We start from the raw sequence: 57,047 nt of genomic DNA on the forward strand, positions 1-57,047 counted from the left end.
TTTTAGGGTTAACCCCGATATTTTTTGACCGATCGATGCAGCCACTGGCACATCTTCTTCACCAACCTTGCCGACTGCGTCGTGCAGTTCAGTGATCAGCGAAGCCTTGCAGTATACGACAGTTTTTCAGACGTTGTCAAAAGCCGCGAAAAATTCTTGCAGATGAGGTTGGCCAGCAACTTGAGCCAAGGCCTGTCCTGGGCACTCAGGCAGCCCGGCCTATAGGCGCTGACGATAATCCCCTGCCCAGCCCCCACTGCCCCCACTGCCCCCTCTATCCCCCACTGCCCCCCTCTATTTATATGGTGCTCATTACTCTGCAGGATGCCCAACTGGCCTACGGCCATGTGGCCCTGCTCGATCACACCGACTTTGCACTGGAGAGCCAGGAGCGGGTCGGACTCATCGGCCGCAACGGCACAGGCAAGTCGTCCCTCTTGAAGATACTGGGGGGACTGGAGAGGCCCGACGACGGCACTCTGCAGGTGCAAACGGGGCTGCGAGTCGCCTATGTCCCGCAAGAGCCGGATCTGGACCCGTCGGCGTCAGTGTTCGAGGCGGCCAGCCTGGGTCTGGCTGAAGCCCGCCAAGCCAGGGACCTCTACCTCAGCGGCGCGGAAGGACTGGACCTGGACTTGCTCCAGGGCAGGATTGAAGCGCTTGACGCATGGAACTGGGAACAGCGGGTTGAGGAGACGTTGCAAAGGCTCCATCTTGATGGCAACCACACGGTGGGTCAGCTCTCTGGAGGCAACCGCAAGCGGGTGGCACTGGCTCAGGCCCTGGTGAGCCGCCCCGATGTGCTGCTGCTGGACGAACCGACCAACCACCTGGACATGGACAGCATCACCTGGCTGGAGGACCTGTTGCTGGAGTACCGCGGCAGCGTGGTCACCATCAGCCACGACCGCGCCTTTCTCGACCGGGTGGTCACCCGCATGGTCGAGCTGGACCGGGGGCGGCTGCTGAGCTACCCGGGCAACTTCGCCCAGTACCAGGCGCTCAAGGAAGAGCAGCTAGCCCAGGAGGCCGTCATCAACGCACGGGCCGACAAGCTGCTGGCCCAGGAGGAGGTGTGGATCCGAAAGGGCGTGGAAGCCCGCCGCACCCGTGCACAGGGACGCATCACGCGGCTGGAACGCCTGCGCGAGCAGCGCGCCCAGCGGCGCGACGCCGTGGGTCGGGTGCGGCTGGAGGTGGCCAGCGGGGGTGCCAGCGGCAAGATCGTCGCGGAACTGGACCGGGTGTCCAAGTCCTTCCCTTCCGCCGATGGAGGCATCCGCACCGTGGTGCGCGACTTCAGCGCCACCATCCTGCGCGGAGACAAGGTTGGCCTGATCGGCCCCAACGGCGCCGGCAAGACCACGCTGCTCAAGCTGATCCTGGGCGAACTCTCACCCGACAGCGGCACCGTGCGGCAGGGCAGCCAGATCAGCGTGGCCTATTTCGACCAGTTGCGCGACCAGGTGAACCTGGACGCCACGCTGGAGGACTTCATCAGCCCGGGCAGCGAGTGGATCGAGATCGGCAATCGCCGCACCCACGTCAAGAGCTACCTGAACGACTTTCTGTTCTCGCCCGCCCGGGCCAACGCACCGGTGCGCACGCTCTCTGGAGGAGAGCGCAACCGCCTGCTGCTGGCGCGCCTGTTCGCCCGGCCGGCCAACGTGCTGGTGCTGGACGAGCCGACCAACGACCTAGACATCGACACCCTGGAACTGCTGGAAGACCTGCTGCAGCAGTACGAAGGCACGGTGTTCCTGGTCAGCCACGACCGGCGGTTTCTGGACAACGTGGTCACCAGCACCATCGTCAGCGAAGGCGATGGGGTCTGGCGCGAGTATGTCGGCGACGTGGAGGACTGGCTGACCCAGTCGGCGCGTGCGCAGGAGCTGCAGCGCCAGCGCGCACCGGAACCGGCCAAGCCACTGGAGGCAGCCGCACCGGCGCCAGCACCGGCCAGCCCCCCTGCCGCGGGCAAACGCAAGCTCAGCTACAAGGAGCAACGCGAGTTCGATGAGCTGCCCGCGAAGATCAAGGCGCTGGAGGACGAGCAGGCTGCGATCGACAGTGCCCTGGCCGGCGGCCAGCTGTTTGCCACCGATGCCTCCCGGGCGACTCAACTCAGCGCCCGCCATGCGGAAATAGAAGAGGAATGGATGCAGGCCCTGGAGCGCTGGCAGGCGCTGGGCGGCACGTGAGCCCCAAGCGACCGGCCGCTGCCCCTGACCACGCCCGCCGAACCGCACGGGTGGCGCAGGCGGATGGCAGCCCCCAGGCCCTCGCGGCGCTGCTCAGCTCGCCAGCAGGCGCCTGAACACCTTCCAGAACGCCGCGTCCTGGGTGGTCGCGAAGTTGATGCGCATCAGCGTGCTGGGCGCGCGCGCCGCATGGAACAGCGCCCCGGGCGCGATCAGGTAGTCCTCGTCCAGCATGCGCTGGGCCAGCGCCTCGGTGTCCACGCCCGTGTCGACCCAGCCGAACAGGCCCGAAGGCTCGGCCACGAAGCGACAGCCCGCCGCCTGTGCCAGCTTCACGCTGCGACTGCGCGCGGCGTCCAGCCGGGTGCGGATGCGCTCGGCGTGGCGGCGCAGCTGACCGCTCTCGATGCAGTGCGCCAGCGCGCGCTCCAGCAGGCTGGGCGTGGTCAGCGTCGCCAGCAGCTTGGTGTCCAGCAGTCGCTCGGTCAGCTCCGGCGGCGCCACCAGGTAACCCACGCGCCAGTTGGGCGCCAGGATCTTGGCAAAGCCGCTGACGTAGATGGTGTGCCGCAGACCGTCGAGCACGCTCATGCGGGTGGCGTGTTCGGGCGCAATGTGGCTGTAGGTGTCGTCCTCGACGATGTGGAAGTCGTGCTGCTGCGCCAGCTGCAGCACGCGGTGCGCGCTGGCGGGCGAGAGGCAGTAGCCCGTGGGGTTGTGCAGCACGCTGACGCTCACGAACAGCTTGGGTGCGTGTGCCTCGCAGTAGCGCGCCATCACCGCCAGGTCGGGGCCGGCGGGTCCGCGCGGCACCGGCAGGATGCGCATGCCCAGGGCGTCCAGGCGCGCGAACTCCACCGCCCAGCCGGGCTCCTCCACCATCACCGCGTCGCCCGGCTTGAGCAGGGTGCGGCTGACGATGTCCAGCGCGTGCGTGGCCCCCACGGTGGTGATGATCTGCGTCGGGTCGGCCGGCAGGCCCAAGCCCTGCAGCCGCGCCGCCAGCACGCGGCGCAGATGGCCGTCGCCCATGGGCTCGCCGTAGCGCAGCGAGCTCTCGGCCAGGGCCTTCTGGCCGCTGACCTTGCGCACCGCGGCGGGCATGAAGCTCGATTCGAGCCACTCGGGCGGCAGCACCCCCATGCCGGGCTGGGGCAGGCTGCCGCTGGGGTGGAACATGCCGCGGATCAGCGTGGCGGCCGACAGCGGCGCGGCCCTGCGCAGTGCGGCGGGCGCTGCGGCCGGCGCCGCCGCATCGGCGTCGCGCAGCGGCGCCCGCTCGCGCACGAAGAAGCCCCGGTGGAGCCGCGCCTCCACCAGGCCCTGGGCCAGCAGCAGGTCGTACGCCGCCACCACGGTGGACGGGTTCAGGCCGTGCTGGGCCGCGCACTGGCGCACGCTGGGCAGGCGCGCGCCCGGGGCCAGCAGGCGGTCGCGGATGCGGGCGGCAAAACGTTCGGCCAGCTGTTCGGTGAGCGTCTGGGCAGCGGTCCGGGTCAGCGCCGCAACCGCCGTGGCGTCCGGCGCGGTGTCTCTGGAATCCTTGCTATGGAACATGCGGTGTATGGCCCTCATGAACCACACAGATTCATTCCGTGACCCGGCCATCTGTATGGTTTGTGTATGGCCCACAAGGATAAAGTGCATTGCATGTCCCCACAAGTCCTCTCGGTGCAGCCATGACCGCCAGCGAGTTCAGCGCCCTGCTGGTGCTGGCCACGGCCACCAGCTTCACGCCCGGCCCCAACACCACGCTGTCCACGGCGCTGGCAGCCAACGGCGGCCTGCCGCGCGCGCTGCGCTTCATCGCCGCGGTGCCGGTGGGCTGGGGCCTGCTGTTCACTTTGTGCGCGGCCGGCGTCGGCTCGCTCGTGGTGGCGGTGCCGGCGCTGCGCTGGGCCATCCTGGTGGGTGGCACGGTTTACCTGCTGTGGCTGGCGCGGCGGCTGTGGGGCAGCCGCTCGCTGAGCACGGTGGACAGCTCGCGGCTGAACGTGGGCTTCTGGCAGGGCGTGGGCCTGCAGTTCCTCAACATCAAGGCCTGGATGCTGGCACTGTCCATCGTCGCGGGCTGGATCGCCGGCCAGGCCGACGCCCCCCAGCGCTTCGTCTCGGTGCTGCCGGTGCTGCTGGCCTTCGCCTTCGTCAGCAACCTCAGCTACGCGCTCGTCGGCTCGCTGCTGCGGCACTGGCTGGCCGGGCCGGTGGTGAACGGCCAGCCCAGCGGCGCGCGCCTGCTGGTGTTCAACCGGCTGATGGCGCTGGCGCTGGTGCTCACCGCCGCCTGGATGCTGCTGGGTGGCGCGGGACTTCAAGGCAACGCAATATGAACCACAGCACGGCACTGCCTTCTGCCCGCATGAGCGACGCCACCCTCGGCCTCTGGCTGGGCCTGGTCGGCGTGGTGGTGTTCGCGCTCACCCTGCCGATGACGCGCCTGGCCACCGGCACCGCCGACGCGCCTCAGCTCTCGCCCTGGTTCGTGACCTGGGCACGTGCCGCGCTGGCGGGCGGCCTGTCGGCCGTCTACCTGCTGGCCACGCGTTCGCGCCTGCCGACGGCGGCCGAACGCGGGCCGCTGCTGCTCTCGCTGGCGGGCAACGCCATCGGCTACCCGCTGCTGCTGGGCTGGGCGCTGCGCCACGTGACGGCCAGCCACGCCGCCGTCATCACCGCCCTGCTGCCGCTGGCCACCGCCGCGGTGGCGGCCTGGCTGATGCACCAACGCGCGCGGCTGGGTTTCTGGCTGTTTGCGGTGCTGGGCAGCGCGCTGGTGGCGGCCTACAGCCTGATCCGCGCCGCGCAGGCCGGTCACGGCTTCGGACTCACCTGGGCCGATGCGCTGCTGGTCGGCGCGGTGGCGGCCGCGGCACTGGGCTATGTGGGCGGCGCCAAGGTGACGCCCACGCTGGGCGCCGAGCGCGTGATCAGCTGGGTCTGCGTGATGGCCCTGCCGCTGACGGTGCCGGGCGCGCTGCTGACCTGGCCCGAACAGCCGATCGCCCTGTCGGCCTGGCTGGCGCTGGGTTATGTGGGCGTGTTTTCCATGTGGGCCGGCTTCTTCGCCTGGTTCCGCGGCCTGGCCCTGGGCGGCGCGCTGCGCGTGAGCCAGACCCAGCTGCTGCAACCCTTCGTCAGCATCCTGGCGGCCGTGCCACTGCTGGGAGAATCGCTGGACGCCATCACGCTGGGCTTTGCCCTGGCCGTGGTCGCCACCGTCTTCATGGGCCGGCGCATGGCCGCCCCCATACCCCGACAACCACCATCCCACCCGGAGAACCGCCCATGAGCGCCCACTGGACCCTCGCAAAACGCGCCCACAAGATGAACCCCTCGGTGATCCGCGAAATCCTCAAGGTCACCGAGAAGCCCGGCATCATCAGCTTTGCCGGCGGCCTGCCCTCGCCCAGGACCTTCCCGGTCCAGGCCTTCGCCTCCGCCTGCGACGCCGTGCTGAAAACCGACGGCGCCGCCGCGCTGCAGTACGCCGCCAGCGAGGGCCTGCCGGCTCTGCGCGAGTGGATCGCCGGCCAGCTGCCCTGGGACGTGAGCCCGGACCAGGTGCTCATCACCACCGGCAGCCAGCAGGGCCTGGACCTGGTGGCCAAGGTGCTGATCGACGAGGGCAGCACGGTGCTGGTCGAGACGCCCACCTACCTGGGCGCGCTGCAGGCCTTCACGCCGATGGAGCCCAAGATCGTCAGTGTGGACAGCGACGACGAGGGCATTGATGTGGCCGACCTGGCGAAGAAGGCGCCGGGCGCGCGCTTCCTCTACGTGCTGCCCAACTTCCAGAACCCCACCGGCCGCACCATGAGCGAGGCGCGCCGCCAGGCCCTGGTGGACGCCGCACAGGCCGCAGGCCTGCCGGTCATCGAAGACAACCCCTACGGCGACCTGTGGTTCGACCAGCCGCCGCCCAAGCCACTGACCGCGCGCAACCCCGAAGGCTGCATCTACCTGGGCTCGTTCTCCAAGGTGCTGGCCCCCGGCCTGCGCCTGGGCTACGTGGTGGCGCCCAAGGCCATCATGCCCAAGCTGCTGCAGGCCAAGCAGGCGGCCGACCTGCACAGCCCCACCTTCAACCAGCGCATGGTGGCCGAAGTGCTCAAGGACGGCTTCATCGACCGCCACGTGCCCACCATCCGCGCGCTCTACAAGCACCAGTGCGAGGTGATGCTGGACGCCCTGAAGAAGGACATGGCCGGGCTGGACGTGCAGTGGAACTCGCCCGTGGGCGGCATGTTCCTCTGGGCGCGGCTGCCCGAAGGTGTGGACGCGGTGGACCTGCTGCCCAAGGCCGTGGACAAGGGCGTGGCCTTCGTGCCCGGCGCCGCGTTCTACGCCGACCAGGGCGACCCGCGCACCATGCGCCTGTCCTTCGTGACGGCGAGCGAGGAGCAGATCCGCATCGGCATCCAGGCGCTGGCCGACGCCATCCGCGAAGCCGTCAAGGGCTGAAATGACCCCCACGCTCGCCACTTCGTGTGCTTCGCTGCCCCCCGAGGGGGCGTCAGTCGCCTTGGGGCGGCCCGGCGGAGACTGAGACATGCTGCGCATCTGGGGCCGGCTGAGTTCGATCAATGTGCGCAAGGTGGTGCTGTGCGCCCAGGTACTGGGCGTGCCATTCGAGCGCATCGATGCGGGGCTGAGCTACGGCGTGGTGAACACGCCGGACTACCGCGCCAAGAACCCCAACGGCCTGGTGCCGCTGCTGGAAGATGGTGACTTCACGCTCTGGGAATCGAACGCCATCGTGCGCTACCTGTGCGCCCGTGAGGCTTCGCCGCTCTACCCTCAGGACCTGCAGCGCCGCGCCGACGCCGAGCGCTGGATGGACTGGCAGCAGACCACGCTCAACCCGGCCGGCAGCCCCGGCTTCAAGCAGCTGATCCGCACGCCCGAGGCGCAGCGCGACCCGGCCGTGGTCGCCGCTTCGGTGGCGGCCACCGAACCGCTGTTCGCGCAACTCGACGAGCACCTGGCGCGCCAGCCCTTCATGGCCGGCGACGCGCTGACCATGGCCGACATCCCCATCGCCTGCGAGGTGCACCGCTGGTGGGGCCTGCCGCTGCCGCGCCCGGCCTGGCCGCACCTGGAGCGCTGGTACGCGCAGTGGCTGGCGCTGCCCGCCAGCCGCGGCGTGCTCGACCTGCCCCTGTCCTGATCCCGGAGAGCCTTCATGCAGCAACGCCCGTTCAAACAAGTCGACGTCTTCACCACCACGCCCTACCGCGGCAACCCGCTGGCCGTGGTGCTGGACGGCAGCGGCCTGTCGACCGAGCAGATGCAGCACTTCACGAACTGGACCAACCTGTCGGAGTGCACCTTCCTGCTGCCGCCCACGCCCGAAGGGGCCGCCGCCGGCGCCGACTACCGCGTGCGCATCTTCTGTCCGGGCCGTGAACTGCCGTTTGCCGGCCACCCCACGCTGGGCAGCTGCCACGCCTGGCTGGAAGCGGGCGGTGTGCCGCGCGGCGAGCACGTGGTGCAGGAATGTGGGGTGGGGCTGGTGAAGCTGCGCCGCGACGGAAACCGTCTGGCGTTTGCCGCACCGCCGCTGATCAAGAGCGGCCCGCTGGACGAGGCCGACGTGACGCTCATCGCCCGCGGCCTGGGCGTGGCGCGCGAGGACATCACCGCGCACGCCTGGTGTGACAACGGCCCCAACTGGCGCGGCGTGATGCTGCGCAGCGCCGAGCAGGTCCTGGCGCTCAAACCCGACACCACCGTGCTGGCCGGGCTGGACATCGGCGTCGTAGGCCCGCGCGGCAAGGTCGGCGTGGTCGGCCCGCAGGACGCGGGTGACACGCAGTTCGAGGTGCGCGCCTTCTTCCCGGGCAACAACGGCCTGGCCGAAGACCCGGTGACCGGCAGCCTGAACGCGGCCCTGGCGCAGTGGCTGATCGGCGCCGGCCTGGCGCCGGATCGCTACGTGGCGGCCCAGGGCACGGCGCTGGCGCGCGAAGGCCGCGTGCACATCGAACGCGCCGCGGACGGCACGGTCTGGGTCGGCGGCGCCAGCGTCACCTGCATCGCCGGCACGGTGCAGCTGTGAACCAGGCCAGCAGGGCCGGCATCGACCACCTGGTGGTGGCCGCGCCGTCGCTGGCCGAGGGCGTGGCCTGGTGCGAAGCGACGCTGGGCTTGACGCCCGGACCCGGCGGCGCCCACGCGCTGTTCGGCACGCACAACCGGCTGCTGCGCCTGCACAGCACGGTGCACCCCAAGGCCTATCTCGAAATCATCGCCATCGATCCGGCGGCCACACCCACCCGGCCGCCCCCGCTGCGGCGCTGGTTCGACCTCGACGACCCGGCCCTGCGCGAGCGCCTGCGGCGCGAGGGGCCGCAGCTGATCCACTGGGTGGCCAGCGTGCCCGACATCGATGCCGCCTGTGCGCGGCTGCGCGCCCTGGGCATCGAGCGCGGCCCCGTCATCGACGCCTCGCGCCCCACGCCGCAGGGCCTGCTGCGCTGGCGCATCACCGTGCGCGACGACGGCCAGCGCCTGTTCGGCGGTGCGCTGCCCACGCTGATCCAGTGGGGCGACACGCACCCGGCCGACGGCATGACCGGTGCCGACCTGGGGCTGCAGGGTCTGACGCTGCAGCACCCCGACGCCGGGCGCCTGACCGCTGCACTGACTGCCATCGGGCTGGACGGCGTGGCCGTGCACACTGGCCCGGCCGGTCTGCGGGCCGACCTCACCACCGCCGATGGCCAACCCCTGGTCCTGAACCCGAGCACACCCGCATGAACCTGCCCACCCTCACCGACATCGAAGCCGCCGCCCAGGTGGTCTACCGCAGCTTACCGCCCACGCCGCAATACCGCTGGGGCCTGCTGAGCGAACGGCTGGACACCGGCTGCTGGCTCAAGCACGAGAACCACACACCGGTGGGCGCGTTCAAGATCCGGGGCGGACTGACCTACTTCGACCAGCTGCAACAGCGCGGCGAACGGCCGCGCGAAGTGATCAGCGCCACGCGCGGCAACCATGGCCAGAGCATCGGCTGGGCGGCGCGCGAACATGGTGTGGCCTGCACCATCGTCGTGCCGCACGGCAACTCGGTGGAGAAGAACGCGGCCATGCGCGCGCTGGGCGTGCAGCTGGTCGAACACGGCAGCGACTTCCAGGAAAGCCGCGAGCACGCCATGCGGCTGGCGGCCGAGCGCGGCGCGCACATGGTGCCCAGCTTCCACCGCGACCTGCTGCGCGGCGTGAGCACCTACTGGTGGGAATTCTTCAAGGCCGTGCCGCAGCTCGACGTGGTCTATGTGCCCATCGGCCAGGGCTCGGGCGCGTGTTCGGCCATTGCGGCGAAACAGGCGCTGGGCCACCGCGCGCGCATCGTCGGCGTGGTCAGCGCGCACGCCACCACCTACGCCGACTCGATCGCGGCCGGCCGGGTAGTGGAAGCGCCGGTGACGACGCAGCTGGCCGACGGCATGGCCTGCCGCGTGGCCGACGCCGAGGCGCTGGCGATCCTCGCGCCGGCGCTGGACCACATCGTGCAGGTGACGGACGACGAAGTGGCCCAGGCCATGCGCGCGGTCTTCGCCGACACCCACAACGTCGCCGAAGGCGCGGGCGCCGCCGCGCTGGCCGCGGCCCTGCAGGAAAAAGAAACGCTGAGCGGCCTGAACGTCGGCCTCAGCCTCAGCGGCGGCAACGTGGACAGCACCACCTTCGCCAAGGTCCTGTCCGGCGCACGTGCCTGATACCAGGATGCGGTGGAACCGGCTCCGCCGGGCCACTCGCATCGCCCCCTGGAGGGGGTGACGCCGCAGGCGGCGCGGGGGTGGGTCAGTTTTTTGGGGACACGAGCCGTGCCACAACCTCGCAGAAGGCCTCCACCGCGTCGGTCTTGAACACCACCTCGGTCACGCCAGCCGCCGCCGCTTCGGCCTGCAACTCGTCGCTGATGTAGCCCGATGCCACGGCCACCGGCAGTTCCGGATTGATGGCCAGCACCTCGCGCGCCACATCGACGCCCGACATGCCCGGCATGTTGTAGTCCGTCATCAGCAGCTGGAAGCCCTGCGGCTGGGCCCGCACCGCGTCGATCGCCTCCTGCTGGTCGCAGACCGCCGTGACCTTGTAGCCCCGGCGCTCCAGCAGCCGGCGCACCAGGAACACCAAGGTGTCGTCGTCGTCCAGGTAGAGGATGTGTGCAGGTGCGGCGCTGGGGTCGTCGGACATGGCTGGAGGCTCCACTGAAAAGGGTGCGGGCGGAGACGGCTCGCCGCCGGGGATGGGAGCCATTGTGCCGCCATCCGCGAAGACCACTTCCGGTACCGATTCGGGGGCCGGCGGCTTGTCGGCGGTGGCCGGGAAATACAGGGTAAAGGTGGAGCCCTCGCCCGCCCGGCTCTCGACCGTGATCGCACCGCCGTGGGCCTCGACAATGCCCAGCACCATCGGCAGCCCCAGCCCCGTGCCCTGGCCCACGCGCTTGGTGGTGAAGAAGGGCTCGAAGATGCGCGCGCGCGTGGCGTCGTCCATGCCGCAGCCGTTGTCGCTCACGGCGATGCGGACCGCACCCAAGCCGCTGCGCCGGCACGGCTCCAGCAAAGCTGGCGGCAGCGCCGGGTCGTCCGGCCCGACGGTGTCGATGCGGAACCCGATCCGGCCCGGCTGCCCTTGCAGCGCATGCACCGCGTTGGTCCCCAGGTTGAGCAGCACCTGCCCCAGCCGGGTCGCGTCGGCGAGGATGGCCGGGCCATTCGGCGCCACCTCCTTGACCAGCTGGACGTTGGAGCCGATGGCGGTGCGCAGCAGGCTGCAGGTTTCGGTGACGATGGCGTCGGGACAGACCGGTGTGCGCGCCAGCGGCTGCTGGCGGCTGAAAGCCAGGATCTGGCGCACCAGTTCGCGCCCGCGCCGCGCCGCACTGCTGATTTCGTGCAGGCTCTGCCGCGCCGGATGGCCCGTTGGTAGATCCTGGCGTGCCAGGTCGGCGTTGCCCAGGATGGCGGCCAGGATGTTGTTGAAGTCGTGCGCCACGCCACCGGCCAGCGTGCCCAGCGCCTCCATCTTCTGCGACTGCGCCAGCTGCTGCTCCAGGGCCCGCTGCTGCTGCTGCATCTGGCGCAGCGCCGTGATGTCGACGAAGGTGAAGACCACGTGGCGCAGGCCGCCCAGCACGTCGTTCTCCGGGTAGGCGTTGCACAGCGCCCAGCGGATTTCGCCTGCGATGTGGATGCCCACCACCACATCAGACACGGGCTGCCCGGTCGCCAGCACGCGCTCGAACGGCATTTCGTGTCGTGGCAGTCGCTGCCCGTCGGGGCCCAGCAGGGGCCAGACACCGGTCGCAGGCGGTTGCCCGCCCTCCGGCCAGTCCAGGAAGCGACGGGTCGCGGCATTGATCCGGGCCACGGACCGATCAGGTCTCAGCACCAGCACCCCGGCGCCCAGGTTGTCGACCAGCGCACGCGACTCGGCATCCCGTTCGGCTATGGTCTGCCGGGCACTCTGCGCCTCCTGACGCATGCGCAGCGACACCAGCGCGCCGTAGATCATCACGCGCACCAGCTTGGTCATCAGAAACAGCATGAGGAATGTCGGCCCCACCTGGTCGAGCGGACTCAGGTGGGCGGCCATCCACACCAGCATGGACACCAGCACCAGGGCCTCGAAGGCGGAGAGCGCCGTCAGCGCCCGGAACTCCGGTGGCGCCCGCCGCAGCCCCACGCGCACCAGGTCGCGCAGCGACAGCAGGCTCAGCATCAGGCCGGACCCGACGTAGAGCATCTGCAGCAAGGCCGCCGGCTGCGGGCGGAAGGATGCGGCCAGCAGCGCGACCAGCAGCCCCGCGGAAGACACGCCGACGAACTTCAGCGGGAGATCCCAGCGCAGGTAGCTGCGCAGACCGACCCAGGCGAAAGCGTTGGCAACGAACATCAGCAGCCCTGCCATCGCGCCCATCTGGGGCGACATGCCACCGGCGCGCGCCATCAGCGCCAGCGAGCCTGCAATCGACACCACCGAGCCCAGGGACCACCAGCCCGGGCCGCCCATGGCCGGGTAGCGCCGCATGAGCGCCCAGAACGCAAACGCGATCAGCACCTCCAGCAGGAGACGCATCAGCAGCAGGGTTGCGAGATCAGGCGTCATGCGCCGGGTCGGAAACTGGCATCGGCCCATTGGATCACGGCGCCGCACGGCCGGGTCCGGTCAAAACGCACAAAAAAGGCCGCCATTTAAGGGTTGTGCCGACCGGCGTGGCGCCTGCGCGACCCGCAGTCGCTGCGGGGACAAAGTCCGGGAGCGGGCTGCGCCCAGAATCCCGCCCCATGGGAACCCTCTACCTCGTGCGCCACGGCCAGGCCTCCTTCGGAGCCGCCGACTACGACCAGCTCAGCGACCTGGGCCAGCGCCAGAGCGAGCGCCTGGGCCGCTACTGGGCCGAACGCGGGCTGCGCTTCGATGCGGTCATCACCGGCACGCTGCGCCGCCACGCCCAGACCTGGGCCGGCATCGCGCGCGGCGCCGGGCTCGACTTGCCGCCGACCGAATGGCCGGGGCTCAACGAGTACGACAGCGGCGCGGTGATCCGCGCCATCCTGCCGCGCGGACAGGACCAGGCGCTGGGCGACCCGCACAGCCCCGAGGGCTACAAGGCACATTTCCGGCTGCTGCGCGACGGCCTGCGCCAGTGGATGGCCGGCACCATCAGCCCCGAGGGCATGCCCGCCTACACCGATTTCGTGCACGGCGTCACCAGCGCGCTGGAGCATGTGCGCGCGCACCACGCGGGGCAGAACGTGCTGCTGGTCTCCAGCGGCGGACCGATTGCCACGGCGGTGGGCCATGTGCTGGGCCTGAGCCCGGACGCCACCATCGACCTGAACATGCGCATCCGCAACAGCGCGGTGACCGAGTTCCAGTTCAACCCCAAGCGCCACCACCTGCTGACCTACAACACGCTGCCGCACCTGGACAGCCTGGCCTACAAGGACTGGATTTCCTACGCCTGATCAGACGGGCCGGCCGCCGGGCCGCCCCAAGGCCGGCCCAGCCCACTCGGGGGCAGCGACCCGCACAGCGGCGGAGCGTGGGGGCTCAGTTGAACGCGGTCTGCTCGCGCAGGGTGTCGGGCGGCAGCTGGTCGATCTCCGCCAGCGCCTGGGCCAGCGCCCGGCCGGCCGCGTCCAGCAGCGCGCGCCCCTTCTCGGCCGTGGCCGCCGCCGCATTGCCCACGGCGCCCTGCGGGTTGTAGTCCTGCATCATCCAGCCGAGCTTGGCGCTGCGGCCGTTGCCCAGCGTGGCGAACCGCTCGGCCCGGTCCTGGGAGGTTGAACGAAAGTACTCGGCCTTGTCCATGCGCACGCGCTGCGGGTGCAGCGCCAGCATCATCGAGGTCTCGATCTCGCCGGCGTGGATGCCGAAGCGATGTTCGTCGGCGCTGAACAGTGCATTCACGTCGTTCCCGGCCGAGTCGCGCAGCGGCAGGTTGAACCAGCTGATGCTGTAGACCAGCATGCCCAGCCGCGCGCGCAGGTCGCGCGCCACCAGGTCCAGCGCGCCCACCTGGCCACCGTGGCTGTTGAGCAGCACCAACTTCTTCACGCCGCTGGCGGCCACGGCCTCGCCGATCTCGGTCCAGACGCGCACCAGGGTGTCGGCCTTGAGTGTCAGCGTGCCGGCAAAGCGCGTGTGTTCGGGCGAGAAGCCGATGGCCTGGGTCGGCAGGAACAGCGCCGGCAGATCGGCCGGCAGGTGCGGCAGCGCCGCCGCCACCACGCCGTCCACGATGTCCGTGTCCACCGACAGCGGCAGGTGCGGCCCGTGCTGCTCGGTGGCGGCCACCGGCAGCACCGCGATGGCGCGCTCGCGGTTCAGCGCGGCGAAGTCGGCGGTGGACAGGTCGGACCAGTGGCGGATCGGGGCGTTCATGTGCCGGAGTGTAGGCCCGCGGATTTCAGGGGTACATCCAGCGCCGCGACCAGGGCAGGCCCTGCGCCGACTGGCCCGCCGGCCGGCACAGCACCTGGTAGAGCGCCACCTCGTCGTGCTCGAAGGCCCAGGCGCAGCCGGCCAGGTAGATGCGCCAGATGCGCCAGCGCGTCTCGTCCACCAGCGGCCGGACCTGCGCCGCGTGCGCTTCGAAGGCCTCGCTCCACAGCTGCGTGGTGCGCTGGTAGTGGCGGCGCAGGTTCTCCACGTCCAGCGCCTCCAGCCCGCCTTCCTGCAGGGTGCGCAGCACGGTGCCGATGTGCGGCAGCTCGCCGCGCGGGAACACGTAGCGGTGGATGAACTGGCCGCCGCCGTGACGCGTCTCGCCATCGTGCGCGTCGGTGCTGGTGATGCCGTGGTTCATGGCCCAGCCGTCGGGTTTGAGCAGTTCGCGGATGCGGCCGAAGTACGCCGCCAGGTGGTCCAGCCCCACGTGTTCGAACATGCCCACGCTGGTGATGCGGTCGAACGGGCCGTCGGCCACGTCGCGGTAGTCCTGCAGCCGGATCTCGACCCGGTCCTGCAGCCCGGCGGCGCGCACCCGCTCGGTGGCCAGGTCGAACTGGTTCTGCGACAGCGTCACGCCCACACAGCGCGCGCCGAAGCGCTGCGCCGCCCGCAGCACCAGCGCACCCCAGCCGCAGCCGATGTCCAGCAGGCGCTGGCCCGGCTGCAACCGGATCTTGCGCAGGATGTGGTCGATCTTCTTCTCCTGCGCCTGCTCCAGCGTCTCGTCGCCCTGCTCGAAGTAGGCGCACGAATAGACCATGCCCTCGCCCAGCCAGGGGCGGTAGAAGTCGTTGGACACGTCGTAGTGGTACTGGATCGCCTCGCTGTCGCTCTCGCGCGTGTGGCCGAAGCGGCGGCGGATGCGGCCGAGCAGGCCGGTGGTGGGCTGGGCGCTGGCCGCCAGCCCATGGGCCACCTCGACAATGTCTGACAAGCGCCCGTCCACGTCGACCAGGCCTTCGACATAGGCCTGGCCCAGAGTGTCCAGCCCGGGTTCGATCAGCAGCGGCCAGGCCGCCGCCCCGCGCACCCGGACCTCGACCGTCGGCGCCTCGCCCAGCGCGACCGCCGACGCACCGTCCGCCCCCCAGCGCAGGCGCACCGGCACGTTGGCCTCGCGCCGCACCCGCTCGGCCCAGCTCTGCAGTGCCCGCTCCATCATCGAACCCATGGCGCATCTCCCGTGAGAACAACGCCCGGGTTGTAACATTTGCCGGCCGCTGCCGCACCCCTTTGAGGAACTTGGCGCGCCCGGCGCCCTCCTACCTCGGCGCCCTTCCACCCCACTCCCCATGCGTTCACTGCCTGCTGTCCTCGCCCTCCTGCTGCTGCCCCTGGCGGGCTTCGCCCAGAACCTGCTCGGCGGCGACGCCACCGTGGTCAAGACCGACCAGGTGCGCGCCGAGCTGCTGGCCCACGCGCCCGAAGGCGCCGCGCCGGGCGCCAAGGTCTGGGTCGGCCTGCAGCTGACCCACGCGCCCGAGTGGCACACCTACTGGAAGAACTCCGGCGATTCCGGCCTGCCGACCGAGCTGCAGTGGACCCTGCCGCCTGGCGTGACCGCGGGTGAGATTGCCTGGCCGACGCCGCGCAAGTTCCCCATCGGCCCGCTGGCCAACTACGGCTACAACGGCACGGTGCTGCTGCCGGTGCCACTGACCGTCTCGCCCGAATTCCAGGGCCAGCAGCTGGACGTGAAGCTGCAAGCCTCGTGGCTGGTCTGCCGCAAGGAGTGCATCCCCGAAGAAGGCCAGTTCTCGCTGCGCATCCCGGCACAAGGCTCGACCGGGCTGAACGGCGCCGCTTTCGACGCCGCCTTCAACGCCGCGCCCAGAGACCAGGCCGCCGCCACCAGCGCGCTGGCGCCAGAAGCCGGCTTCCTGAACGTCTCGCTCGACACCCTGCCCGCCGCCTGGAAAGGCCAGAAGCTGGAGTTCTACCCAGAGCCCACCGGCCTGATCGACCCCGGTGCGCCCTGGACCCAGGCCTGGGACGGCGCGCGCTGGACCGCGAAGCTGCCGCTCTCGGCCCAGCGCGGCGACAGCCCGTCCGAAGTGGCGCTGGTGGTGGCGCAGGCCGACGCGCCCGGCGAAGGCCCGGGCCTGGCCGGCGTGCGCATGACGGTGCCGGTGCAGGGCGCCTGGCCGCCGGTGGCGGCCCTGCCGGCGGCCGGCGTTTCGCCCGCATTGCAGACCGCGCTGGACGCCAACGCCGCCCGCGCCGCCGCCGCACCGGCGTCCGGCGCCTCCTCGCTGACGCTGGGCGCCGCGCTGCTGGGCGCGCTGATCGGCGGCCTGATCCTCAACCTCATGCCCTGCGTGTTCCCGGTGCTGGCGATCAAGGTGCTGGCGTTCGCGAAACACTCGGACGACCGCGCCGCCCACCGCCGCTCCGGTCTGGCCTACACCGCCGGCGTGGTGGTCTCCTTCCTCGCGCTGGGCGGCCTGCTGCTGGCGCTGCGCGCGGCCGGCGAACAGCTGGGCTGGGGCTTCCAGCTGCAGAGCCCGGCCGTGGTGGCGGGGCTGGCGGTGCTGTTCACGCTGATTGGCCTGAACCTGGCCGGACTGTTTCAGTTCGGCAACGTGCTGCCCTCCGGCCTGGCCAGCCTGCAGGCCAGGAACCCGACCGCCGACGCCTTCCTGACCGGCGTGCTGGCCGTCGCCGTGGCCTCGCCCTGCACCGCGCCGTTCATGGGCGCCTCGCTCGGTCTGGCCGCCACGCTGCCCGCGGCGCAGGCGCTGGCGGTGTTCGGCGTGCTCGGCCTGGGCATGGCCCTGCCCTACCTGGCCGCGAGCTGGTGGCCCGCCATCGCGCGCGCGCTGCCCCGCCCCGGCGCCTGGATGGAGCGTTTCCGCCAGTTCATGGCCTTCCCGATGTTCGCCACCGTGGTCTGGCTGCTCTGGGTGCTGGGCCAGCAGAGCGGCATCGACGGCGCGGCCGCGCTGCTGATGCTGCTGCTGGCGCTCGCGCTGCTGGTCTGGTCGCTCGGACTGTCGGGCAAGGGGCGTGTGGTGCTGGGTGGCCTGTCGGCCGCGGCCCTGGTCTGGCTCGGCGTGGCCGTCGGCCCGAACGTGACCCGGCTGCAGGACAGTGGCCCGGCCACCGTGGCCGAAACCGGCGTGCAGGGCGTGAGCTGGCAGCCCTGGAGCGCCGACAAGGTGACCGCGCTGCAGGCCGAGGGCCGGCCGGTGTTCGTCGACTTCACCGCCGCCTGGTGCGTCACCTGCCAGTTCAACAAGCGCAACGCCCTGGCCGACGAGGGCCTGCTGCAGGACATGGCCGCAAAGAACGTCGCCCTGCTGCGCGCCGACTGGACACGCCGCGACCCGGCCGTGACCGCGGCGCTGGCGCAGCTCGGCCGCAACGGCGTGCCGGTGTATGCGATCTACAAGAACGGCCAGCCACCGGTGGTGCTGACCGAGGTGCTGAGCGTGGGGGAGGTCAAGTCCGTGCTGCAGGGGCTCTGACCCCGCAGCGTCGCCGTTTCAATCACCGACTGGAGATTCACGATGCAACGACGCCCCTTCATCACCAGCCTCGCCGCCCTGGGCTCCACCGCCCTGCTGCCCCGCCTGGCCAGCGCCGCCGCCGTGATCGGCCAGCCGGCGCCGGACTTCCGCCTCACCGACACCACCGGCCAAGTGGTCAGCCTGTCGCAGTTCAAGGGCAAGACGGTGGTGCTCGAATGGAACAACCCGGGCTGCCCCTTCGTGCGCAAGCACTACAACGGCAACATGCAGTCGCTGCAGAAGGACTTCACGCAGAAGGGCGTGGTCTGGCTGGCGGTCAACTCGACCGAAACCCAGAGCGGCGACTACCTCGAACCCGAGCAGCTGGCGCGCTGGATGCGCGACAAGGGCGCCAGCCCCACGGCCACGCTGATGGACGTCGACGGCAAGGCCGGCACCGCCTTCGGCGCCCGCGTCACGCCCCACATGTACATCGTCAATGCGCAGGGCCTGCTGGTCTATGCGGGCGGCATCGACAGCATCCCGTCGGCGCGCGAATCCGACATCCAGAAGGCCACCAACTACGTGCGCCAGGGCCTGACCGAGCTGCTCGCGGGCCAGCCGGTCAGCGTCGCCACCAGCCGGGCCTACGGCTGCAGCATCAAGTACAGAAGCGGCGCGGCCTGAGCCCCGCCCGCGGCGCTCACTTCTTCCCGCGGGCGCCGCGCTCGTACTTGCGCCAGTAGGCGAACTCGTCCTCGTGGACCTCCAGGTCCAGCTCGGACACGCGCTGCTGCAGCCGCTCCTGCACGTCGGCCACGGCCTTGTTGTAGACCACCGGGCCGATCTCTTCGAGGAAGAAGCCCAGCAGGCCGCCCGCGGCGATGTTGCCGATGGGTTCGTCCATGTGTTCGCGGAAATAGCGCTCGATGGACTGGATCGCCTGGGCGCGCTGGTCCTTGGGCAGTTCGATGGGCACGGAGGTCTCCGGGATGGTTATTGCTTGCGCGCCAGATGCCAGGCCACCAGCGCATTGGCGTGGCCATGGCCCATGGCGTGGTCGGCCTTGAGCAGCGCGACCAGCTCCATGTGCTTGCGGTCGCCTGCCCGGGCGAGGATTGTCATCCAGTGATCGATGGGCTGGCCGTACTTCTTCTCGATGGAAGGAAAGTACGAGGCGGGGCCCTTGACGCTTGCTTCGGTGGTCATCGGTTGCTCCTGTGAGTGGTTGCCTGACACGACGAACGGTGCGACCCGTTTTCGACAGCGCGAAGAGACCCCGCTTTTCAACGCCATTTCGCCCTTTTCCACTGTTCGGATGTGCCGAAGATGCCGGTGTGCCTCTTGCAGGGCGACCAAGGGCACAAGGGCCGGATCAGAGAACCCTGATTCAGCGACTCGGCCTTGTCGCCCGGAAGTGGGGTACGTCATGTTGACTCAACTCAACACACCGGCGCATCAGCTGCGGTTTGCCTCGTTGTTCGATCCCGGCCGCGGGATCGCCATCCCGTGCGACGCCAGCGGCGAAGTGCGGATGGACGAACTGTCCGAGCGTTTGCGGAACGCCTACCTCGGCGCACGCGCACTGGTCGGCCGGGAGTATGCGCATCCCGTGGTCGAGACGCGGCACTGAACGGTTCTTCGCCGCCCGCGTGCAAAGAAGGATCAGGCTTCGCTCTCTTTGCGAACTTTTTGACCGGCGAGCGACGCCAGGCGCTGCACCTGCCAAGCGAACTCCGGTTCGAAGGACCCCCGGTCCGTCACGGCACCGTAGCCGCCTTGGCCATAGACCATGGCGTAAGCGGCGTACTCCGCCGCCTGCAGGGCCTTGCCCGCCAGTGCATTGGCAACAGCGTATGTGGCGGATACGGCAGCGTGACCGGCACCGTCGATGGACTTCGACCCGGGGTGTTGATTGGCCAGGTGAAATGCTTGGGTGGCCAACGCTTCCAGGCGGGGCCGATCAATGCTGCCGCTGAGGAATTGCCCCAGACCGAACAGGCAGTCAGCCACGGCCGGCTCTTCGATGAAGTGTTTCACCCGAAGCACGCAGTCGTAGCCAAACTCCAGGCGCAGGCGCTCGTGGTCAGGCTCATTCAGTGCGAGCTGGGTGGCGAGGTGTTCGAGCGCTTGATTCACGGCGGCCCCCACTGGAACGGGTTGCGAGACCTGTCGAATCCATGGCCATCGTATCCGTTGGCCCCGATCTGGCAAAGAACGACGCGGGATAATCGCTGATTCCTCCTGACGCCCGCACCGGACACCCCCATGAGCTTTGCCCCCCTGCAGAACGACACCTTCCTGCGCGCCTGCCTGCGCCAGTCCACCGACCACACCCCGGTGTGGCTGATGCGCCAGGCCGGGCGCTACCTGCCCGAGTACTGCGCCACGCGCGCCAAGGCCGGTTCGTTCATGGGGTTGGCCACCAATGTGGACTACGCCACCGAGGTGACGCTGCAGCCGCTGGAGCGCTATGCGCTGGACGCGGCCATCCTGTTTTCCGACATCCTCACCGTGCCGGACGCGATGGGCCTGGGCCTGTCGTTCGCGCAGGGCGAGGGCCCGAAGTTCGCGCGCAACGTGCGCACGGAAGCCGACGTGGCGACGCTGGCCGTGCCGGACATGGATCAGCTGCGCTATGTGTTCGACGCGGTCACCAGCATCCGCAAGGCGCTGAACGGCCGTGTGCCGCTGATCGGCTTTTCGGGCAGCCCCTGGACGCTGGCCTGTTACATGGTCGAAGGCGGCGGCTCGGACGACTACCGCGCGGTCAAGAGCCTGATGTACAGCCGCCCGGACCTGATGCACCGCATCCTGGCGATCAACGCCGATTCGGTGGCGACCTATCTGAACGCGCAGATCGACGCCGGCGCGCAGGCGGTGATGATCTTTGACAGCTGGGGTGGTGTGCTGGCCGACGGCAAGTTCCAGGACTTTTCGCTCGCCTACACGAAGCGCGTGCTGGCGCAGCTCAAGCGCACCGACGCCGCCGGCACCGTCATTCCGCGCATCGTCTTCACCAAGGGCGGCGGCCTGTGGCTGGACGACATGAAGGGTCTGGACTGCGAGGCGCTGGGCCTGGACTGGACGGTGAACCTGGCCAAGGCGCGCGCCGCGGTGAGCGACAGCAAGGCGCTGCAGGGCAACATAGACCCGAACGTGCTGTTCGCGCCGCCCGAGGCGATCGACCGCGAGGTGGCGGCCGTGCTGGAGAGCTTCGGCACGCCGCACCAGGGTGCCGGCACGGGCCCGACGCACATCTTCAACCTGGGCCACGGCATCAGCCAGTTCACGCCGCCGGAGCATGTGAAGGTGCTGGTGGACGCGGTGCACGCGCATTCGAAGCGCCTGCGCGCGCAGTCTTAAGACTCCATCGGCCCGGAAGCCGCGCCGGGCCTAGCGGAGCGCCGCCGGAACCCCGTGTCAAGCCACCCGGCGCAAATTTTTCTGAAAAACAGCGCTTGACAGGCCTTGGTTATGCACAAATTTTTTGCTGCGGTGCAGAAGGTACATTGCATCACCATTGCCCACTACCCCGGAGGGGTTGGTTTTGCAAGTCATTGATTTCATTGATCTTTGTGGTTTGCCATTTTTACGGGCAGTTTAAGAAAGCCCTTGATTTACAAGGGTTCCCGCGCCTGCAAACACATCTATCAACAAAGTTATCCACAGAAAATCTGGACAGCTGTGGAAGCCTTGACAAATCAATGACTTACCCGGCTTTTCGACAGTTCAACTGAGGAAAAAGCGCCAAATATGCCTACTTGGTCCAGCGTGGTCGTTGCGACCCCCGCCCACAGCGGTCTGGGGCCGGCGCTGAGTTACCGAAGTGAGTTGTCGCTCGCGCCGGGAACGCTGGTGCGTGTGCCGCTGGGCACGCGCGAGGTGCTGGGTGTGGTGTGGAACGGCCCGGACGAACCGCCGCCGGGTCTGGACGAGTCGCAGGCGAAGTCGGTGATCGGGGCGCTGGAGGGACTCCCGCCGCTGAGCGCCACCTGGCAACAACTGGTTACGTTTGCAGCCCGCTACTACCAGCGCAGCCTGGGCGAGGTGGCGCTGGCGGCGCTGCCGCCGCAGCTGCGCGAGCTGGACGCGGTGCAGCTGGCGCGGCGGCTCAAGCGCCGGGCCAACACCGCGGCCCCGGCCGACCGGGTCGGTGGCGCCGCGACGGTGGCGCCGCCGTCCAGCGATGAACAGGCGGCGGTGCTGGCGGCGCTGCCGACGGCGACCGAGCCGGTGCTGCTCTACGGAGCCACCGGCAGCGGCAAGACCGAGGTCTACCTGCGCGCGACCGAAGACGCGCTGGCGCAGGCCGCGTCCGAAGGCGAACCGCCGACCCAGGTGCTGGTGATGGTGCCGGAGATCAACCTCACGCCGCAGCTTGAAGCCCGCTTCCGCGAACGTTTTGCCCCGCTCTATGGCGAGGGTGCGGTGGTGTCCATGCACAGCGGCATGACGCCGGCGCAGCGGCTGGCGAGCTGGCTGGCGGCGCACAGCGGGCAGGCGCGCATCGTGCTGGGCACGCGCATGGCGGTGTTTGCGTCCATGCCCGGGCTGCGCCTGATCGTGGTCGATGAAGAACACGACCCGAGCTACAAGAGCCAGGACGGCGCGCGCTACTCGGCGCGCGACCTGGCGGTGTACCGCGCCAAGGTGGAGAGCGAGGCGCTGGCAGCCAAAGGCCAGCGCTGCCAGGTGATCCTGGGTTCGGCCACGCCCTCGCTGGAGAGCTGGCACGCGGCGGACCAGGGGCGTTACAAGCGGCTGGAGATGCCGGCGCGCATCGGCGGCGGCGCCCTGCCCCGGCTGCGGCTGGTGGACATGAACCACCAGCCCAAGGGGGCCAGCATCGCGCCGCCGCTGCTGGCGGCGATGGAAGCGCGCATCGCGCGCGGCGAGCAGTGCCTGGTGCTGCTCAACCGCCGCGGCTACGCGCCGGTGCTCTCGTGCGACGCCTGCGCCTGGAAAAGCCAGTGCCCGCACTGCAGCGCCTTCCGCGTGTTCCACAAGCTCGACCGCACGCTGCGCTGCCACCACTGCGGCTTCAGCTCGCGCGTGCCGCGGTCCTGCCCGGACTGCGGCAACCTGGACATCGCGCCGGTGGGCCGCGGCACGGAACAGATCGAGGAACAGCTGGCCGGCCTGCTCTCGGACGTGAAGCGCCCCGACGGCCAGCCGGCGAAGGTGGCGCGCATGGACGCCGACACGACGCGGCTCAAGGGCAGCCTGGAGCAGCAGCTGGCCGCCCTGCACAGCGGCGAGGTGGACGTGCTGGTGGGCACGCAGATGGTGGCCAAGGGCCACGACTTCCGGCGCATCACCCTGGTGGCCAGCATCAACGCCGACGCCGCCCTGTTCGCCAGCGACTACCGCGCGCCCGAGCGGCTGTTTGCGCTGCTGATGCAGGCGGCGGGGCGGGCCGGGCGCGACGCGGCGCAGTCCGGCGCCAGCGAGATGTGGGTGCAGACCTGGCACCCGGAGCACGCGCTGTTCGCATCGCTGCGCAAATACGACTTCCCCGGCTTTGCCGCCACGCAGCTGGCCGAGCGCGAGGCCGCGGGCATGCCGCCCTTCGGCGCCCAGGCCCTGCTGCGCGCCGACGCGCGCACGCAGGAGGCGGCGCAGGCCTTCCTCAACGCCGCGGCAGAGGCCGCCGAGGGCCTGCCGCACCGAGACGAGGTGACGCTCTACCCCGCGGTGCCGCTGACCATCCAGCGTGTGGCGAACGTCGAGCGCGCGCAGCTGCTGGTGGAAAGCGCCTCGCGCGCGGCGCTGCAGCGCTTCCTCGCGGCCTGGCAGCCGCTGCTGCTGGACGGCCGCAGCGTGCCGGGTGCGCGCGGGCTGCTGCGCTTCGCGGTGGACGTGGACCCGCTGGTGATATGAAGCCCCCGCGCTGCGTGCCTCAGCCGGGCACCGTGGCCGCGGCCAGCAAAGCCTCCACCGTGGCGATCAGATCGCGGATCTTGAACGGCTTGAGCAGCAGGCGCCGGATGCGCAGTTCCTTGAGCCGTGCGGCCATGGTGGCGTCGATGCCGGACGCTGTCATGGCCACCGGCATGTCGGCCGAGCAGACGAACGATCCCTCACGCAGACGGGTGAGCAGGTCAAGGCCCGACCCGCAATCCGACAGGGACACGATGCCCGCCTGCAGCGAATCGTCCACCAGGAGCTTCGTCGCCAGGTCGCAGCTGCCCGCCTGAATGACGTGGGCCAGCTGAAGTTCGCGGCAGACGGACGCCACCGTCCCCCGGACCAGACCGTCCGGCTCGACCAGCAGGATGCGCGGCAACCGGCGGACGCCGATCAGGGTTGGCATGGTGCGGCCTCCTGGCGGAGCATTTCTTCCACCACGAGGTCGCGCAGGGACCCCAGAATGGACTGGTCCACCGGGTCCATCTGGCGCGGCCGGGTGTCCATCACGCACAGGGTGCCGAGCGCCACGCCATAGGGCATGCGCAGCACCGCCCCGGCGTAGAAGCGGATCCAGGGCTTGTTGACCACCAGCGGGTTGTCGTGGAAACGCTCGTCCTTCAGCGCATCCGGCACCACCAGGATGTTGCGCTCCAGGATGGCGTGGCCGCAAAAAGAGATGTCCCTGGGCGTTTCACGGTCCTCAATGCCGAAGTTCGACTTGAACCACTGCCGGTCCCGGTCCACCAGGGACACCAGGGCCATGGGCATGTCGAACTCCCGCATGGCGAACTGCGTGATGCGGTCGAACCGCTCCTCCGAGGGCGTGTCCAGGATGAGCAGCTTGCGCAGCGCCTTCAGTCGCTGGCTGTCGTACTCGGGAATGGGGGCCAGGATCATGGTTCTCTCCCAGGGCAGAAGTACGCCCTTTGTGTTGCATTTCGGCAGACACGGCAGAAAACTTGAATCACAACCACCGCCGGGTGGTCGTGATCCTGGTCCACGGGTCCTGGCGGCCCCGTCCCTAGCGCGTGAAGGTCTGCGGCGCCGCGGCCCCCATGTCGCCGCCCGGCAGCGCGAGCGTGCTCAGCGGCTTGAGATCGGCCGCGTCGTACACCGCGAGGTTGTTCCAGGTGCCGCCCAGGTACACCTTGCTGCCGTCCCGGTTCATCGAGACGGTGTAGTGCGAGTGCGGAATCTCGGCGGCCTTGAGCAGCTTCTTCTGCCGGATGTCGTACTTGGCGAGCCGGTTGAGCACGCCGTACATCAGGTTCGGGTCCTTGGGCGAGCGCACGCCGGTGAAGTAGATCTCGGTGAAGGGCCCGAAGTCGCGGGTCTCGGTCTGGCCGGTCTTGAGGTTGACGTTGAAGTAGCCGTAGATCCAGTCGGCCGTGGCCGGGTCGTCGGTCTTGCCCTTGAACTTCGCCGTGGTGTAGAGGATGGTGAAGTCGTCGTTGGCATTGCGCAGCGGCCAGACGCTCAGCACGTCGGGCTGGGCGTAGCGTGCGCGCTTCCAGTTGCGCGACGGGATGGCGACGGTGTGCTGGCCGGTCTGTGGGTCGAACTTGTAGATGTCGGGCCCGACCATGTAGAGCGAGCCGTCGTGGCCGGTGGCCATCACCGTCACCTGGCGCGGTGCCGGCAGGGTGCGCAGCGGTTGGGCGCCCTCGCCGGCCAGCGCGTCGTAGACCGCCAGCCTCGGCTGGCCGACGCGGTAGTGGTCGGCATTCAGCGTGGTCGGCGTCTGGATCACGTAGAGCTGCTTGCTGTCGTTGCTCAGCGAGAGCGCGAACAGCGCCTTGGCGCGCTCGTCGGCCTTCTGCGACATCCTGGCGCGGAACACCAGCTTGCAGCTGTCCAGCGCGATGCCGTGCACCTCGTCGAAGCGGTTGGTGATGAGGTAGGCCGTGGCCTTGTCGGGCGACATGACCAGGGTGGCGGGGCCGACCGAGCCGGGCACGGCGCAGGTCTTGTAGAGGCTGTCGGTCTTGAGGTCGACGACGTGCAGGTTGTCGGGGTAGTTGCCGACCACCAGGTACTCGTCGCCCGGAACCAGGGGCTTGTCGGCGTTGAGCGGCGCGGCATGCACGGCGGCGGGCAAAGCGGTGGCCAGCGCGAGCGCCTGCCACGCGGGGGCGAAGGTCTTGTTCATGCGGGTTCTCCGGTGGCGGGTCACTCGTTGGGGAAGACGGAGCCGAGATTGCGCCAGTCGTCCTTGGTGCTGGCGGTCTGCTTGCCCCAGTCCGGGTAGGTGTTCATGGTGTCCGGCACCTGGGCCGGCCACCAGCAGGGATCGGCGCAGCCGTAGAGGTCGGCCTCCATGGGCTGGCACAGCGAGGCGACGCCGCCGAAGGCGTCGACCTCCCAGCCGGGATCGAAGGTGGCGGTGCAGCCGGCCACGCTCTGCATGGCGACCACGTCTTCCACTTTGTTCTGTTCGGCCGCCTGGTCCAGCAGCTGGGCCTTCTGGTTGATGGCTTGGAGGTGTTTCATGTCAGTGCACCTTTCGCGGTGAGATGAAGCGGTCGATGAAGGACGGGTTCTTGGCCATGATTTCGCTGTAGACGCCGATGCCGAAATCCACCCAGTCGCGCATGAGTTCGCAGTAGTGGTAGGTCGGGTGCACCGGGTCCTGGTAGCGGGCGTAGCTCTCGTGGTAGCAGCCGCCGGCGCAGAAGTTGCGGATGCGGCAGGTCTCGCAGCCGGTACCCGTGCGGTCCAGCCGCTGGTCGAGGAACGCGCCCAGGGCCTGTTTCTCGATGCCGGTCTTGACGTCGCCAAAGGTCGGCAGCGAGGAGCCGGTGAAGCGGTGGCAGAGGTTGAGGCCGCCCTCGTGGTCCACCGCCAGCATCTTCAGCCCCGCGCCGCAGGGCAGCGCCTTGCGCTGGCCCTCGTGCAGGTCGGTGATGAGCTGGTGCAGGTTGGAAAAGCCGGTGGTGCGGCCCTGCAGCGCTTCGGCGAGATACCGTTCGCCCAGCCGCTTGAAGCCGGCGAAGACCTCGTGCAGCTCCTCGACCGAGAGGTTGAAGGTGTCGATGTCGCCCGAGGTGACGGGCGCAAAACCGACCTCGGCAAAACCCAGCTCGTTGAACAGGTGGTCCCAGATGCGCTCGACCTCGGTGGTGCCGTGGGTGAGCGTGACGCGGGCGCCGACGGGCCGCGCGTGGTAGCGAGCCAGCAGCTTGCGCGCCTTCTCGCTCACCGTGCGGTAGGTGCCCTTGCCACCCACCGTGCGCCGGTTGCGGTCGTGGATGGCCTCGGGGCCGTCCATGCTGATCGACAGGCCGAAGCGGTGCTCGTCCAGCCAGTCCACGATCTCGTCGGTCAGCAGCGTGGCGTTGGTGGTCATCACGAAGTCCACCTGCTTGCCCAGCTGGGCGAAGCGGGCCTCGCAGTAGTCCACCACCGCGCGGATCAGCTTGATGTTGGACAGCGGCTCGCCGCCGAAGAACACCACACTGAAGCGTTTCTCGTGGGGCGACTCGGCCAGCATCAGCTCGATCGACTGCTTCGCGGTTTCCAGCGACATGCGCCGACCCTTGTCGGGCGTGTCGAGGTCTTCTTTGTAGCAGTAGGTGCAGCTGAGGTTGCAGCCGGTGTTGACGTTCAGCACCACGGTGTTGATCGCCAGGTTGCCCACCGTCGTGACCGGCTTGGCGGCGGGCGCGGGGCGGCCGTCGCTCAGCAGGTCCAGCGTCAGCAGCTCGCCGACGGTCTCGCGCAGGTGCTGCTCGTCGAACCGGCCGCGCAGTTGCTGCACCAGCTGGTCGGCCGAGAGGGATTCGGCGCGCACCCGCTCCAGCACGGTGTCGGTCATCTCGTCGATGCCGTACAGCGCGTTGGTCGGGATGTGCAGCATCATCGTGCGCTCGCCCACCCGCACCTTGTGCAGGTTGTGTTCGCGCAGGCTCAGGATGTCACTCATGTCTGTGCTCCTTGTGGTGTGCGCTCAGGGTAGCGGCGGGTTGTTCCAGCGCTGCACGGTGACGATGAAGTGGCCCTTGCCGGTCAGCGTCTTCTTGCCTTCGGTCACCGTCGCCACCGCGTTCAGGTTGCCGGCGTTGTTGGTGCTCATGCGGCGCTTCGGGTTGGGGCCGGCGCCGGCCGGCGTGAAGATGCCGGTGTCGGCGTCCATCAGGCCGGCGAACTCGGCGTCGCGGTCTTCCTTGGCGGTCTCGTTGAAGGGCTCGACCGACCACTTGGCGGGCACCGGACCGATGGCCCAGTCGTCCTTGGTGCCCTTCTTGCCGTCGCGCCCCACCGAGTGCGCGATGGCTTCGAAACGGCCCTGCACCACCGGCGTCGAACCACCGTTGCCACCGATGCGGCCCACCGCGTACTCGGGCGCCACCTTCACGTAGTCGATGCGGTCGAACACCGCCAGCGGGCTGCTCGCCGCGCCCACCTGCAGCGCCTTCACGCCCCGGGCCGCGGACTTCGCCGCGCTCACCTTGAGCACCAGCTGGTTCGCATCGCGCGAGACCGTCTCGGCCACGTTCAGGCCCTTGGGCAGCTTCACCTCGCCGTCGAGCCCGGTGCCGACGATGCGCAGCGTGGTCGTCTCGCCCGCGCGGATGAGCGCCGGCTGCACCGCCAGCACCACCGCGCCCTTGTCCTGCCGCGCCGCGTTCAGGTCGCCACCGCTGGCGTCCTGGTCGCGCTCGAACATGCGGCCGCTGGCGCGGTCGCCGTCCAGCGCCATCACCTGGCGCATCTTCACGCCGCCCACGTCGAGGTCGGCGCGCCACTCGTAGCCGGTGTAGACCAGGGCCGCGCCGCTGCCCTTGAGCGGGCTGCCGTCGGCCCAGCTGCCGTCCAGCTCCACCGCGTAGCGGTCGGCCGCGTTGCCTGCCGCCACCGTCATCACGCCCGCGTAGTCGCCCTTGCCGGGCCAGCGGCCGGCCACCGTCCAGCGGCCCACCGGGCTCACCGGCGCCTGGGCCTTCCATTCGTCCCAGGCCTTGGACTCGTAGGGGTAGGTCTTGGCCAGGTAGGGCACCATCTCCTTGAGCGCAATGCCCAGCCAGTCGCGGTCGCGGCCGCCGGCCTGGTACTCGGTGGTCGGGAACTGGCCCAGGTGGAAGTGCACCAGGTGCTCCCACTCGGCCATCGGCCGGCGCTGCAGTTCCACCCGCGCGCCGGAGTGGCAGCGCGCGCACATCTGGCCGAACAGCTCCGTCTTGTGCTGCTCGATGGTGTTCAGGCGCCGCTCCATGGCGAAGCGCGCGCCCTGGGTTTCGGACGGCGCCAGGCCCTGGGTGTCGGCCAGGTGCTTCACCACGGTGCGCACCTCCTCGGGCGAGAGCTGCGCGCCGTGCATGGTGCGCATGCGGGTCACCGTCATCAGCCAGCTCTCGGGCGACTTACGCTGCTGCAGGCGGTTGACCTGGTCGCCCACCTTGGTGTGGCAGGTGACGCACTTGCTGTTGATGATCTCCTGCGCAGTGGCGGCGCCCGCGGCCGGCGTTGCCGCCAGCCACGCCAGCGCCGCACCCAGCGGCAGCAGCGACCTGAGTGTCTGTTTCCAGTTCATGGGGGTTCTCTCCTCGCAAAGTCACCGCCTTCGTGGCGGCGTGCGATTCACTTTAGGGAGATTCCCGATGGCGCCGTATCCACTTTTGGCAAACGCTTGCGGACCTGCCCGGCGGCATGTTTTTTGCACCGCAGCACAGGCGCGCACCACCCGTGTGCAGATCCCGCCCCACGAATTGCGAGTCGCCCCATGAACCGGTTCCTAGGACATCCCGCCCCGCGCAGCGCCACCGCCGACGTGGTGGACGTGCGCGTGAGCGACACGCACGACGCCGACGAACAGGCCGCCTGCCTGACCGACTGGGGCCAGTGCTACGAGCAGATGAGCCACGGCAGCTTCGACGGCCACTTCGAGAGCTACCGCTTCGACGGCATCGAGATCTTCCGCGAGGACACCAACCAGGTGGTGCAGCAGTACGGCCAGCCCCAGGCCGGCACCATGACGCTGGCGGCCCTGCTGAACATCAGCGACGACGGGCGCTTCTGCGGCACCCCGGTCAGTCCCGACCACTACTTCTTCCTGCGCGGCGGCAAGGAGTTCCACTTCCGCACGCCGCAGCGCGTGACCCTGGCCGCGGTGACGGTGAACATGGAGCGTTTCGCCGCCTACTGCCAGCGCGTGGGCGAGCTGCCGCCGCCCGGCACCTGCGTGGACAACGGCCTGATCCACAAAGGCGAGCAGGACGAGCTGGGGGGCGTGCTCACCAGCCTGATGCAGAGCCTGCGCCACTCGCCCGACATGCTGCGCCACGACACCCTGCGCCGCTGCCTGGCCGAAGGCATCCACAGCACGGTGCTGGGCCTGTGTGGCCCGACCGAGAACACCGCCAAGGACCTGACGGCCTGCACGCGGCAGTACGTGGTGAACAAGGCGCGCGACTACATGCGCGAGCATGTGGACGAGCCGATCACCGTGAGCGACCTGTGTGCGCACATCCGCGTCTCGCGCCGCACGCTGCAGTACTCGTTCCAGGATGTGCTGGGCACCAATCCGGCGCGCTACCTGCGCAACATGCGCCTGAACGGCGCGCGGCGCGAGATCCGCCGCCAGACCGACGAGCGCGCGCCGGTGGCCGACATCGCGGCGCGCTGGGGCTTCTGGCACCCCTCGCGGTTTGCCTCGGAATACAAGTCGCTGTTCGGCGAGCTGCCCTCGGCCACGCTCAAGGCCGCGGTGAAACACTGAGCGGCCGCGGCCGACGGCTACCGCCCGCCCTGCGCGCGCAGCCAGCGCAGCGCCGCCTGCGCCCGCGGCACCGAGCCGCCCAGCAGCGGCGCCAGGGCCTCGACCTCGCGCCCCGGCGCGGCCCGCGCAGCGCGCCACAGCGGCGCCACCTCGACCCCGTCCACATGCCAGATGCCCAGCGGCTGCTCGGTCGTGACCAGCACCTCGGCCAGCCGGATGCGGTCGCGGTCGACCACCGGGCGCTGTTCGATGTGCGGCGGTGCGTCGCCTTCTGCGCCGTGGGCCGGCAGTGCATCGGGCCAGGCGCGGCGCACGGCCCAGAAAGGTTCGCCGGCCCAGCGCGCCTCCTGCGCGTAGAAGTCGCGGCCGATGCGCGCGAAGCGCTGGAACAGGCCCTGCACCCGCTCGGTGTGGAAGCGCTGCGCGTGCGGCGCGTCGGCCGGGTGGTTCAGCAGGGTGTGCACCACCATCGGCGCCTGCAGCGCCGACGAGAGCGACTGGAAGATGCCGTTGCCCGAGAGCGGATCGGCCGCCATCGCGGCGTCGCCGACGCGCAGCCAGCGGTCACCGCAGACCTCGGGCGCGAGCACGGCGCCGCTGGTGCGTGCCAGCGCGTGCACCTCGGTGGCCGCGGTATCCAGAAATGGCAAGGCCGCCTCGACCGTGGACAGCCGTTCGCGGATGAAGGCGCCGAGCTGCGCGCGCGGCGGCAAGGTGATGGCCGACGGATCGACCGTGAGCTGCAAGGCCACCGCGCCACCCGGCAGCCGTGCGCACCAGGCCCAGCCGCCCGGCAGGCTTTCCACCGCCGACCCCGCAGCGCCGCCCGGTGCCCCCTGCCCGCGCCAGAGCAGCGCCACGGTCTCGGGCCCGCGGGTCACGCCCTGCGGCGGGTGCGGCGCGAGGCGGCCACGCGCCTCGACCACGAAGCGCGCGCGCAGGGTCTGCGGCTGCGCATCGTCGGGGCGCTGGATCTGCAACGTGTGCCCACCGTCGCCAGACTCGCCGGGCACCCATCGCATCACCCGCGCGAGCAGACACTCGACGCCGTGGTCCTGCAGCTCCTGCCACAGCAGCCGGTCGAAGGCGGCGCGGTCGACCAGGCGTTCGTGGTTCAGCGCGGTGGTGGAACCGGCCCAGGTGGCGCGGCGCGGCGAAGGTTCGGCGATGGCGGCCAACGCCGCCTCGATGCCGACGCCGCGCAACCCGGCCACCACGCGGTCCGACACACCTTCGATGGCGTCGAAGGCGCGCGGCGTGCCGACCACGGTAACGGCATGGCCGAGCCGGCGCAGGCCCAGCGCCACGGCGGCGCCGGCCGGACCGGCGCCCAGCACCACGATGCCGCGGTCGATCCGCGTCACCGCGTTCTCCTCTCAGGGCCGTGGAAGGCCGCGCTGTCGACCAGCGCCTGCCAGACGGCCGCCCGGTCCCGCGCCACCCCGCCCGCCAGCAGCGCAGCCACGCGCCCGCTCAGGTGCGCGCAACCCAGGCTGGCGCCGGCGTGCGCGCGGTCGCCATCGGGTGGCAGCACGCAGGCGCCGAAGTCGGCGTGGGGCAACAACAGCGCCGAGTGCTGACCGGGTGCGCAGCGCGCGTCGCCCATGGCGCGGATCGCACCCGGGTAGGCGCCGGGGAACACCGGTTCGCCGCGCGCGGGCGTGGACGCGACCAGCAGACAGCCGCTCGCCACGGCGCACTCGCAGGCGGCGCGCAAGGCCGGGTAGTCCTGCCGCACGCCCAGGCTGAGGTTGATCACGGTGGCGCCCTCTTTCACCAGCCAGTCCACCGCGCGCGCGACCGTGGCCATGTCGGTGCGCAGCGCCTCGCCGAACACCTGGGCCACCACGAAGCGGGCGTCGGGCGCCAGGGCGGTCATGGCCTGCAGGGTACGCGCGCCGTGGCCCAGGCGGTCCATCGCGTCGCCGCCACCGGCCACGAAACTCTGCGCCGCGAGCACCCGGTCCTGCAGCGCCAGCGGCCAGCCGCTGTCGACCACGCCCACCCGCACCGGTTCAGCCATGCGAGGCCTCCGGCCGCATAACGTCGAGCCGACCGCCGCTCAGGTGCAGCCGCATCGAGCAGCCGGCCCAGGCGCTGGGCCGGTGGCTGACGATGAGGCGCGTGCGGCCCGCGAAGCAGGTGTCGATCTGGGCCAGGATCTGCGCCTCCATCGCCTCGTCCACCGCCGAGGTGGCCTCGTCCAGCACCAGCACGGCCGGGTCCTGCAGCAGCGCGCGCGCAATGGCGATGCGCTGGCGCTGGCCGCCCGACAACGTCTGACCGCGCTCACCCACGGTGGTGTGCAGCCCCTCGGGCAGCGAAGCGATCCACCCGCCCAGGCCGGCGCGCTGCGCGGCCTGCGCCACCGCCGCGTCGTCGGCGCCCGGGCAGGCGTAGCGCAGGTTCTCCAGCAGCGGCGCACGGAACAGCACGATGTCCTGGCTCACCACTGCGACGGCGCGGCGCAGCTCGGCCAGGGCGAGCTGGCGCAGGTCCACGCCGTCGAGCGTCACCGCGCCGGCCTGCGGGTCGTGGTGGCGCAGCAGCAGGTCGATCAGCGTGCTCTTGCCGGCACCGGACGCCCCGGTCAGTGCCACGCAGGCGCCGGCCGGGATGAGCGCGCTCGCCCCGGCCAGCACCGGCTCGCCGCCGCCCGCGTGCGCAAACACCACCGCCTCCAGCCGCAATTCGCCCCGCAGTGGCGCTGGCAGCGGCACCGGCTCAAGCGGGTCGCTCACGGCCACCGGCTCGTCGCGCAGTTCGGCCACGCGCTCCAGGCTCACGCGCACCCTCTGCAGCCCCACGTACCAGCCCAGCAGGCTGTTGACCGGGCCGCTGGCCATGCCGAGGTAGGTGGAGAACGCGACCAGCGAGCCCAGCGCCCACTGGCCGTCGATGACCCAGGCGCCGCCGATGAGAAAGGCCAGCGCGCGGGTCCAGGCAGTGAGCTGGCCGGGCACGGCGTGGGTGGCGAACTCGATGATCTGCAGCCGCAGCAGCGACGAGAGGTAGCCCGCGTGCAGCCCGTCCAGCCGCTGCGCCTCGCGCGCCTCCTGCCGGCTGGCCTGCACGAACTTGAGCGCGGGCAGCACCTCGACGAAGAAGCTGGACACATCGCCCGAGCGCTCGCGCAGCGCGCGTGTGCCGTCCGCCACGCGCGGGCGCATGCGCCGCAGCCACCACCACTCCAGCGGCAGCAGCAGCGCCACCAGCAGCGTCAGCTCCCACGACAGCCAGAGCATCCAGCCCAGCGCGCCCAGCAGGCCCAGCAGGTTGGACAGCACGGCGAACAGACTGTCGACCGCGAAGCGCTGGATCTCGGCCATGTCGCCGTCCAGCCGCGACATCACGTCGCCGGTGCGGCGCCGCGCCCAGAACGCCGGCGAGAGCCGCTGCAGGTGCGCGAACAGGTCGTGCCGCAGGTCGAACAGCACCGCGGCCGACAGCTTCGTGTGCAGGTAGCGGTTGAGACCGGCCAGCAGCGTGGCCGCCAGCCCGGCCAGCAGCATGAAGAGCGCGGTGGTCCAGAGCACCTCGTGGCTGCGTGCGATCAACCCGTCGTCGATCAGCCGCTTGACCAGCAGCGGCTGCAGCAGCACCAGGGCCGTGGCGATGACCGAGAGCGCCATCACGCCCGCCATGGCGCGTGCGCGCGGCCGCACGAAACCGGACAGCCACGCCCAGTGCCGGCGCTCGCCCTCCGGGCGCCGCCGAGCCAGCAAGGGAACGAGCAGGCCGAACATGCGGGCATGGTGGCACAGCGCCGCGACGCGCCCAAGGACCCTGTGGCGGGCAGGCCGCAGGCCGCTACGATTGCCAAAAGTGGCTACCGGAAAGCGCGGCTTGTCGGCCAAGGTCAAGCAACAGGCGACGCGCCCGGACGACAAGGCCGCCCTGCCTGCCTTCCATCACAACAAAGGAGACCCCATGAGCGCTGTCCGCGACTTTCTGGCCGCACGCGACTTCCTGCTGCAGCACCGCAGCGACTACGCCACCGCGTACCGCGATTTCCGCTGGCCACGCATGGAGCACTTCAACTGGGCGCTGGACTATTTCGACGCCATGGCCGAGGGCAATCACCAGCCCGCGCTCTGGATCGTGGAGGAAGACGGCCGCGAGTCGAAGCTGTCCTTCGCCGAGCTCTCGGCCCGCTCCAGCCGCGTGGCCAACTGGCTGCGCGAACAGGGCGTGCGGCGCGGCGACCGCATCCTGCTCATGCTGGGCAACGAGGTGCCGCTGTGGGAGACCATGCTGGCCGCGTTCAAGCTGGGCGCGGTGGTGATCCCGGCGACCACGCTGCTCACCCCGGACGACCTGCTGGACCGGCTGGAGCGCGGACAGGTCCGCCACGTCGTGGTCGGCGCGGCCCACACCGCCAAGTTCGACCCGCTGCCGGGCGACTTCGGCCGCATCGCGGTGGGGGGCGCCCCTGCGGGCTGGAAGGCCTTCGAGGACGCGGCGGCGGCGTCCGAGCGCTTCACCCCGGACGGCGCGACGCACGTCGACGACCCGCTGTTGCTGTACTTCACCTCGGGCACCACCTCCAAGCCCAAGCTGGTGCTGCACACCCACCAGTCCTACCCGGTCGGTCATCTGTCCACGATGTACTGGATCGGCCTGCAGCCCAACGACCGCCACATGAACATCTCGTCGCCGGGCTGGGCCAAGCATGCCTGGAGCTGCTTCTTCGCGCCCTGGAACGCGGGCGCCTGCGTGTTCCTCTACAACTACAGCCGCTTCAATGCGGCCGCCCTGCTCGATGTGCTGGTGAAGTACGAGGTGACCACCCTGTGCGCGCCGCCGACGGTGTGGCGCATGCTGATCCAGCAGGACCTGGCCGCGGTCAAGACCCGGCTGCGCGAACTGATCGGTGCTGGCGAGCCGCTGAACCCGGAGGTGATCGACCAGGTGCAGAAGGCTTGGGGCATCACCATCCGCGACGGGTTCGGCCAGACCGAGACCACCGCGCAGATCGGCAACCCGCCCGGCCAGCCGGTCAAGCCCGGCTCCATGGGGCGCCCGCTGCCGGGCTACACCGTGGCGCTGCTCGACGTCGACGACCGGCCCGCGCGCGAAGGCGAGGTGGCGCTGGTGCTGGGGGAGCAGCGACCCCTGGGCCTGATGGTCGGCTACGCCGGCGACGCCGGCAAGACCGCCGAGGCCACCCGCGCCGGCCACTACCGCACCGGCGATGTCGCCAGCGTCGACGACGAGGGCTACATCACCTACGTCGGTCGCGCGGACGACGTGTTCAAGTCCTCCGACTACCGCATCAGCCCCTTCGAGCTGGAGAGCGTGCTGATCGAACACCCGGCGGTGGCGGAAGCGGCGGTGGTGCCCAGCCCCGACCCGGTGCGCCTGTCGGTGCCCAAGGCGGTGGTGGTCCTGGTGGCCGGCCAGCAGCCCAGCCCCGAGCTGGCGCGCGACATCTTCGCCTTCACCCGCGAGCGGCTGGCGCCGTACAAGCGCATCCGCCGCCTGTCCTTCGCCGACCTGCCCAAGACCATCTCGGGCAAGATCCGCCGCGTCGAGCTGCGCCGCGCCGAACAGGCGCGCGGCGTGGACGAGCGCCTGCCGGACGAGTTCTTCGATCGCGACTTCCCCGAGCTCAAGGACTGACCTCCAAAAAGAAGCCCCCGGGTTCCTGGGCGGACACCGGGGGCCCGGGCAGCACGCGCGCCCGTTCAGGGTCTTACTTCTTCAGGTCGAAGCGGTCCAGGTTCATCACCTTGTTCCAGGCGGCCACGAAGTCCTTGACGAACTTCGTGCCGTTGTCGCTCTGGGCATAGACCTCGGCGATCGCGCGCAGCTGCGAGTTGGAACCGAAGGCCAGGTCGACGCGGGTGGCCGTCCACTTCACCGCACCGCTCTTGCGGTCACGCCCTTCGTAGGCGTTGTCGCCAGTGGGCTTCCACTGGGTCGACATGTCCACCAGGTTGACGAAGAAGTCGTTGGTCAGCTGGCCCGGGCGCTGGGTGAACACGCCGTGCTTCGAACCACCGTGGTTGGCGCCAAGCACGCGCAGGCCACCGACCAGCACCGTCATTTCCGGCGCGCTGAGCGTGAGCAGCTGCGCCTTGTCGAGCAGCATCTCTTCGGGCGACACGCGGAAGGCCTGCTTGCGGTAGTTGCGGAAGCCGTCGGCCACCGGCTCCAGCACCGCGAAGGACTCCACATCGGTCTGCTCGGCCGTGGCGTCGGTGCGGCCGGGGGTGAAAGGCACCTCGACCGGGTGGCCAGCAGCCTTCGCAGCAGCCTCGACACCCGCGTTGCCGGCCAGCACGATCAGGTCGGCCAGAGAGACTTTCTTGCTGCCCGCAGCGCCGGCGTTGAAGCCGCGCCGGATCTCTTCCAGCACCGCCAGCACCTTGGCCAGCTGGGCCGGCTGGTTGGCCTCCCAGTCCTTCTGTGGCGCCAGGCGGATGCGGGCACCGTTGGCTCCGCCGCGCATGTCGGAGCCGCGGTAGGTCGAGGCCGATGCCCAGGCGGTCGAAACCAGCTCGCTCACGGAGAGGCCGCTGGCCAGCACGCGGGCCTTGAGCTCCCTGGCGTCGGCGGCGTCGATCAGGGGATGGTCGACAGCGGGCACCGGGTCCTGCCAGATCAGGTCTTCGGCCGGCACTTCGGGGCCGAGGTAGCGGGCCTTGGGGCCCATGTCGCGGTGGGTCAGCTTGAACCAGGCGCGGGCGTAGGCGTCGGCAAACTCGTCCGGGTTCGCGGCGAAATGGCGCGAGATCTTCTCGTAGGCCGGGTCGAAGCGCAGCGAGAGGTCGGCCGTGGTCATCACCGGCGGGTGCTTCTTGCTGGGGTCGTGGGCGTCGACCACCATGTCCTCGGGCTCGACGTTCTTGGCGCGCCACTGGATGGCGCCGGCCGCCGTGGTCATCTGCTCCCACTCATATTTGAAGAGCACCTTGAAGTAGCCCATGTCCCACTGCGTGGGGTTGGGCTTCCAGGCGCCTTCGAAGCCGCTGGTGGTGGTGTCACCCCCCTTGCCCGTGCCGTGCGCGTTCTTCCAGCCCAGGCCCATTTCCTCAATAGGCGCGGCCTCGGGTTCGGGCCCGACCAGGGCCGCGTCACCGGCTCCGTGCATCTTGCCGAAGGTGTGGCCGCCAGCCACCAGGGCCACGGTTTCGTAGTCGTTCATGGCCATGCGGGCGAAGGTCTCGCGCACGTCCTTGCCCGAGGCGACCGGGTCGGGCTTGCCGTCCGGGCCCTGCGGGTTCACGTAGATCAGGCCCATCTGCACGGCAGCCAGCGGGTTCTCCAGATCGCGCTCGCCGCTGTAGCGGCTGTTGGGCTTGTCGCTGGTGGCCAGCCATTCCTTCTCGGCGCCCCAGTAGATGTCCTCTTCGGGCGCCCAGATGTCGGGGCGGCCACCGGCGAAGCCGAAGGTCTTGAAGCCCATGGTTTCCATCGCCACGTTGCCGGCCAGGATGAAGAGGTCGGCCCACGAAATGGCGTTGCCGTACTTCTGCTTGATCGGCCACAGCAGGCGGCGGCCCTTGTCGAGGTTGCCGTTGTCGGGCCAGGAGTTCAGCGGCGCGAAGCGCTGGTTGCCGGTGTTGGCGCCGCCGCGGCCGTCTGCCGTGCGGTAGGTGCCGGCGGCGTGCCAGGCCAGGCGGATCATCAGGCCGCCGTAGTGGCCGTAGTCGGCGGGCCACCAGTCCTGGCTCTGGGTCATCAGGTCGGCCAGGTCTTTCTTCAGGGCCTTGAAGTCGAGCTTCCTGAACGCTTCGGCGTAGTCGAAGTCCGGGTCCATCGGGTTGGACACCGGCTGGTGCTGGTGCAGGATGGACAGGTTCAGCTGGTTGGGCCACCAGTCGGCGTTGGACTGGGCGCCGTGCGTGGCGCGGGCGCCGCCGGCGGCGTGGAAGGGACACTTGGCTTCGGTGTTCGGGTTGCTCATGGTGATCTCCTGAGGTGGGTGGGCCGGAAACGGGACTCAGTGCGCAGCAGCCAGGGCCGCCAGCGCCTCGATCCAGTCGCTGTGAACGGTGAGAGACGATGAGGACGGCTTCATGACAGGCTCCGGTCTGGTTGATGAGCCCAGACTTTAGAAGTTCACTATCAAAAAGTCGAACTAATTGCTTTCATCAATTTCATAGCCATTGCCAATGCGGCGGCGCAACACGCCCCACTGGCAAACCCTGCAAGGGGGATGGAGGCTGGGCGCCGGGTCGTGCTTCAATGCGCGCCTGAGTGAATTCAACCTGGGGAGGAAAGAACATGAAGACGATTCAGACCGTGTTTGGTCGCCTGTGGCGGCGTTGGCTGGCGCTGAGCCTACTGGTGGTGCTGGCGGGCTGTGCGACGGGGCCGAAGATGGTGTCAACGGTGGTGCCGCATGCGTTCAGCTTTGACGGACAGAAAGATGGATGGGCCGAGTCGGTCGATCTGCTGGCTTACGCCTATGGCGACCAATACCACATGGTTCGCGAAGACCTGGCAAAACCCAGCTCATCCTTGTACGCGGGCAAGCCGGGGCTGCCACCAACCACAGGTGTCAACGGTCCCATGCCGGTCGGTGAATTTCTTCGCGTCAAATGGCGCCTCAAGGCCACAGGCGAGGTTTTCGAAGAGCAGCTCGATTTGCGGGACCGGCTGCCCAAGGACATGACCGACCACGAACTCACTTTTGTGATCGATGGGCGTCGACTCTATGTGTATGTGATGACGCCCGTGGCACAAAAGCCTTGGGGCAAGACCGCCACCCATCGCACCTGGCACTCCAAATACAACGTGACTTACGAGATCTTCCCGACCATCGAAAAAGCGGGAGGGAAATAGCCATGGGCACGTCACTTGTGCGCCCCCTGACCGATGAAGAGATGGCAGGCTTGCCAGCCGCCCGCGCAGCCATGGAAGAAGCGGGCAAAGGCGGAACCACCAGCCGCTTCAACTTCTTCGCGACCTTTGACGGTACGAACAACAACAAAGACAAACTGAAACTGTCTGGGGACCCTCACCCTACCAACGTTGGGAATCTGTTCAAACAGGCAGAAAGCGCAGCGTCGGACACGCTTCAAACAAGGTACTACCCCGGCGTCGGCACCGGCGGCGACCAGGGCAACATCGTCAACGCCGGCCCGAACCCCACGCCCGCCGTCGATGCCGCCGCCGAAAAGGCTTACCGTGACTTCGTGAAGTCGTCCAACGAGTACCTCTCCACCCACCCCGGCGCCACCCCAGCCGACCTCGGCGCCTCCGTCACCGGCTTCAGCCGAGGCTGCGCCGCCGCCGTGCGCTTCGCCCAGTTGGTCAACGACCGGGGCCTGGTCGCGCCCGACGGCACCGTGGTGGCCCCGCCCGGCAGCGTTCCCATCACCGGTATGGCGCTGATGGACCCGGTGGCCACCGGCGTCCAGGGCGAAACGGGCATCCCGGCCAACGTCAAGGGCCAGGTGCTGGTGGTGCAGGCCGAGCACGAAAGCCGCAGCTGGTTCCGGCCCGTGGACTACAGCGACGACCCACGTGTGACCACGGTGAAACACCCGGGCAACCACGTCGGCGTGGGCGGCGGCTACGACCGCGACGGCACGGCGGCCAACGTGCACGAGGGCGTGACGGCCTATTTCCAGCGCCGCGGCGTGCCGCTGGCCGACGTGCCGGCCGAGCAGCGCCACAACCCGAACGAGCCGGCCATGATCCGCACGGAGAACTACCAGACCGCGCGCAACGGCGACGTGCTGACCGATGAGGACGGCAGGAAGCAGCTGCGCTGGATGGTCGACGACGAAACCAAACCCCGCATCACGGTCAAACCCCGCATGTCCGAGCAGACCAAGGCGCAGCTGCGCCAGTCCTACACCGAGCTGGCGCCCGGACTGAAGGCGCGGGGACTGGACGGCGAACAGTGTCTGCAGGTCAGCGCGGCCTGTGTGGCCAAGGCGGCCGAGCACCCGGACTGGGGCGACCCGAAGCGCTATCTGCTCAGCAAGAACGGGGAACAGGTGGCGGTGCAGCACCAGAACGGGCGTTTCAACGAGGTCCGTGTGGACGAGGCGCTCCAGAGCAGCACCACCGCGCACCTGGACCGGGTACAGGATCTGCAGCAGGCGCAGGCCACACCGGCCGCGCAACCCGAGCGCGCCGCGCCCGTGCAGACCGAGCCGGCGCTGGCGCGCTGAGCCTCTGGCCGCTGAGCCCCCGGCTCAGGTCAGCAGCGACACCGCGCCCGAGAAGGTGATGAAGGCGGCGACGGTGGTCACCAGGATGATGCGGGCGATGCGCCCGTTGTCCGCGCCCAGTCGCTCGGCCAGCAGCGAGACGTTGCTGGCGCTCGGCAGCGCGGCCACCAGCACGATGACCGTGAGCGCGAAGCCGTCCAGCGGCACGCCGAGCTGCCGCACCGCCAGACCCACCGCCAGCACCAGCAACGGGTGCAGCACCAGCTTCATGACCGCCACCGGCAGGTAGTCGCTCAGCGGCATCGGGTGGCTGGACTGGATCTGCGAACGCGCCAGCACCGCGCCGATGGTGAACAGCGCCACGGGCGACGCCGCGTCGGCCAGCAGCCAGGCGGTCTTCTCGACCGGGCCGGGCAGGCTGAACTGCGCGTACGACGCCAGGGCACCGAGCAGGATGGCCCAGGGCATGGGGTTGGCGGCCACCCCCTTGAGCGCCTTCTTGCCCGCGTCGATCATGGCATCGCGCCCATGACCCTCGCCTTCGTCCAGGCGCGAGAGCGCCACGCACAGCGAGCTGGTGACGACCATGTCCACCAGCATGGTCAGGATGGCCGGCCCCGCCGCCGCGGGCCCCAGCAGCGCCACCAGCAGCGGCACGCCCATGAAACCCGAGTTGGGAAACGCCGCCACCAGCGCGCCCAGCGAGGCGTCGTTCCAGCGGATGCGGCGGTCCATGGTCCAGACGATGGCGAACGCCACCATCACCAGGGCACAGAGCAGGTAGACGCCCGCCACGGTGACATTGAGCAGCTGCGCGATCGGCGTGGTCGAGCCGAAGCGGTAGAGCATGCAGGGCAGCGCAAAGTACAGCACGAAGCCGTTGAGCCCCGGGATCGCCTCCAGCGGCAGCATGCGCCGGTGGGCGGCGACAAAGCCCGCGGCCACGAGCGCGAAGAAGGGGAAGGTGACGATCAGGATGTTGAGCACAGGGGGCGATTGTCTCAGGGCGCACGCTTTGGCCGGTGCATCGGGTGTCGCGCCGGCGCGGCCTGCACCCCGCCGGTATCATTCGCCGCTTCGTCTTGCGCTGCCTCCCGCCCTCATGTCCTCCCCCGGCCCCGGCCTCAACCTTGCCCAGCTCGACGCTGTGAACCACCTGGGCGGCCCCAGCCTGGTGCTGGCGGGCGCCGGGTCGGGCAAGACACGGGTGATCACGCACAAGATCGGCCGGCTGATCCAGGCCGGGCTGGCGGCGGACCGCATCGCGGCCATCACCTTCACCAACAAGGCCGCCGCCGAGATGCGCGAACGCACTGGCCACCTGGTGGGGCGCGACGCGCGCAAGGTGCTGATCTGCACCTTCCACGCACTGGGCGTGCGGCTGCTGCGCGAAGACGGCCAGGTGCTGGGCCTCAAGCCACAGTTCTCCATCCTCGACACCGACGACATCACCAGCCTCCTCAAGGACTGTGGCGGCACCACCGACGCCAACACCGCGCGCGCCTGGCAGTGGACCATCAGCAGCTGGAAGGGTGAAGGCATGACCGCGGCCGATGCCCTCAAGCGCGCAAAGGACGAGAACGAGCGCGTGACCGCGACCATCATGGCGCGCTACGAAGAGCGCCTGACCGCTTACCAGAGCGTGGACTTCGACGACCTGATCCGCCTGCCGCTCAAGCTGCTGGGCGAGCACGCCGAGGTGCGCGAGAAGTGGCAGAAGAAGCTGGGCCATGTGCTGGTCGACGAATACCAGGACACCAACGCCACGCAGTACGAGCTGCTCAAGCTGCTGGTGGGCGAACGCGCGCGCTTCACCGCCGTGGGCGACGACGACCAGTCCATCTACGGCTGGCGCGGCGCCACGCTGGACAACCTCAAGAAGCTGCCCATCGATTTCCCGCAGCTGCGCGTGATCAAGCTGGAGCAGAACTACCGTTCCACCAGCGCCATCCTGCGCGCGGCCAACCACGTGATCGGCCCCAACCCCAAGCTGTTCCCCAAGACGCTGTGGAGCGACCTGGGCGAAGGCGAGCCGGTGCGGGTGGTGGACGCCGACAACGAGGAGCACGAGGCCGAACGCGCGGTGGCGCGCATCCAGAGCCTGCGCGCGAACTCGCAGTACAAGGAGTGGCGCGACTTCGCCATCCTCTACCGCGCCAACCACATGGCGCGCTCGTTCGAACAGGCGCTGCGCCGCGCGCAGATCCCCTACAAGGTCTCGGGCGGGCAGAGCTTTTTCGACAAGGCCGAGATCCGCGACCTCTGTGCCTGGCTGCGCCTGATCACCAACAACAACGACGACCCGGCCTTCCTGCGCGCGGCCACCACACCCAAGCGCGGCATTGGCCACACCACGCTGGGGCAGCTGGGCACCTTTGCCACGCAGTACAAGCTCAGCCTGTTCGAGGCGCTGTTCTCGCATTCGCTACCCAGCGCGGTGAACAGCCGCGCCATCACCGCGCTGCACGAGTTCGGCCGGCAGGTGAACGACCTGGAATACCGCGCCCGCCACACCGTCGGCCACGAGGCTGCGCTCGCCTTCCTGCTGCAGTGGCTCAAAGACATCGGCTACGAGCAGTACCTCTACGACAGCGAAGAGAACGAGAAAATCGCGGCAGCGCGCTGGACCAACGTGATGGACTTCATCGACTGGGTGGCCGGGCGCTGCGGCGGCAAGATGGAAGACGATGGCGCGGGCGTGCAGGTGGAGAGCGAGCGCAAGAGCCTGCTGGAAGTGGTGCAGACCATCGCGCTGATTTCCACGCTCTCCGACCGCGAGCAGGACCAGAACGTGGTCACGCTTTCCACCCTGCACGCGTCCAAGGGTCTGGAGTGGCCGCACGTGATGCTGGTGGGCGTGAACGAAGGTCTGCTGCCCTTCAAGACCGATGACGCCGACAGCGACCTCAGCGCTGAACTGCTGGCGCTGCGGGTGCAGGAAGAGCGACGCCTGATGTACGTCGGCATCACGCGCGCCCAGCGCACGCTGGCGGTGAGCTGGCTCAAGCGCCGCAAGAAAGGCCGCGAGAGCGTGCCCGGCACGCCCAGCCGCTTCATCAAGGAAATGGCGCTGGACCAGGCCACGGTGAAGGAAGACCCGCGCGAGAAGCTGCGCGCGCTGCGGGCCGAGTTCGCGCAGCGCGCCGCGGCCGCCCCCAAGCCGGAGGCGATGTGAGACGGCCCGCACCTTCCGTGCTTGCCCTGGTGCTGACCAGTCTGGCGCTGCTGGGCCTAGCGTCCACAGCCCGCGCCCAGTCTCCGCTGGCGCCGCTGGCATCCCCCTGTCCCACCGCGACCGAGCTCAAGGCGCAGGACCTGCACGGCCTCTGGCGCCTGGTCCTCTGGCCCGAAGGCGGCAGCGAATCGGCGCCCGCCTCCACCGGCGCCATGCTGTTCGGACCCCATCCCGAATACCCCGGCAGCGTGCGCGGACGGCTGCGCCGCTCCGGCCCGGGGGCCGACCTCGAAGCCGAGGTGGCGGGGGACGTGGGCGACGACGGCGAGTTCAATCTCGACGAATCGGCCGACGGCCGGGCCATGGACGCGGTGTGGAACGGCCAGCCCTCCGATTGCGGCCGGACCATCCGGGGCCAGCGCCGCCCCGCCGAAGGCCGGTCCGACGCCGGCCCGGCGCTGCAGTTCCTGTTGCAGCGGGCGCCCGCGGGACACTGAGCCGCCGCCCCTCAGGGCTGCGTGTCGTCCAGCAGCCCCGCGCCCAGTTCGCGAATGCGCTGGTCCTCGTAGTAGCCGCCGTATTCGGTGTAGCGCAGGAAGGGACGCGCGCAGGCCCTGCAGACCCACACATCGCACCGGTTGTAGGGAAAGAAGGCTGGGGCGATGGGCGCATCGGGCGACCAGGCGTGCGTGCCGCGCGGATGGTGTTCCAGCAGCGTGGGCTCGTCGATATGCCCGTCGCGCAGCGTGCCGACGCACCGCAGAGCGGACAGGTCGAAGGTGGCCGGCACCGAGTCCCAGCCGGCGCCCACCAGCGGCGCACAGGCCGAGCAGCGCCCCGGCTGTCGTGCCGCTGCCAGCGCACGCAGGTCGTCGGCCAGCAGGCGCGGCAAATGCTCAGCGGTCATGACCCGTGCCTCCCGTCTGGCGCTTCGCTCCGTAAGGGCAGTGGTTTGGCCGCGGCCCCACCTGCGGGTGCTTGCGGCAGGTGTCGGGCCGCTGCTCGTAGACGGTGCAGCGGCGCGTCTTCGCGTCCAGGAAGTGGCAGTCACCGCTGGCCCGCCGCGCGATGGTGAAGACCTCGTGCTTGAAGTTGAAGTGGTCGATCAGACCGGCTTTCTCCAGCCGCCGGGCGATCTGCTTGGGTGCCTCGTGCTCGACCTCGAAGACGTCCACGATGCCCAGCCGCACAAGATCGGGCAGCCGCACTTCCAGCGGCATGGTGCAGCAGTTGGCCTGGCAGCTGTCGCACATGCCGGCGCGGTAACGCGTCCAGGTCTCGGTGCGGTCGACGTCGACGATGTGGATCGAGGATCTCATGGAGGAGACAGCCACAAAGCAAAACGCCCAGCGGGTGCTGGGCGTTCTGGAATTTGGTGGCCTGGGGCGGAATCGAACCACCGACACGCGGATTTTCAATCCGCTGCTCTACCAACTGAGCTACCGGGCCAAGAGCTCTCGATTATAGCAGTACTTTTGCGCGAGGCCGATCAAAGTGCATTGCGCTTGCTGCGCGCCAGATCCACCCCCAGCTGCTTGAGCTTGCGGTAGAGGTGGGTGCGCTCCAGGCCGGTCTTCTCCGCCACGCGGGTCATCGAACCGGACTCCTTGGCCAGGTGGTATTCGAAATAGGCCTTCTCGAACTCGTCCCGCGCCTCGCGCAGCGGGCCGTCGAGGTTGAAGGACTGATGAGACTGCGGCCCGATGTCCAGCACCATCTCTGGCAGGGTGCCACCGGTCATGGCCGCCTCGACCGTGAGGTCGGCGGGTGCAATCTGCAACCCGGGCTTTTGCACCACCGGGGCCACCGGCTTGTGCATGGGCTTGTTCAGACCAATGTCCACCGCCTTGAGCAGCTTCTGAAGCGTGATGGGTTTTTCAAGAAAGGCGGTGGCGCCGATGCGCGTGGCCTCGACCGCCGTGTCGATGGTGGCGTGGCCACTCATCATGATCACCGGCATAGTCAGCATGCCGGAGCTGGCCCATTCCTTGAGCAGTGTCACGCCGTCGGTATCGGGCATCCAGATGTCCAGCAGCACGAGATCGGGTCTGAGCTGGGTGCGCACACTGCGCGCCTGGGCGGCGTTCTCCGCCAGTTCGACGGTGTGCCCTTCGTCGTTGAGGATCTCGGAGAGCAGGTCGCGGATGCCCAGCTCGTCGTCTACTACCAGAATAGTTGCCATGGTCCCGAAAGTGTCCCTCGTTCGATGTTGTCAATTCGCAACTGCGAATGATAACGACACTTGCGCCCCCGTCACTTTGTTCTCCGTCATGCGGTTGCCAATGTCGACCCGGCCGCCGTGCTCCTCCATGATTTTCTTGACCACCGCCAACCCCAGTCCGGTGCCCTTGGACTTGGTGGTCACATAGGGCTCGAAGGCGCGCTTGAGGATGTGTTCGGCAAACCCGGGCCCCTGATCGATCACCGCCAGCCGGACCCAGGGCCCGCTGTCCGACCGGCGCGTGCGCAGCAGCACAAAGGCGTCGGTCTGACCGGCCATGGCGTCCTGCGCGTTCTGGACCAGGTTGTGCACGATCTGGCGCACCTGCTGCGGGTCGGCCATCACGGGCGGCAGTTGTTCGGCCAGCTCGGTCCGCACCGGGATCGCCGCGTGGTCGTAGAGCACCAGAATGTCCTTGATCAGGGCATTGAGGTCGGTGGGCGCCAGGTGCGCCGCCGGCAGGCGGGCGTAGTCGCGGAACTCGTTGACCAGGCGCTTCATGGCGTCGACCTGGTCGACGATGGTGCGCACCGACTTGTTGAGGATGGCCTGTTCGGAGGGCTGCACCTTGCCTTCGAGCTTCATCGCCAGCCGCTCGGCCGAGAGCTGGATCGGCGTCAGCGGGTTCTTGATTTCGTGCGCCAGACGCCGTGCCACGTCGCCCCAGGCCTGTGCGCGCTGGGCCGACACCATCTCGGAGACGTCATCGAACACCAGCAGCCGCTCGTTGTTGGGCAGCCGCGCGCCGCGGGCGATCAGGGTGATGCTGCCTTCGACCGGCAGGCGGTCGTGCTCCCCGAGCTCGAACGACTGCTGCCAGTGACCACCGCCATGCGGCGTGTCGTCCGACAGGAAGCGCTCGAACTGCTGCATCACCCCCTGTCCGAAGGCTTCCAGCCCCGGCAGCTCGGTCAGCGGCTGGCCCAGGTGCAGGGCCAGCGGTGTGCGCAGGATGCGCGAGGCGCCGGGGTTGACGCTGCGCAGCCGCCCCTGCTCGTCCAGCACCGCCACGCCTGCGGTGAGGTTGTCCAGGATCGTCTGCAGGTTGTCGCGCGCCGCGTCCACCTGCTGCATGCTGCGCTGCACCGTCTCTCGTGCATCGGCCAGTTCCTGGGTCATGCGGGCAAAGGTGCGCGTGAGCCCGGCCAGTTCGTCGCGCGAGGCCATGGCCGCCTTGGGCGAGAGGTCGCCTTGCGCCACCTCGCGCATGCCCTCGGCCAGCACCAGCAGCGGCCGCACCATCTGGTTGCCCAGCACCACGGCCAGCAGCACGGCGCCGAACACGGACAGGAACAGCGCCAGGGTCAGGGTGCCGATGTACATCCGCCGCAGGCCTTCGCGACCCAGGGCACGCTCCTGGTATTCGCGGTTGGCCACCTGGACCGCCAGCGCGTCGGTGACCAGCGCCTCGGACAGCGGCACCACCACCTGCAGGTAGCGCGGTTCATCGTCCAGATCGAAGCCCGGCGCGCTGACCAGTGCCAGCACCTTGATGCGGGCCTGGCCGAGCGCCAGCCCCTCGATGTCGCTGTCTCCGGCGTCCCGTTCCTCCAGTCCTTCGACCTGCGCCACCACCCGCTTGGCGCGCACGGTGCGCAGCACCGCCAGCGGCGGCCGGTTGGGTGTGAAGTCGAAGCGGGATGCGCCCGCCGTGGCCAGCGCCTGCCCGGACGCGCTCCAGAGCACCATGTCGCTGGCCCCCAGCCGCGTGCGCAGGCGTTCCATGGCCAGCAGCGCCGACGAGCGGGGCTGGCGCGCCAGCTCCTCCGCCACCATGCGGGTTTTTTCCCCCAGGTCCGCACTCATGGTGTCCAGGGTGGTGCGCCCGAGGTTCAGGCCGGCGGCCAGGGCCGACTCGACGCGCACGTCGAACCAGCTTTCGATGGAACGCGACACGAACTGGTAGGACACGGTGTAGATGAGCACCCCCGGCAGCACGCCCACCAGCCCGATGATGGCGGCCAGCTTGAGCAGCAGCCGGCTGCCGAAGCGCCCGAGCCGGAACCGCATGTAGAGACGCACGGCCAGCCACACGATGATCAGCGCCAGCAGCACCGCCACCGCCACGTTCACCATCGCCAGCCAGCCGAAGTTCTGTTCGTAGAAGGCGCGGTTGCGGGTGGCCAGCGTGAGCAGGAACATCAGCACCAGGCCCAGACCCGCCATGAACACCAGCGCCACCAGCAGCGCCCAGCGCCGCCGCCGGGAGGCCTTGGGGTCGAGCTTGGGGTCGTCCCGTTTCACCTGGTTCACCTCCACCGCGGGGTCAGCGGGTGTCTCCCGTGGCAGTTGCGGGCGCGCCCTCGCCATCGTTGCGGGTCGGCAGGTCGAAGCTGCGCTGCACCTCGATCAGCCACTCGGGCTGGTTGGCCATGCCAATCTGGAAGGGTCGCGGCAGCAGCGACAGGTCCAGCCGGAAGCGCCACTGGGCGCGGTAGTCCACCCCCTCCTCCAGGCGTCCGGGCTCCACGATGGTCCAGCCCGCCACCCGGCTGACGGAGGCCAGCGCCTCGTCCAGATCGTCGAAGTTCTGGTGCAGTGCGTACTGCAGCCCCGCGGCGTTCGGGGCGCCGTCGGTGGAAACACTGACGCGCCAGCGTCGGGTCAGCGGCTGGTAGGCCAGACGCACCGTGCGAGAGGCCGAACCCATGCGCTTGTCGGTCCAGTACCAGCGCTCCCGGACCACGTCGGCCTGCCAGACAAAATAGAGCGGCACACCCTTGAGCAGGGCGTCTTCCACCGGGGGAGAGGCTTCCAGGGCCAGCCGCACCGACAGCTTGGCGCCATCGGCGCTGCGCTGGACCGTGCTCTGCAGCACCTCCGGTTCGCGGGCCATGGCCGGCGCCGCCAGCATCAGGCACCACAGCAGCACGCCGGCCAGCAGACAGGTCCACACCCGTCGCCACGGCCGGACTGTCGGTCCGGGCGTCACGGGATCAAGGCCTCGCCTTGTCCATGCGGGCGTAGAAAAATCCGTCGTATCCACCCGGATCATTGTCGTTGAACTCCCCGTTGACGATGACAGTTCCGGGTCGCAAATGCCCTGGGGAAGGGAGCGCAAGGGCGTCGGTGTGGCGCTCAAGGAACGCATCGACCTGTTCCTGCCCCTCGGCACGAAAGACCGAACAGGTGCAATAGACCAGGCGCCCGCCTGGCTTGAGCAGCGGCCAGAGGGTGTCCAGCAGCCGGCGCTGGATCGCCACCAGCTGCCCGACATCGCCCGGGCGGCGCAGCCAGCGCACGTCCGGGTGGCGGCGCACGATGCCCGACGCGGTGCATGGCGCATCCAGCAGGATGGCATCGAAGGGGCGGCCGTCCCACCAGCCCGAGGGCTCCCCAGCGTCGGCGGCCCGCACCTCGGCCTGCAGGCCCAGCCGTTGCAGGTTCTGGTGGATGCGCTCGCAGCGGCGCGGATCGACGTCCAGCGCCAGCAGGTCCAGGTCGGCGCGCTCCAGCAGATGGGCCGTCTTGCCACCCGGCGCCGCGCAGGCATCCAGCACCCGGTCACCCCGGCGCCAGTCGCGGCCCTCCAGCAGCAGGCCGGCCGCCAGCTGGGCCGCACCGTCCTGCACGGAACACAGCCCCTGGTCAAACCCGGGCAACCGTTCCACGGGTTGCGGCGAGGCCAGCAACAGCCCGTCCTCGCCGAGCGGCACCGCGCCGATGCCCTGTTCGGCCAGCTGCGCCGCGTACGCCTCGCGCGTCACGCGGCGGCGGTTCACGCGCAGCACCATGGGGCCGGGCTGGTTGCTCTCCGCCAGGATGGCCTCCCAGTGGGCGGGATGGTCGCGCCGCACGCGCTTGACCCACCAGGCCGGGTGGTTCCAGAGGGCAGACGGGTCCTGCCGGGCCTGCGCCAGCAGTGCCGACGATTCGCGCAGGTAGCGCCGCAGGCAGGCGTTGAGAAAGCCGGACTGCATGCGCGTGTCGCGCCCGCGCTTGGCGGCGTCGACCGCCTGGTCGACCAGGGTGTGGGGCGGGTAGGAGGCGCCCTGCCCGTCGCCGATCAGCAGGGCCAGCGCGGTGTGCAGCAGCGCCAGCGCCGCGGGGGCCGGCGGGCGCCGGGCCAGCAGCCGCGCCACGGCGCGGGCCGTGCCCAGGTGACGGAGCACCTGAAAGGTCAGGGACTGCACGCCGGGGCGCAGGCCCGACGGCACCTGGGGCAGGACCTCGGTCAGCGAGCGCCCCTGTTCGACCGCGAACACGCAGCGCGCCACTTCGTGCAACTGGTCGCTCAGGCGGGGCACCTGGCGCGGAGAAAGAGCGTCGTTCAAAGGATCAGGCCTGGTTCAAGGGCAAAGGCGCCATGCGCCGTCCGTAAATGCGGCGCACACGTTCTTCGAGAGAGGGATGGGAGTCGAACCAGTGTGCCATGCGCCCCTCTTCGGTACCGACCAGCAGCATGTGCTGCACCATGGAGCCGATGCGACGCGACTGCACACCCTCGTTCTGCTGGCTCATCACCTTGCGCAGCACGCCGCCGATACCGTCGCGGCTGCGCGTCCACTGCACCGAGCGGGCATCGGCCAGGAACTCGCGCTGGCGCGAGACCGCGGCCTGCAACGCGTGGCCCGTCATCCAGCCCAGCCAGCCAGCGCCCATCAACGCCAGCCCGAGCAGGGTCGCAAGGGTGCGGTGTTCGCGGATGTCGGGTTCGGCCAGGTCCTGGCCCATACGAAACAGCATCTCCAGCCCGAACACCATGCCCACCAGCCGCATGTTAAGGCGGGTGTCGCCCTCGCGAATGTGGCTGAATTCGTGCGCCACCAGCCCCTGCAGTTCCTCGCGGCTCAGGTGTTCCAGCGCGCCGCTGGTCACCGCCACCACCGCGTCGTCCTCGTCCCAGCCGGCGGCGAAGGCGTTGATGCCCTCGTCTCGCGCCAGCACCATCGCCACCGGTCGTTTCATGCCCGACGAGATCGCCATCTCGTCGACGATGTTGGCAAAGCGCTGCTCGGCGAAGTCGCTGGACTGCGCCAGCCGGGCGCCCATCTGTTCTGCCAGCACCCGGCCGCCACGCGACAGGCGGGACGTCTCCAGCCACCAGCCCCCCAGCACGAACAGCAGGGTCACGGCGGTGTTGACCTCGAAGAAATAGTGTGGATACCCCGCGCCGGGCACCCAGAAGCTCCAGGTGAGCCCCCAGGCGAGGGCCAGCGCGGCATTGACCAGCACGACCAGCAGCAGCACCGCTACACCAAAGGCCAGCAGCAGCCGCAGCGTGCGGACGCGCGCTTCTCGCTGCGATTCGAAGATCAGCACGGGCCGGGGACAGCGCCGTTCAGAAAGACACCTTGACCGGCTGGCGCTCGGCCTCGCTGGTGGTCGAGGCCAGCATGGACTGGGTCTGGAAGTTGAACAGGCGCGCGATGATCAGGGTCGGGAACTGCGCCGCCGCGTCGTTGAATTCCAGCACGTGGTCGTTGTAGGCCTGGCGCGCGAAGCCGATGCGGTTCTCGGTGCTGGCCAGTTCCTCGCTGAGCTCGCGCATGGTCTGGTCGGCCTTGAGTTCCGGGTACGCCTCGGCCACCGCCATCAGGCGCCCGAGCGCACCGCCGAGCACCTGCTCGGCCCCGGCCAGCGCGCCGATGGCGCCAGCGTTCAGCGGACTGGCCGCGGCCGACTGCTCGGCGCTGCGGGCCTGGTTGCGCGCCGCAATCACAGCCTCCAGCGTCTGCGCTTCGTGGGCCAGGTACTTGCGTGCGACTTCGACCAGGTTGGGAATCAGGTCGTAGCGGCGCTTGAGCTGCACGTCGATCTGACCAAAGGCGTTGGCGATCGCGTTCTTCAGACGGGTCAGGCGGTTGAAGGCTCCGACGGCCCAGAACACCACCAGCAGAGCGGCAGCCAGCAGGCTCCATGACACAGGCGACATCTCGAACGCTCCTTCGTGAGGCGCCGGGACCGCCCCGGCGGGCGTGCGCAATATAGCCCAAGCCCCTGACCACCCCGGTGTGGAGCGCCCATGAAAAACGCCCCCGGCCTGACGACCGGGGGCGTTGAAGGATCGGACGGCGGTTCCGTCCTGGTGCCGGCTTATTCCGACGCTTCGCCGGAACCGGCGGCTTCGGCCTGGTCCGCGGCCAGCGACAGCGCGTCGGCCTCGGCGATGGCGCGACGCTCCTCGTCGTCCATCTTTTCCTTGACCTTGCGGGCTTCGTGATACGCCATGCCGGTGCCCGCGGGGATCAGGCGGCCGACGATGACGTTTTCCTTCAGGCCGCGCAGCTCGTCCTTCTTGCCCATGATCGCGGCTTCGGTCAGCACGCGGGTCGTCTCCTGGAAGGAAGCGGCCGAGATGAACGAGTCGGTCGACAGCGAGGCCTTGGTGATGCCCAGCAGCACGTTGGAGTAGGTCGCGGGGATCTTGCCTTCGGCGCGCAGGGCGTCGTTGGTGTTGAGGATCTCCGAACGCTCGACCTGCTCGCCGGCGATGTAGGACGAATCGCCCGGGTTCTCGACCACGACGCGGCGCAGCATCTGGCGAACGATCACCTCGATGTGCTTGTCGTTGATCTTCACACCCTGCAGACGGTAGACGTCCTGCACCTCGTCGACGATGTAGCGCGACAGCTCTTCAATGCCCAGCAGGCGCAGGATGTCCTGCGGATCGGCCGGACCGTCCACCACGCTCTCGCCCTTGTTGACCACCTGGCCTTCGTGCACCAGGATGTTCTTTTCCTTGGGGATGAGCTCGTCCCAGACCTTGCCTTCCGGATCGGTGATCTGCAGGCGGACCTTGCCCTTGGTTTCCTTGCCGAACGACACCGTGCCGGTCATCTCGGCCAGCATGCCCTTGTCCTTCGGGCTGCGGGCTTCGAAGAGCTCGGCCACCCGTGGCAGACCGCCGGTGATGTCGCGCGTCTTCTGGCCTTCGACCGGGATGCGCGCCAGCACGTGGCCGGGGCCGACGTCCTGACCGTCGCGCACTTCCAGCAGCGCGCCGATCTGGAAGCCCACCGTCACCGAGTGATCGGTGCCGGGGATCTTCACTTCCTGGCCCTGGGCATCCAGCAGCTTGACCAGCGGGCGCACCACCTTGGCGGAGCCGCGGTGCTTCGGATCGATCACCACCAGCGAGGACAGACCGGTCACGTCGTTGACCTGCTTGGCCACCGTCAGACCTTCTTCCACGTTCTCGAACTTCACCGTACCGGCGAATTCCGTGATGATGGGTCGGGTCAGCGGGTCCCAGTTGGCGAGGATGGCGCCTGCCTTGATCTGCTGGTCGGCCTTGACCGACAGCGTGGCACCGTAAGGCACCTTGTGACGCTCGCGCTCACGACCGTGTTCGTCGTGGATGATGATTTCGCCGGAACGCGCAATCACCACCAGTTCACCCTTGGTGTTGGTCACGTAGCGCATCGTGGCGTTGAAGCCGATCACGCCCGAGGACTTGGCTTCCACGCTGGAGGCCACGGCCGCACGCGACGCGGCACCACCGATGTGGAAGGTGCGCATGGTCAGCTGCGTGCCGGGCTCACCGATGGACTGGGCAGCGATCACGCCGACCGCTTCGCCGATGTTCACCAGACCGCCACGACCCAGGTCGCGGCCATAGCACTTGGCGCAGATGCCGAAGCGGGTCTCGCAGGTCAGGGCCGTGCGGACCTTCACTTCGTCCACGCCAGCGGCCTCAAGGTCGTCGAGCATGTCTTCGTCCAGCAGCACGCCGGCGCCCAGCAACACCTTGCGGGTTTCGGGGTGGATCACTTCCTCGGCCGTGGTGCGGCCCAGGATGCGGTCGCGCAGCGACTCGATCACTTCACCGCCCTCGACGATGGCGCGCATCAGCGTGCCATTGGTCGTGCCGCAGTCTTCCTGGTTCACCACCAGGTCTTGCGTCACGTCCACCAGACGGCGTGTCAGGTAACCGGAGTTCGCCGTCTTCAGCGCCGTGTCGGCCAGACCCTTCCGGGCGCCGTGGGTGGAGATGAAGTACTGCAGCACGTTCAGACCTTCACGGAAGTTCGCCGTGATGGGGGTCTCGATGATGGAGCCGTCCGGCTTGGCCATCAGGCCGCGCATGCCGGCCAGCTGGCGGATCTGGGCCGCGGAACCGCGGGCGCCCGAGTCGGCCATCATGTAGATCGAGTTGAACGATTCCTGGTCGACTTCCTTGCCCGACGCGTCGATGGTCTTCTGCTTGGCCAGCTGGGCCATCATGACCTTGGAGATCTCGTCACCGGCCTTGCCCCAGATGTCCACTACCTTGTTGTAGCGCTCGCCGGCGGTCACCAGACCGGAGGCGTACTGCTGGGCGATTTCCTTCACCTCGGCTTCGGCGCGCTCGATCACGCCGGCCTTCTCCTTGGGCACCAGCATGTCGTCCACACAGATCGAGATGCCGGCGCGGGTGGCCAGACGGAAACCGTTCTGTAGCAGCTTGTCGGCGAAGACCACGGTCTCCTTCAGACCGCACTTGCGGAAGGAAGCGTTGATCAGCTTGGAGATTTCCTTCTTCTTCAGCGCCTTGTTCAGCACCTCGAAGGCCAGGCCCTTGGGCAGGATTTCCGACAGCAGGGCACGGCCCACGGTCGTGTCCACCAGCTTGGTGGAGGGCACGAACTCGCCGGTTTCCTTGTTCTTGGTCCACTCGGTCAGACGCACGCTGATCTTGGCGGTGATCTCGACCACGCCGTTGTCCAGCGCACGCTGCAGCTCGGCCAGGTCGGCGAAGACCATGCCTTCGCCCTTGCCGTTGATGCGCTCGCGGGTCGCGTAGTACAGACCCAGCACCACGTCCTGCGAGGGCACGATGGAAGGTTCGCCGTTGGCCGGGAACAGCACGTTGTTGGAGGCCAGCATCAGGGTGCGGGCCTCCAGCTGGGCTTCCACCGACAGCGGCACGTGCACGGCCATCTGGTCACCGTCGAAGTCGGCGTTGAACGCCGCGCAGACGAGCGGGTGCAGCTGGATGGCCTTGCCTTCGATCAGGATCGGCTCGAAGGCCTGGATGCCCAGGCGGTGCAGCGTGGGCGCACGGTTCAGCAGAACCGGGTGCTCCTTGATGACCTCTTCCAGGATGTCCCACACCACCGGCGTGCCGGATTCGACTTCCTTCTTCGCCGCCTTGATGGTGGTGGCGATGCCCATGGCTTCCAGGCGCGAGAAGATGAAGGGCTTGAACAGCTCCAGGGCCATCAGCTTGGGCAGACCGCACTGGTGCAGCTTCAGGGTCGGGCCCACGGTGATGACGGAACGGCCCGAGTAGTCGACGCGCTTGCCCAGCAAGTTCTGGCGGAAGCGGCCGCTCTTGCCCTTGATCATGTCGGCCAGCGACTTCAGGGCGCGCTTGTTGGCGCCCGTCATGGCCTTGCCACGGCGGCCGTTGTCCAGCAGCGAGTCCACGGCTTCCTGCAGCATCCGCTTTTCGTTGCGGGCGATGATTTCAGGGGCCTTGAGTTCCAGCAGGCGGCGCAGACGGCTGTTGCGGTTGATGACGCGGCGGTACAGGTCGTTCAGGTCGGAGGTCGCGAAGCGGCCGCCGTCCAGCGGCACCAGCGGACGCAGGTCCGGCGGCAGCACGGGCAGCACGTCCAGCACCATCCACTCGGGCTTGATGCCGGATTTCTTGAAGGCTTCCAGCACCTTCAGGCGCTTGGCGTTCTTCTTGATCTTCAGCTCGGAGCCGGTCAGGTCGTTGCGCAGCTTCTCGATCTCGATGTCGAGGTCGATGGCCTGCAGCAGTTCCTTGATGCCCTCGGCGCCCATCTTGGCGATGAACTCGTCGCCGTATTCCTTGCGCTTGGCGTCGTAGTCGTCCTCCGACATGATCGCGAACTTCTTCAGCGGGGTCATGCCCGGGTCGACGATCACATAGGCTTCGAAGTACAGCACGCGCTCAATGTCGCGCAGCGTCATGTCCAGGATCAGGCCCAGACGCGAAGGCAGCGACTTCAGGAACCAGATGTGGGCGCAGGGTGCGGCCAGGTCGATGTGACCCATGCGCTCGCGGCGCACCTTGGTCTGCGTGACTTCAACGCCGCACTTCTCGCAGATCACGCCGCGGTGCTTGAGGCGCTTGTACTTGCCGCACAGGCACTCGTAGTCCTTGATGGGGCCGAAGATCTTGGCGCAGAACAGGCCGTCGCGCTCGGGCTTGAACGTGCGGTAGTTGATGGTCTCGGGCTTCTTGACTTCACCGAAGGACCAGGAGCGGATTTTTTCCGGCGAGGCCAGGCCGATGCGGATCGCATCGAAATGTTCGTCGGGCGTGAACTGCTTGAACAGGTCGAGCAAGGATTTCATGAATTGCTTTCCTTTTCTTCAGTGAATCAGGAGCGGTCCAGCTCGATGTCGATACCGAGCGAACGGATTTCCTTGACCAGCACGTTGAACGACTCGGGCATGCCCGCGTCGATCGAGTGCTCGCCTTTGACGATGGACTCGTACACCTTGGTGCGGCCCTGCACGTCGTCGGACTTGACGGTGAGCATTTCCTGCAGGATGTAGGAAGCGCCATAGGCCTCCAGCGCCCACACTTCCATCTCACCGAAACGCTGGCCACCGAACTGGGCCTTGCCGCCCAGCGGCTGCTGGGTGACCAGGGAGTACGGGCCGGTGGAACGGGCGTGCATCTTGTCGTCGACCAGGTGGTGCAGCTTGAGGTAGTGCATGTAGCCCACGGTGGTCTTGCGCTCGAAGGCTTCGCCGGTGCGACCGTCGTAGAGCTGCGCCTGGGTGCGGGTCTCGGTCAGGCCCTTGGCCTTGGCGACGTCGTCCGGATAGGCCAGCTTGAGCATGTCCATGATCTCCTGTTCGGACGCGCCGTCGAACACGGGCGAAGCGAACGGGACCCCGTTGGTCAACTCCTGCGCCATCACGCGCAGCTCGTCGTCGGACAGCTCAGACAGGTCTTCCTTCCGGCCGGTGGCGTTGTAGATCTGCTCCAGAAACCCGCGCACTTCGGTCATCGCGGCTTCGCGCTGCAGCATGTCGCCGATGCGCTGGCCCAGGCCCTTGCCGGCCCATCCCAGGTGGACTTCGAGCACCTGACCGATGTTCATGCGCGAAGGCACGCCCAGCGGGTTCAGCACGATGTCGACCGGGGTACCGTCGGCCAGATGGGGCATGTCTTCCACCGGGGTGATCTTGGAAACCACACCCTTGTTGCCGTGGCGGCCGGCCATCTTGTCGCCAGGCTGCAGGCGGCGCTTGACGGCCAGATAGACCTTGACCATCTTGAGCACGCCAGCCGGCAGCTCGTCACCCTGGGTGAGCTTCTTGCGCTTCTCTTCGAAGGCCAGGTCGAAGCTGTGGCGGGT

The 57,047-nt window shown here is 69.0% G+C and carries 48 protein-coding genes and 1 tRNA gene (1 of these 49 running past the window's edge); 20 read left to right on the top strand and 29 right to left on the bottom strand.

Annotated features, from left to right (window positions below):
- The first annotated feature begins 302 nt into the window (after positions 1-302).
- On the top strand, positions 303-2,201 hold the full coding sequence (locus HPS01S_RS19990; protein ID WP_066160403.1) for an ATP-binding cassette domain-containing protein: 1,899 nt from the start codon (positions 303-305) through the stop codon (positions 2,199-2,201).
- Between the two features lie 93 nt (positions 2,202-2,294).
- Here the strand turns inward: HPS01S_RS19990 and HPS01S_RS19995 are convergent, their stop codons facing one another.
- Complete coding sequence (locus tag HPS01S_RS19995) at positions 2,295-3,758, bottom strand: aminotransferase-like domain-containing protein (RefSeq protein ID WP_066160406.1); 1,464 nt, start codon at positions 3,756-3,758, stop codon at positions 2,295-2,297.
- Between the two features lie 122 nt (positions 3,759-3,880).
- Here HPS01S_RS19995 and HPS01S_RS20000 point away from each other — a divergent pair, with 122 nt between their 5' ends.
- From HPS01S_RS20000 to HPS01S_RS20030, 7 genes are all read left to right on the top strand, one after another.
- On the top strand, positions 3,881-4,531 hold the full coding sequence (locus tag HPS01S_RS20000) for a LysE family translocator (protein WP_066160408.1): 651 nt from the start codon (positions 3,881-3,883) through the stop codon (positions 4,529-4,531).
- A complete protein-coding gene (locus HPS01S_RS20005) occupies positions 4,528-5,490 on the top strand; it encodes a DMT family transporter (RefSeq protein WP_066160411.1) in 963 nt (320 codons plus the stop codon). The genes HPS01S_RS20000 and HPS01S_RS20005 overlap by 4 nt, the downstream gene beginning before the upstream one ends.
- Positions 5,487-6,662: an aminotransferase-like domain-containing protein gene (locus HPS01S_RS20010; RefSeq protein WP_066160413.1), complete on the top strand. Its 1,176-nt coding sequence runs from the start codon at positions 5,487-5,489 to the stop codon at positions 6,660-6,662. The genes HPS01S_RS20005 and HPS01S_RS20010 overlap by 4 nt, the downstream gene beginning before the upstream one ends.
- A gap of 88 nt (positions 6,663-6,750) precedes the next feature.
- Positions 6,751-7,368 carry a glutathione S-transferase family protein gene (locus tag HPS01S_RS20015; protein WP_066160416.1) on the top strand — a complete coding sequence of 206 codons (618 nt, stop codon included), beginning with the start codon at positions 6,751-6,753 and terminating at the stop codon, positions 7,366-7,368.
- Between the two features lie 15 nt (positions 7,369-7,383).
- Positions 7,384-8,259 (top strand): PhzF family phenazine biosynthesis protein, encoded by an 876-nt coding sequence (locus tag HPS01S_RS20020; protein WP_066160419.1) that lies wholly within the window; start codon positions 7,384-7,386, stop codon positions 8,257-8,259.
- On the top strand, positions 8,256-8,960 hold the full coding sequence (locus tag HPS01S_RS20025) for a VOC family protein (RefSeq protein WP_066160424.1): 705 nt from the start codon (positions 8,256-8,258) through the stop codon (positions 8,958-8,960). Before HPS01S_RS20020 ends, HPS01S_RS20025 begins: the two co-directional genes overlap by 4 nt.
- Positions 8,957-9,925: a threonine dehydratase gene (locus tag HPS01S_RS20030; protein WP_066160429.1), complete on the top strand. Its 969-nt coding sequence runs from the start codon at positions 8,957-8,959 to the stop codon at positions 9,923-9,925. The genes HPS01S_RS20025 and HPS01S_RS20030 overlap by 4 nt, the downstream gene beginning before the upstream one ends.
- An 85-nt stretch (positions 9,926-10,010) precedes the next feature.
- Here the strand turns inward: HPS01S_RS20030 and HPS01S_RS20035 are convergent, their stop codons facing one another.
- Positions 10,011-12,323, bottom strand: coding sequence for a hybrid sensor histidine kinase/response regulator (locus tag HPS01S_RS20035; RefSeq protein WP_066160434.1), 2,313 nt, complete (start codon positions 12,321-12,323; stop codon positions 10,011-10,013).
- Between the two features lie 179 nt (positions 12,324-12,502).
- Between HPS01S_RS20035 and HPS01S_RS20040 the strand changes: the two genes are divergently transcribed.
- Positions 12,503-13,186 carry a histidine phosphatase family protein gene (locus tag HPS01S_RS20040; RefSeq protein WP_066160436.1) on the top strand — a complete coding sequence of 228 codons (684 nt, stop codon included), beginning with the start codon at positions 12,503-12,505 and terminating at the stop codon, positions 13,184-13,186.
- Between the two features lie 85 nt (positions 13,187-13,271).
- On the opposite strand, the gene HPS01S_RS20045 is transcribed toward HPS01S_RS20040, so the two are convergent.
- Together HPS01S_RS20045 and HPS01S_RS20050 are read right to left on the bottom strand one after the other, a co-directional pair.
- A complete protein-coding gene (locus tag HPS01S_RS20045) occupies positions 13,272-14,105 on the bottom strand; it encodes a creatininase family protein (protein ID WP_066160438.1) in 834 nt (277 codons plus the stop codon).
- A gap of 25 nt (positions 14,106-14,130) precedes the next feature.
- Positions 14,131-15,345: a class I SAM-dependent methyltransferase gene (locus HPS01S_RS20050; RefSeq protein ID WP_084397580.1), complete on the bottom strand. Its 1,215-nt coding sequence runs from the start codon at positions 15,343-15,345 to the stop codon at positions 14,131-14,133.
- 121 nt (positions 15,346-15,466) lie between these two features.
- On the opposite strand from HPS01S_RS20050, the gene HPS01S_RS20055 reads away from it, so the two are divergent.
- Positions 15,467-17,641, top strand: a complete 2,175-nt coding sequence (locus HPS01S_RS20055; protein WP_084397581.1) for a protein-disulfide reductase DsbD family protein — start codon at positions 15,467-15,469, stop codon at positions 17,639-17,641.
- 42 nt (positions 17,642-17,683) lie between these two features.
- Positions 17,684-18,310 carry a thioredoxin family protein gene (locus HPS01S_RS20060; RefSeq protein ID WP_084397583.1) on the top strand — a complete coding sequence of 209 codons (627 nt, stop codon included), beginning with the start codon at positions 17,684-17,686 and terminating at the stop codon, positions 18,308-18,310.
- Positions 18,311-18,326: 16 nt separating this feature from the next.
- On the opposite strand, the gene HPS01S_RS20065 is transcribed toward HPS01S_RS20060, so the two are convergent.
- Both HPS01S_RS20065 and HPS01S_RS20070 read right to left on the bottom strand, forming a co-directional pair.
- The gene (locus HPS01S_RS20065) at positions 18,327-18,602 is read right to left on the bottom strand and encodes a DUF2164 domain-containing protein (protein WP_066160441.1); all 276 of its coding nucleotides are present in this window, start codon (positions 18,600-18,602) and stop codon (positions 18,327-18,329) included.
- A 17-nt stretch (positions 18,603-18,619) separates the two neighbouring features.
- Positions 18,620-18,832 carry a DUF4287 domain-containing protein gene (locus HPS01S_RS20070; RefSeq protein ID WP_066160444.1) on the bottom strand — a complete coding sequence of 71 codons (213 nt, stop codon included), beginning with the start codon at positions 18,830-18,832 and terminating at the stop codon, positions 18,620-18,622.
- Positions 18,833-19,052: 220 nt separating this feature from the next.
- Here HPS01S_RS20070 and HPS01S_RS20075 point away from each other — a divergent pair, with 220 nt between their 5' ends.
- Positions 19,053-19,256 (top strand): hypothetical protein, encoded by a 204-nt coding sequence (locus HPS01S_RS20075; RefSeq protein WP_066160449.1) that lies wholly within the window; start codon positions 19,053-19,055, stop codon positions 19,254-19,256.
- A gap of 32 nt (positions 19,257-19,288) precedes the next feature.
- On the opposite strand, the gene HPS01S_RS20080 is transcribed toward HPS01S_RS20075, so the two are convergent.
- On the bottom strand, positions 19,289-19,762 hold the full coding sequence (locus tag HPS01S_RS20080) for a hypothetical protein (RefSeq protein ID WP_066160558.1): 474 nt from the start codon (positions 19,760-19,762) through the stop codon (positions 19,289-19,291).
- A gap of 129 nt (positions 19,763-19,891) precedes the next feature.
- On the opposite strand from HPS01S_RS20080, the gene hemE reads away from it, so the two are divergent.
- Together hemE and priA are read left to right on the top strand one after the other, a co-directional pair.
- On the top strand, positions 19,892-20,989 hold the full coding sequence (hemE, locus tag HPS01S_RS20085) for a uroporphyrinogen decarboxylase (RefSeq protein WP_066160452.1): 1,098 nt from the start codon (positions 19,892-19,894) through the stop codon (positions 20,987-20,989).
- Between the two features lie 390 nt (positions 20,990-21,379).
- On the top strand, positions 21,380-23,506 hold the full coding sequence (gene priA, locus HPS01S_RS20090; protein ID WP_066160455.1) for a replication restart helicase PriA: 2,127 nt from the start codon (positions 21,380-21,382) through the stop codon (positions 23,504-23,506).
- Positions 23,507-23,525: 19 nt separating this feature from the next.
- On the opposite strand, the gene HPS01S_RS20095 is transcribed toward priA, so the two are convergent.
- The 6 genes from HPS01S_RS20095 to peaA all read right to left on the bottom strand — a co-directional run bounded on the left by HPS01S_RS20095 (position 23,526) and on the right by peaA (position 29,066).
- A complete protein-coding gene (locus HPS01S_RS20095) occupies positions 23,526-23,939 on the bottom strand; it encodes a DNA-binding transcriptional response regulator (protein WP_066160458.1) in 414 nt (137 codons plus the stop codon).
- Positions 23,927-24,433 (bottom strand): GAF domain-containing protein, encoded by a 507-nt coding sequence (locus HPS01S_RS20100; protein WP_066160461.1) that lies wholly within the window; start codon positions 24,431-24,433, stop codon positions 23,927-23,929. Before HPS01S_RS20100 ends, HPS01S_RS20095 begins: the two co-directional genes overlap by 13 nt.
- A 124-nt stretch (positions 24,434-24,557) precedes the next feature.
- Entirely contained in the window at positions 24,558-25,685 is a 1,128-nt protein-coding gene (peaD, locus tag HPS01S_RS20105) for a quinohemoprotein amine dehydrogenase subunit beta (RefSeq protein WP_066160463.1), read from the bottom strand.
- Between the two features lie 20 nt (positions 25,686-25,705).
- Positions 25,706-26,026 carry a quinohemoprotein amine dehydrogenase subunit gamma gene (gene qhpC / locus HPS01S_RS20110; RefSeq protein ID WP_066160465.1) on the bottom strand — a complete coding sequence of 107 codons (321 nt, stop codon included), beginning with the start codon at positions 26,024-26,026 and terminating at the stop codon, positions 25,706-25,708.
- A 1-nt stretch (position 26,027) separates the two neighbouring features.
- Entirely contained in the window at positions 26,028-27,458 is a 1,431-nt protein-coding gene (gene peaB / locus HPS01S_RS20115) for a quinohemoprotein amine dehydrogenase maturation protein (protein WP_066160469.1), read from the bottom strand.
- A gap of 24 nt (positions 27,459-27,482) precedes the next feature.
- Positions 27,483-29,066 carry a quinohemoprotein amine dehydrogenase subunit alpha gene (peaA, locus tag HPS01S_RS20120; protein ID WP_066160472.1) on the bottom strand — a complete coding sequence of 528 codons (1,584 nt, stop codon included), beginning with the start codon at positions 29,064-29,066 and terminating at the stop codon, positions 27,483-27,485.
- A 189-nt stretch (positions 29,067-29,255) separates the two neighbouring features.
- On the opposite strand from peaA, the gene HPS01S_RS20125 reads away from it, so the two are divergent.
- Positions 29,256-30,251, top strand: coding sequence for a helix-turn-helix domain-containing protein (locus tag HPS01S_RS20125; protein WP_066160475.1), 996 nt, complete (start codon positions 29,256-29,258; stop codon positions 30,249-30,251).
- A 17-nt stretch (positions 30,252-30,268) separates the two neighbouring features.
- Here the strand turns inward: HPS01S_RS20125 and qhpG are convergent, their stop codons facing one another.
- Genes qhpG through HPS01S_RS20140 form a run of 3 tightly spaced genes read right to left on the bottom strand, consistent with a single transcriptional unit; the run spans position 30,269 to position 33,997 of the window.
- Positions 30,269-31,615 (bottom strand): flavin-dependent monooxygenase QhpG, encoded by a 1,347-nt coding sequence (gene qhpG, locus HPS01S_RS20130; protein ID WP_218016613.1) that lies wholly within the window; start codon positions 31,613-31,615, stop codon positions 30,269-30,271.
- On the bottom strand, positions 31,612-32,274 hold the full coding sequence (gene qhpE / locus HPS01S_RS20135; protein ID WP_066160482.1) for a subtilisin-like serine protease QhpE: 663 nt from the start codon (positions 32,272-32,274) through the stop codon (positions 31,612-31,614). The genes qhpG and qhpE overlap by 4 nt, the downstream gene beginning before the upstream one ends.
- The gene (locus tag HPS01S_RS20140; protein ID WP_157576482.1) at positions 32,267-33,997 is read right to left on the bottom strand and encodes an ABC transporter ATP-binding protein; all 1,731 of its coding nucleotides are present in this window, start codon (positions 33,995-33,997) and stop codon (positions 32,267-32,269) included. The genes qhpE and HPS01S_RS20140 overlap by 8 nt, the downstream gene beginning before the upstream one ends.
- 184 nt (positions 33,998-34,181) lie before the next feature.
- Between HPS01S_RS20140 and HPS01S_RS20145 the strand changes: the two genes are divergently transcribed.
- On the top strand, positions 34,182-35,873 hold the full coding sequence (locus HPS01S_RS20145; RefSeq protein ID WP_066160567.1) for an AMP-binding protein: 1,692 nt from the start codon (positions 34,182-34,184) through the stop codon (positions 35,871-35,873).
- 73 nt (positions 35,874-35,946) lie between these two features.
- Here the strand turns inward: HPS01S_RS20145 and katG are convergent, their stop codons facing one another.
- Positions 35,947-38,163: a catalase/peroxidase HPI gene (gene katG / locus HPS01S_RS20150; protein WP_066160487.1), complete on the bottom strand. Its 2,217-nt coding sequence runs from the start codon at positions 38,161-38,163 to the stop codon at positions 35,947-35,949.
- Positions 38,164-38,483: 320 nt separating this feature from the next.
- On the opposite strand from katG, the gene HPS01S_RS21995 reads away from it, so the two are divergent.
- Both HPS01S_RS21995 and HPS01S_RS20160 read left to right on the top strand, forming a co-directional pair.
- Positions 38,484-39,044: a hypothetical protein gene (locus HPS01S_RS21995; protein ID WP_066160490.1), complete on the top strand. Its 561-nt coding sequence runs from the start codon at positions 38,484-38,486 to the stop codon at positions 39,042-39,044.
- Between the two features lie 2 nt (positions 39,045-39,046).
- Positions 39,047-40,384, top strand: a complete 1,338-nt coding sequence (locus HPS01S_RS20160; RefSeq protein WP_066160492.1) for a phospholipase effector Tle1 domain-containing protein — start codon at positions 39,047-39,049, stop codon at positions 40,382-40,384.
- 24 nt (positions 40,385-40,408) lie between these two features.
- Here HPS01S_RS20160 and HPS01S_RS20165 read toward each other — a convergent pair whose 3' ends face one another.
- Positions 40,409-41,371 carry an AEC family transporter gene (locus HPS01S_RS20165; protein WP_066160495.1) on the bottom strand — a complete coding sequence of 321 codons (963 nt, stop codon included), beginning with the start codon at positions 41,369-41,371 and terminating at the stop codon, positions 40,409-40,411.
- Between the two features lie 115 nt (positions 41,372-41,486).
- On the opposite strand from HPS01S_RS20165, the gene HPS01S_RS20170 reads away from it, so the two are divergent.
- Both HPS01S_RS20170 and HPS01S_RS20175 read left to right on the top strand, forming a co-directional pair.
- Positions 41,487-43,559: an ATP-dependent helicase gene (locus HPS01S_RS20170; protein WP_066160498.1), complete on the top strand. Its 2,073-nt coding sequence runs from the start codon at positions 41,487-41,489 to the stop codon at positions 43,557-43,559.
- 17 nt (positions 43,560-43,576) lie between these two features.
- Positions 43,577-44,056 (top strand): hypothetical protein, encoded by a 480-nt coding sequence (locus HPS01S_RS20175; protein ID WP_066160500.1) that lies wholly within the window; start codon positions 43,577-43,579, stop codon positions 44,054-44,056.
- Between the two features lie 11 nt (positions 44,057-44,067).
- Here HPS01S_RS20175 and HPS01S_RS20180 read toward each other — a convergent pair whose 3' ends face one another.
- The 11 genes from HPS01S_RS20180 to rpoB form a co-directional block, all read right to left on the bottom strand.
- On the bottom strand, positions 44,068-44,466 hold the full coding sequence (locus tag HPS01S_RS20180; protein ID WP_066160503.1) for a hypothetical protein: 399 nt from the start codon (positions 44,464-44,466) through the stop codon (positions 44,068-44,070).
- Complete coding sequence (locus tag HPS01S_RS20185) at positions 44,456-44,878, bottom strand: YkgJ family cysteine cluster protein (RefSeq protein ID WP_066160506.1); 423 nt, start codon at positions 44,876-44,878, stop codon at positions 44,456-44,458. Before HPS01S_RS20185 ends, HPS01S_RS20180 begins: the two co-directional genes overlap by 11 nt.
- A 54-nt stretch (positions 44,879-44,932) precedes the next feature.
- Positions 44,933-45,008 (bottom strand) — tRNA-Phe (locus tag HPS01S_RS20190).
- 40 nt (positions 45,009-45,048) lie between these two features.
- Positions 45,049-45,741, bottom strand: a complete 693-nt coding sequence (locus tag HPS01S_RS20195) for a response regulator (protein WP_066160509.1) — start codon at positions 45,739-45,741, stop codon at positions 45,049-45,051.
- Between the two features lie 30 nt (positions 45,742-45,771).
- Complete coding sequence (locus HPS01S_RS20200) at positions 45,772-48,090, bottom strand: sensor histidine kinase (protein ID WP_084397587.1); 2,319 nt, start codon at positions 48,088-48,090, stop codon at positions 45,772-45,774.
- Positions 48,047-48,676 carry a DUF4390 domain-containing protein gene (locus HPS01S_RS20205; RefSeq protein ID WP_066160512.1) on the bottom strand — a complete coding sequence of 210 codons (630 nt, stop codon included), beginning with the start codon at positions 48,674-48,676 and terminating at the stop codon, positions 48,047-48,049. The genes HPS01S_RS20200 and HPS01S_RS20205 overlap by 44 nt, the downstream gene beginning before the upstream one ends.
- A gap of 40 nt (positions 48,677-48,716) precedes the next feature.
- Positions 48,717-50,054: a 16S rRNA (cytosine(967)-C(5))-methyltransferase RsmB gene (gene rsmB / locus HPS01S_RS20210; protein WP_066160515.1), complete on the bottom strand. Its 1,338-nt coding sequence runs from the start codon at positions 50,052-50,054 to the stop codon at positions 48,717-48,719.
- A gap of 4 nt (positions 50,055-50,058) precedes the next feature.
- Positions 50,059-51,042, bottom strand: a complete 984-nt coding sequence (locus HPS01S_RS20215) for a M48 family metalloprotease (RefSeq protein WP_066160518.1) — start codon at positions 51,040-51,042, stop codon at positions 50,059-50,061.
- A gap of 19 nt (positions 51,043-51,061) precedes the next feature.
- Positions 51,062-51,655: a LemA family protein gene (locus HPS01S_RS20220; RefSeq protein WP_066160521.1), complete on the bottom strand. Its 594-nt coding sequence runs from the start codon at positions 51,653-51,655 to the stop codon at positions 51,062-51,064.
- Between the two features lie 161 nt (positions 51,656-51,816).
- Positions 51,817-56,031, bottom strand: coding sequence for a DNA-directed RNA polymerase subunit beta' (rpoC, locus tag HPS01S_RS20225; protein WP_066160524.1), 4,215 nt, complete (start codon positions 56,029-56,031; stop codon positions 51,817-51,819).
- A 26-nt stretch (positions 56,032-56,057) separates the two neighbouring features.
- Positions 56,058-57,047, bottom strand: partial view of a DNA-directed RNA polymerase subunit beta gene (rpoB, locus tag HPS01S_RS20230; protein ID WP_066160527.1) — the 3' portion only. It continues 3,135 nt past the right edge of the window; only the last 990 of its 4,125 coding nucleotides appear in the window; its start codon lies off the right edge, out of view; its stop codon occupies positions 56,058-56,060.

Source organism: Hydrogenophaga pseudoflava NBRC 102511, from assembly GCF_001592285.1.
Lineage (GTDB): Bacteria > Pseudomonadota > Gammaproteobacteria > Burkholderiales > Burkholderiaceae_C > Hydrogenophaga > Hydrogenophaga pseudoflava.

Bases quoted from the DNA above. Each gene is read 5' to 3' on its own strand.
- HPS01S_RS19990 (WP_066160403.1), top strand. From the start codon at position 303: ATGGTGCTCATTACTCTGCAGGATGCCCAACTGGCCTACGGCCATGTG.
- HPS01S_RS19995 (WP_066160406.1), bottom strand. From the start codon at position 3,758: ATGTTCCATAGCAAGGATTCCAGAGACACCGCGCCGGACGCCACGGCG.
- HPS01S_RS20000 (WP_066160408.1), top strand. From the start codon at position 3,881: ATGACCGCCAGCGAGTTCAGCGCCCTGCTGGTGCTGGCCACGGCCACC.
- HPS01S_RS20005 (WP_066160411.1), top strand. From the start codon at position 4,528: ATGAACCACAGCACGGCACTGCCTTCTGCCCGCATGAGCGACGCCACC.
- HPS01S_RS20010 (WP_066160413.1), top strand. From the start codon at position 5,487: ATGAGCGCCCACTGGACCCTCGCAAAACGCGCCCACAAGATGAACCCC.
- HPS01S_RS20015 (WP_066160416.1), top strand. From the start codon at position 6,751: ATGCTGCGCATCTGGGGCCGGCTGAGTTCGATCAATGTGCGCAAGGTG.
- HPS01S_RS20020 (WP_066160419.1), top strand. From the start codon at position 7,384: ATGCAGCAACGCCCGTTCAAACAAGTCGACGTCTTCACCACCACGCCC.
- HPS01S_RS20030 (WP_066160429.1), top strand. From the start codon at position 8,957: ATGAACCTGCCCACCCTCACCGACATCGAAGCCGCCGCCCAGGTGGTC.
- HPS01S_RS20035 (WP_066160434.1), bottom strand. From the start codon at position 12,323: ATGACGCCTGATCTCGCAACCCTGCTGCTGATGCGTCTCCTGCTGGAG.
- HPS01S_RS20040 (WP_066160436.1), top strand. From the start codon at position 12,503: ATGGGAACCCTCTACCTCGTGCGCCACGGCCAGGCCTCCTTCGGAGCC.
- HPS01S_RS20045 (WP_066160438.1), bottom strand. From the start codon at position 14,105: ATGAACGCCCCGATCCGCCACTGGTCCGACCTGTCCACCGCCGACTTC.
- HPS01S_RS20050 (WP_084397580.1), bottom strand. From the start codon at position 15,345: ATGGGTTCGATGATGGAGCGGGCACTGCAGAGCTGGGCCGAGCGGGTG.
- HPS01S_RS20055 (WP_084397581.1), top strand. From the start codon at position 15,467: ATGCGTTCACTGCCTGCTGTCCTCGCCCTCCTGCTGCTGCCCCTGGCG.
- HPS01S_RS20060 (WP_084397583.1), top strand. From the start codon at position 17,684: ATGCAACGACGCCCCTTCATCACCAGCCTCGCCGCCCTGGGCTCCACC.
- HPS01S_RS20070 (WP_066160444.1), bottom strand. From the start codon at position 18,832: ATGACCACCGAAGCAAGCGTCAAGGGCCCCGCCTCGTACTTTCCTTCC.
- HPS01S_RS20075 (WP_066160449.1), top strand. From the start codon at position 19,053: ATGTTGACTCAACTCAACACACCGGCGCATCAGCTGCGGTTTGCCTCG.
- hemE (WP_066160452.1), top strand. From the start codon at position 19,892: ATGAGCTTTGCCCCCCTGCAGAACGACACCTTCCTGCGCGCCTGCCTG.
- priA (WP_066160455.1), top strand. From the start codon at position 21,380: ATGCCTACTTGGTCCAGCGTGGTCGTTGCGACCCCCGCCCACAGCGGT.
- HPS01S_RS20095 (WP_066160458.1), bottom strand. From the start codon at position 23,939: ATGCCAACCCTGATCGGCGTCCGCCGGTTGCCGCGCATCCTGCTGGTC.
- HPS01S_RS20100 (WP_066160461.1), bottom strand. From the start codon at position 24,433: ATGATCCTGGCCCCCATTCCCGAGTACGACAGCCAGCGACTGAAGGCG.
- peaD (WP_066160463.1), bottom strand. From the start codon at position 25,685: ATGAACAAGACCTTCGCCCCCGCGTGGCAGGCGCTCGCGCTGGCCACC.
- qhpC (WP_066160465.1), bottom strand. From the start codon at position 26,026: ATGAAACACCTCCAAGCCATCAACCAGAAGGCCCAGCTGCTGGACCAG.
- peaB (WP_066160469.1), bottom strand. From the start codon at position 27,458: ATGAGTGACATCCTGAGCCTGCGCGAACACAACCTGCACAAGGTGCGG.
- peaA (WP_066160472.1), bottom strand. From the start codon at position 29,066: ATGAACTGGAAACAGACACTCAGGTCGCTGCTGCCGCTGGGTGCGGCG.
- HPS01S_RS20125 (WP_066160475.1), top strand. From the start codon at position 29,256: ATGAACCGGTTCCTAGGACATCCCGCCCCGCGCAGCGCCACCGCCGAC.
- qhpE (WP_066160482.1), bottom strand. From the start codon at position 32,274: ATGGCTGAACCGGTGCGGGTGGGCGTGGTCGACAGCGGCTGGCCGCTG.
- HPS01S_RS20140 (WP_157576482.1), bottom strand. From the start codon at position 33,997: ATGTTCGGCCTGCTCGTTCCCTTGCTGGCTCGGCGGCGCCCGGAGGGC.
- HPS01S_RS20145 (WP_066160567.1), top strand. From the start codon at position 34,182: ATGAGCGCTGTCCGCGACTTTCTGGCCGCACGCGACTTCCTGCTGCAG.
- katG (WP_066160487.1), bottom strand. From the start codon at position 38,163: ATGAGCAACCCGAACACCGAAGCCAAGTGTCCCTTCCACGCCGCCGGC.
- HPS01S_RS21995 (WP_066160490.1), top strand. From the start codon at position 38,484: ATGAAGACGATTCAGACCGTGTTTGGTCGCCTGTGGCGGCGTTGGCTG.
- HPS01S_RS20160 (WP_066160492.1), top strand. From the start codon at position 39,047: ATGGGCACGTCACTTGTGCGCCCCCTGACCGATGAAGAGATGGCAGGC.
- HPS01S_RS20170 (WP_066160498.1), top strand. From the start codon at position 41,487: ATGTCCTCCCCCGGCCCCGGCCTCAACCTTGCCCAGCTCGACGCTGTG.
- HPS01S_RS20180 (WP_066160503.1), bottom strand. From the start codon at position 44,466: ATGACCGCTGAGCATTTGCCGCGCCTGCTGGCCGACGACCTGCGTGCG.
- HPS01S_RS20185 (WP_066160506.1), bottom strand. From the start codon at position 44,878: ATGAGATCCTCGATCCACATCGTCGACGTCGACCGCACCGAGACCTGG.
- HPS01S_RS20195 (WP_066160509.1), bottom strand. From the start codon at position 45,741: ATGGCAACTATTCTGGTAGTAGACGACGAGCTGGGCATCCGCGACCTG.
- HPS01S_RS20200 (WP_084397587.1), bottom strand. From the start codon at position 48,090: ATGGCGAGGGCGCGCCCGCAACTGCCACGGGAGACACCCGCTGACCCC.
- HPS01S_RS20220 (WP_066160521.1), bottom strand. From the start codon at position 51,655: ATGTCGCCTGTGTCATGGAGCCTGCTGGCTGCCGCTCTGCTGGTGGTG.
- rpoC (WP_066160524.1), bottom strand. From the start codon at position 56,031: ATGAAATCCTTGCTCGACCTGTTCAAGCAGTTCACGCCCGACGAACAT.